This window comes from bacterium (assembly GCA_026708055.1).
Taxonomy (GTDB): Bacteria; Actinomycetota; Acidimicrobiia; order Acidimicrobiales; family CATQHL01; genus VXNF01.
In genome coordinates this window covers 3658-61328 of record JAPOVS010000018.1, presented here as the reverse complement: position 1 = coordinate 61328, position 57671 = coordinate 3658, and the positions used below count along the sequence as shown (strand labels likewise).

At 71.4% G+C, this 57671-nt stretch carries 50 protein-coding genes and 2 pseudogenes (1 of these 52 running past the window's edge); 32 read left to right on the top strand and 20 right to left on the bottom strand.

Annotated features, from left to right (window positions below; all coding sequences use genetic code 11):
• The 4 genes from OXG55_01775 to OXG55_01760 form a co-directional block, all read right to left on the bottom strand.
• Nucleotides 1–280: the 5' end (the start) of a xanthine dehydrogenase family protein molybdopterin-binding subunit gene (locus tag OXG55_01775; GenBank protein ID MCY4101984.1), read on the bottom strand. 1973 nt of this gene lie to the left of the window's left edge; 280 of the gene's 2253 nt are visible here — the first part of the coding sequence; its start codon is at nt 278–280; its stop codon lies off the left edge, out of view.
• Nucleotides 277–771: a (2Fe-2S)-binding protein gene (locus OXG55_01770; GenBank protein MCY4101983.1), complete on the bottom strand. Its 495-nt coding sequence runs from the start codon at nt 769–771 to the stop codon at nt 277–279. The genes OXG55_01775 and OXG55_01770 overlap by 4 nt, the downstream gene beginning before the upstream one ends.
• A complete protein-coding gene (locus OXG55_01765) occupies nt 768–1634 on the bottom strand; it encodes a xanthine dehydrogenase family protein subunit M (protein ID MCY4101982.1) in 867 nt (288 codons plus the stop codon). Before OXG55_01765 ends, OXG55_01770 begins: the two co-directional genes overlap by 4 nt.
• A 120-nt stretch (nt 1635–1754) precedes the next feature.
• A complete protein-coding gene (locus OXG55_01760) occupies nt 1755–1958 on the bottom strand; it encodes a hypothetical protein (protein ID MCY4101981.1) in 204 nt (67 codons plus the stop codon).
• A gap of 79 nt (nt 1959–2037) precedes the next feature.
• Between OXG55_01760 and OXG55_01755 the strand changes: the two are divergent.
• The 12 genes and pseudogenes from OXG55_01755 to OXG55_01700 all read left to right on the top strand — a co-directional run bounded on the left by OXG55_01755 (nt 2038) and on the right by OXG55_01700 (nt 15817).
• Nucleotides 2038–2139, top strand: a pseudogene (locus tag OXG55_01755) (ornithine cyclodeaminase family protein).
• A gap of 118 nt (nt 2140–2257) precedes the next feature.
• On the top strand, nt 2258–3031 hold the full coding sequence (locus OXG55_01750; protein ID MCY4101980.1) for an aspartate/glutamate racemase family protein: 774 nt from the start codon (nt 2258–2260) through the stop codon (nt 3029–3031).
• Nucleotides 3032–3038: 7 nt separating this feature from the next.
• Nucleotides 3039–4127: a DUF917 domain-containing protein gene (locus tag OXG55_01745; protein MCY4101979.1), complete on the top strand. Its 1089-nt coding sequence runs from the start codon at nt 3039–3041 to the stop codon at nt 4125–4127.
• Nucleotides 4124–5695 (top strand): hydantoinase/oxoprolinase family protein, encoded by a 1572-nt coding sequence (locus OXG55_01740; GenBank protein ID MCY4101978.1) that lies wholly within the window; start codon nt 4124–4126, stop codon nt 5693–5695. Before OXG55_01745 ends, OXG55_01740 begins: the two co-directional genes overlap by 4 nt.
• Nucleotides 5696–5708: 13 nt before the next feature.
• Nucleotides 5709–6758 (top strand): membrane dipeptidase, encoded by a 1050-nt coding sequence (locus tag OXG55_01735; protein MCY4101977.1) that lies wholly within the window; start codon nt 5709–5711, stop codon nt 6756–6758.
• A gap of 868 nt (nt 6759–7626) precedes the next feature.
• On the top strand, nt 7627–8376 hold the full coding sequence (locus OXG55_01730; GenBank protein ID MCY4101976.1) for a helix-turn-helix domain-containing protein: 750 nt from the start codon (nt 7627–7629) through the stop codon (nt 8374–8376).
• Nucleotides 8377–8532: 156 nt separating this feature from the next.
• Complete coding sequence (locus OXG55_01725; protein ID MCY4101975.1) at nt 8533–9735, top strand: sugar ABC transporter substrate-binding protein; 1203 nt, start codon at nt 8533–8535, stop codon at nt 9733–9735.
• A gap of 32 nt (nt 9736–9767) precedes the next feature.
• The gene (locus tag OXG55_01720; GenBank protein MCY4101974.1) at nt 9768–11312 is read left to right on the top strand and encodes a sugar ABC transporter ATP-binding protein; all 1545 of its coding nucleotides are present in this window, start codon (nt 9768–9770) and stop codon (nt 11310–11312) included.
• Complete coding sequence (locus OXG55_01715; GenBank protein MCY4101973.1) at nt 11309–12274, top strand: ABC transporter permease; 966 nt, start codon at nt 11309–11311, stop codon at nt 12272–12274. The genes OXG55_01720 and OXG55_01715 overlap by 4 nt, the downstream gene beginning before the upstream one ends.
• A gap of 276 nt (nt 12275–12550) precedes the next feature.
• On the top strand, nt 12551–13816 hold the full coding sequence (locus tag OXG55_01710) for a hypothetical protein (GenBank protein ID MCY4101972.1): 1266 nt from the start codon (nt 12551–12553) through the stop codon (nt 13814–13816).
• A 77-nt stretch (nt 13817–13893) separates the two neighbouring features.
• The gene (locus OXG55_01705; GenBank protein MCY4101971.1) at nt 13894–15177 is read left to right on the top strand and encodes a YibE/F family protein; all 1284 of its coding nucleotides are present in this window, start codon (nt 13894–13896) and stop codon (nt 15175–15177) included.
• Nucleotides 15178–15352: 175 nt separating this feature from the next.
• On the top strand, nt 15353–15817 hold the full coding sequence (locus OXG55_01700) for a VOC family protein (GenBank protein ID MCY4101970.1): 465 nt from the start codon (nt 15353–15355) through the stop codon (nt 15815–15817).
• A gap of 12 nt (nt 15818–15829) precedes the next feature.
• Here the strand turns inward: OXG55_01700 and OXG55_01695 are convergent, their stop codons facing one another.
• A complete protein-coding gene (locus tag OXG55_01695) occupies nt 15830–16144 on the bottom strand; it encodes a YbjQ family protein (GenBank protein ID MCY4101969.1) in 315 nt (104 codons plus the stop codon).
• A 60-nt stretch (nt 16145–16204) separates the two neighbouring features.
• Here OXG55_01695 and OXG55_01690 point away from each other — a divergent pair, with 60 nt between their 5' ends.
• Nucleotides 16205–17158: an AMP-binding protein gene (locus tag OXG55_01690; GenBank protein MCY4101968.1), complete on the top strand. Its 954-nt coding sequence runs from the start codon at nt 16205–16207 to the stop codon at nt 17156–17158.
• A gap of 17 nt (nt 17159–17175) precedes the next feature.
• Here the strand turns inward: OXG55_01690 and OXG55_01685 are convergent, their stop codons facing one another.
• From OXG55_01685 to OXG55_01675, 3 genes and pseudogenes are all read right to left on the bottom strand, one after another.
• Nucleotides 17176–18480: an FMN-binding glutamate synthase family protein gene (locus OXG55_01685; GenBank protein ID MCY4101967.1), complete on the bottom strand. Its 1305-nt coding sequence runs from the start codon at nt 18478–18480 to the stop codon at nt 17176–17178.
• A gap of 387 nt (nt 18481–18867) precedes the next feature.
• Nucleotides 18868–19389, bottom strand: a pseudogene (locus OXG55_01680) (glutamate synthase).
• Entirely contained in the window at nt 19386–20288 is a 903-nt protein-coding gene (locus tag OXG55_01675; GenBank protein ID MCY4101966.1) for a glutamine amidotransferase family protein, read from the bottom strand. Before OXG55_01675 ends, OXG55_01680 begins: the two are co-directional and overlap by 4 nt.
• Before the next feature lie 311 nt (nt 20289–20599).
• Here OXG55_01675 and glnT point away from each other — a divergent pair, with 311 nt between their 5' ends.
• The 6 genes from glnT to OXG55_01645 all read left to right on the top strand — a co-directional run bounded on the left by glnT (nt 20600) and on the right by OXG55_01645 (nt 28043).
• Nucleotides 20600–21961: a type III glutamate--ammonia ligase gene (gene glnT, locus OXG55_01670; protein ID MCY4101965.1), complete on the top strand. Its 1362-nt coding sequence runs from the start codon at nt 20600–20602 to the stop codon at nt 21959–21961.
• Nucleotides 21962–22026: 65 nt separating this feature from the next.
• On the top strand, nt 22027–22707 hold the full coding sequence (locus OXG55_01665; protein MCY4101964.1) for an XRE family transcriptional regulator: 681 nt from the start codon (nt 22027–22029) through the stop codon (nt 22705–22707).
• Between the two features lie 107 nt (nt 22708–22814).
• Nucleotides 22815–24068 (top strand): FAD-dependent oxidoreductase, encoded by a 1254-nt coding sequence (locus OXG55_01660; protein MCY4101963.1) that lies wholly within the window; start codon nt 22815–22817, stop codon nt 24066–24068.
• Nucleotides 24068–24349, top strand: a complete 282-nt coding sequence (locus OXG55_01655) for a sarcosine oxidase subunit delta (GenBank protein MCY4101962.1) — start codon at nt 24068–24070, stop codon at nt 24347–24349. The genes OXG55_01660 and OXG55_01655 overlap by 1 nt, the downstream gene beginning before the upstream one ends.
• Before the next feature lie 270 nt (nt 24350–24619).
• Entirely contained in the window at nt 24620–27517 is a 2898-nt protein-coding gene (locus OXG55_01650; GenBank protein ID MCY4101961.1) for a 2Fe-2S iron-sulfur cluster-binding protein, read from the top strand.
• The gene (locus tag OXG55_01645; protein MCY4101960.1) at nt 27510–28043 is read left to right on the top strand and encodes a hypothetical protein; all 534 of its coding nucleotides are present in this window, start codon (nt 27510–27512) and stop codon (nt 28041–28043) included. Before OXG55_01650 ends, OXG55_01645 begins: the two co-directional genes overlap by 8 nt.
• On the opposite strand, the gene OXG55_01640 is transcribed toward OXG55_01645, so the two are convergent.
• Both OXG55_01640 and OXG55_01635 read right to left on the bottom strand, forming a co-directional pair.
• The gene (locus OXG55_01640; GenBank protein MCY4101959.1) at nt 27976–28884 is read right to left on the bottom strand and encodes a metal ABC transporter permease; all 909 of its coding nucleotides are present in this window, start codon (nt 28882–28884) and stop codon (nt 27976–27978) included. The genes OXG55_01645 and OXG55_01640 overlap by 68 nt on opposite strands.
• Before the next feature lie 116 nt (nt 28885–29000).
• Complete coding sequence (locus OXG55_01635; GenBank protein MCY4101958.1) at nt 29001–30260, bottom strand: metal ABC transporter substrate-binding protein; 1260 nt, start codon at nt 30258–30260, stop codon at nt 29001–29003.
• Here OXG55_01635 and OXG55_01630 point away from each other — a divergent pair.
• The gene (locus tag OXG55_01630; GenBank protein MCY4101957.1) at nt 30223–30558 is read left to right on the top strand and encodes a hypothetical protein; all 336 of its coding nucleotides are present in this window, start codon (nt 30223–30225) and stop codon (nt 30556–30558) included. The genes OXG55_01635 and OXG55_01630 overlap by 38 nt on opposite strands.
• Nucleotides 30559–30854: 296 nt before the next feature.
• The gene (locus OXG55_01625) at nt 30855–31736 is read left to right on the top strand and encodes a metal ABC transporter ATP-binding protein (protein MCY4101956.1); all 882 of its coding nucleotides are present in this window, start codon (nt 30855–30857) and stop codon (nt 31734–31736) included.
• 115 nt (nt 31737–31851) lie between these two features.
• Here the strand turns inward: OXG55_01625 and OXG55_01620 are convergent, their stop codons facing one another.
• A complete protein-coding gene (locus OXG55_01620) occupies nt 31852–32298 on the bottom strand; it encodes a Fur family transcriptional regulator (GenBank protein MCY4101955.1) in 447 nt (148 codons plus the stop codon).
• A 42-nt stretch (nt 32299–32340) separates the two neighbouring features.
• On the opposite strand from OXG55_01620, the gene OXG55_01615 reads away from it, so the two are divergent.
• Nucleotides 32341–33582 (top strand): aminotransferase class I/II-fold pyridoxal phosphate-dependent enzyme, encoded by a 1242-nt coding sequence (locus OXG55_01615; GenBank protein ID MCY4101954.1) that lies wholly within the window; start codon nt 32341–32343, stop codon nt 33580–33582.
• Nucleotides 33583–33621: 39 nt separating this feature from the next.
• Here the strand turns inward: OXG55_01615 and OXG55_01610 are convergent, their stop codons facing one another.
• Together OXG55_01610 and OXG55_01605 are read right to left on the bottom strand one after the other, a co-directional pair.
• A complete protein-coding gene (locus OXG55_01610; GenBank protein MCY4101953.1) occupies nt 33622–36468 on the bottom strand; it encodes an ATP-binding cassette domain-containing protein in 2847 nt (948 codons plus the stop codon).
• Nucleotides 36465–37247: an ATP-binding cassette domain-containing protein gene (locus tag OXG55_01605; protein ID MCY4101952.1), complete on the bottom strand. Its 783-nt coding sequence runs from the start codon at nt 37245–37247 to the stop codon at nt 36465–36467. The genes OXG55_01610 and OXG55_01605 overlap by 4 nt, the downstream gene beginning before the upstream one ends.
• 133 nt (nt 37248–37380) lie before the next feature.
• On the opposite strand from OXG55_01605, the gene OXG55_01600 reads away from it, so the two are divergent.
• Complete coding sequence (locus OXG55_01600) at nt 37381–39180, top strand: hypothetical protein (protein MCY4101951.1); 1800 nt, start codon at nt 37381–37383, stop codon at nt 39178–39180.
• A 34-nt stretch (nt 39181–39214) separates the two neighbouring features.
• Here the strand turns inward: OXG55_01600 and menB are convergent, their stop codons facing one another.
• The 4 genes from menB to OXG55_01580 all read right to left on the bottom strand — a co-directional run bounded on the left by menB (nt 39215) and on the right by OXG55_01580 (nt 44554).
• Nucleotides 39215–40057, bottom strand: a complete 843-nt coding sequence (menB, locus tag OXG55_01595) for a 1,4-dihydroxy-2-naphthoyl-CoA synthase (GenBank protein ID MCY4101950.1) — start codon at nt 40055–40057, stop codon at nt 39215–39217.
• A 224-nt stretch (nt 40058–40281) separates the two neighbouring features.
• Entirely contained in the window at nt 40282–41412 is a 1131-nt protein-coding gene (gene menC / locus OXG55_01590) for an o-succinylbenzoate synthase (protein MCY4101949.1), read from the bottom strand.
• Nucleotides 41409–43139: a 2-succinyl-5-enolpyruvyl-6-hydroxy-3-cyclohexene-1-carboxylic-acid synthase gene (menD, locus tag OXG55_01585; GenBank protein ID MCY4101948.1), complete on the bottom strand. Its 1731-nt coding sequence runs from the start codon at nt 43137–43139 to the stop codon at nt 41409–41411. Before menD ends, menC begins: the two co-directional genes overlap by 4 nt.
• Nucleotides 43136–44554, bottom strand: a complete 1419-nt coding sequence (locus OXG55_01580) for an isochorismate synthase (GenBank protein ID MCY4101947.1) — start codon at nt 44552–44554, stop codon at nt 43136–43138. The genes menD and OXG55_01580 overlap by 4 nt, the downstream gene beginning before the upstream one ends.
• 258 nt (nt 44555–44812) lie before the next feature.
• On the opposite strand from OXG55_01580, the gene OXG55_01575 reads away from it, so the two are divergent.
• The 3 genes from OXG55_01575 to OXG55_01565 are packed head-to-tail and all read left to right on the top strand — an operon-like array spanning nt 44813 to nt 47912.
• Entirely contained in the window at nt 44813–46003 is a 1191-nt protein-coding gene (locus tag OXG55_01575) for a peptidoglycan DD-metalloendopeptidase family protein (protein ID MCY4101946.1), read from the top strand.
• 11 nt (nt 46004–46014) lie between these two features.
• Nucleotides 46015–47310: a nicotinate phosphoribosyltransferase gene (locus OXG55_01570; protein MCY4101945.1), complete on the top strand. Its 1296-nt coding sequence runs from the start codon at nt 46015–46017 to the stop codon at nt 47308–47310.
• Nucleotides 47311–47336: 26 nt separating this feature from the next.
• Nucleotides 47337–47912: an isochorismatase family protein gene (locus OXG55_01565; GenBank protein ID MCY4101944.1), complete on the top strand. Its 576-nt coding sequence runs from the start codon at nt 47337–47339 to the stop codon at nt 47910–47912.
• A 21-nt stretch (nt 47913–47933) separates the two neighbouring features.
• On the opposite strand, the gene OXG55_01560 is transcribed toward OXG55_01565, so the two are convergent.
• Both OXG55_01560 and OXG55_01555 read right to left on the bottom strand, forming a co-directional pair.
• Complete coding sequence (locus OXG55_01560) at nt 47934–48542, bottom strand: hypothetical protein (protein ID MCY4101943.1); 609 nt, start codon at nt 48540–48542, stop codon at nt 47934–47936.
• 28 nt (nt 48543–48570) lie between these two features.
• Nucleotides 48571–49533, bottom strand: coding sequence for a hypothetical protein (locus tag OXG55_01555; GenBank protein MCY4101942.1), 963 nt, complete (start codon nt 49531–49533; stop codon nt 48571–48573).
• 89 nt (nt 49534–49622) lie between these two features.
• Here OXG55_01555 and OXG55_01550 point away from each other — a divergent pair, with 89 nt between their 5' ends.
• From OXG55_01550 to OXG55_01525, 6 genes are all read left to right on the top strand, one after another.
• Nucleotides 49623–50660, top strand: a complete 1038-nt coding sequence (locus tag OXG55_01550) for a threonine aldolase family protein (protein ID MCY4101941.1) — start codon at nt 49623–49625, stop codon at nt 50658–50660.
• Entirely contained in the window at nt 50657–52198 is a 1542-nt protein-coding gene (locus OXG55_01545; protein ID MCY4101940.1) for a sulfatase-like hydrolase/transferase, read from the top strand. The genes OXG55_01550 and OXG55_01545 overlap by 4 nt, the downstream gene beginning before the upstream one ends.
• A 130-nt stretch (nt 52199–52328) precedes the next feature.
• Complete coding sequence (locus OXG55_01540) at nt 52329–53654, top strand: hydroxyacid dehydrogenase (protein ID MCY4101939.1); 1326 nt, start codon at nt 52329–52331, stop codon at nt 53652–53654.
• Nucleotides 53651–55048 (top strand): DUF1015 family protein, encoded by a 1398-nt coding sequence (locus OXG55_01535; protein ID MCY4101938.1) that lies wholly within the window; start codon nt 53651–53653, stop codon nt 55046–55048. The genes OXG55_01540 and OXG55_01535 overlap by 4 nt, the downstream gene beginning before the upstream one ends.
• 3 nt (nt 55049–55051) lie before the next feature.
• Nucleotides 55052–55867 carry a hemolysin III family protein gene (locus OXG55_01530; protein ID MCY4101937.1) on the top strand — a complete coding sequence of 272 codons (816 nt, stop codon included), beginning with the start codon at nt 55052–55054 and terminating at the stop codon, nt 55865–55867.
• Nucleotides 55868–55886: 19 nt separating this feature from the next.
• A complete protein-coding gene (locus tag OXG55_01525) occupies nt 55887–56510 on the top strand; it encodes an RNA methyltransferase (GenBank protein MCY4101936.1) in 624 nt (207 codons plus the stop codon).
• Nucleotides 56511–56576: 66 nt separating this feature from the next.
• Here the strand turns inward: OXG55_01525 and OXG55_01520 are convergent.
• The coding region (locus OXG55_01520; protein ID MCY4101935.1) for an RTX toxin at nt 56577–57671 on the bottom strand (1095 nt) is incomplete at its 5' end.

Here is a 57671-nt window from a genome sequence, read left to right as displayed (position 1 = left end):
TGCGCGTCGTGTTCCGCTCGGGGTCGTCGGCGGGGAGGTCGGGGAAGTCCGCGCCTGTGATGATCGCCCGCACGCCGGGCATGGCCGCGGCCTTCGAAGTGTCGATGGAGACGATCCGGGCGTGGGCGTGCGGCGAGCGCAGGATGTGGCCGTGCAGCATGCCCGGCAGCACCAGATCGGCCGCGAAGCGGGCCTTGCCGACGACCTTCTCGAGGCCGTCGTGGCGCACCGGGCGCGTGCCGACGTAGCGGTAGGTCGGTCGTTGCTCCGTGATGGTCATCCCGCCACCTCCTCCTTCTCCTGCTGCATGACGGCTGCGGCTGCCAGCACCGAGCGGACGATCTTGTCGTATCCCGTGCAGCGGCACAGGTTGCCCGCCAGGCCGTAGCGCACCTCGGTCTCGGTCGGGTCGGGGTTGTGGTCCAGCAGCGCCTTGGCCGCCACCAGGAAGCCCGGCGTGCAGATGCCGCACTGCAGGGCGGCCCCCTCCAGGAAGCACTGCTGCAGCGGGTGCAGGTCGTCGCCGGCGGCGATGCCCTCGACGGTGACGATCGTGGCGCCGTCGGCCTCGGGGGCGAAGACGAGGCACGAACACTGCAGCCGGCCGTCCATGATGATCGAGCAGGCGCCGCAGTCGCCGGTGCCGCAGCCCTCCTTGGCGCCCATGAGGCGCACCTCGTCGCGCAGCGCATCCAGCAGGGACTCACCGGCGTCGCACAGGAACTCGACGTCGTCGCCGTTGATGTTGCAGCTCACATGGGTGCGGCTCACCGCCCACCTCCGTTCCCGGCCCGTCCGGCCGCTTCCAGGACGGCTCGCTTGGCGAGCACACCCGCCACCTGCCGCCGGTAGGTGATCGTGCCGCGCTTGTCGTCGATGGGGCTGGCGGCGTCGGCGCAGGCGGCCGCGACCGTGGCCAGGACGCCGTCGCTGATCGGCCCTCCCACGAGTGCCTCGGTGGCCGCCGGTACCAGCACGACCGTCGGCGCCACCGCGCCCAACGCGATCACCGCATCGGTGCAGTTGCCGTCGGGGTCGAGGGCGATGCGCGCCGCGGCGCCGACGACGGCGATGTCCATCTCGGTGCGCGGGATCAGGCGCAGGTAGGCGTCGGAGGTCCGGGGGGGCGGCCGGTCGATCTCGAATTCCACGACGAACTCGCCGGCGGCCAGGGAGGTCCGCCCGGGACCTGTCGGGACGTCGACGACCGCTGCGGTGCGCTCGCCGCCGGGCCCGGCGATCACGGCGCGGGCGCCGTTGACGATGAGGGCCGGCACGGAGTCGGCGGCCGGTGAGGCGTTGCAGAGATTGCCGCCGAGGCTCGCCCGGTTCTGGATCTGGTCGGACCCGATCAGACCCCCGGCGTAGACGAGGCCGGGCAGGTCGGCGGCGAGCGCGGCGTTGGCGGTCAGGTCCGACGTCGGGGCCGCCGCGCCGATCCGCCACGTCCCGTCGTCGAGCGACACGTCCATCAGCCGGGCGATCTTCTTGACGTCGATGGCGACGCTGGGATCCGGCCGCCCGGCGCGCATCTGGGGAACGAGGTCGGTGGCTCCTGCGAAGACGCGGGCGTCGGGGTCGCCGGCGAGCAGTTCCACCACCTCCGCCACCGATGTGGGTGCGACGTATCTCACGAGTGCTTCTCCCTCACGGCGGGTCTCCCTCCGGGTGTTGCGGCGCCAACTGTATTGCCCGCGACCGCCGGGTCACATTCTTGCGCACGGCCACCGCCACCCCGACCGCGCCGACGATACTCAGACCAACGCCCCGGCGGCGGTCGACAGCGAGGCGGGCGGGGAGGATGCGACGGTGAGCGGCTCGCTCTGCGCGAGGCTGCGGGTGTGGAGGTCTTCGATGCCGCCGCGGTCCGGGCGGCCGCGCCCTGGCCGGAACTGATGGAGGCCATCGCCGAGGTGCTGGGCGACCCCGGCGCCCTGGCTCCCGAACGGCATGTCCATGCCCTGGCGCTCCCGGACGGAGCCCAGGGGTCGTTGCTGGTGATGCCGGCCTCGCCGACCTGGTCTCGGGACGTCACCCGGTCGCGCCCGGCCCGAGCAGATCACGCTGTTCAAGTCCGCCGGGTTCGCCCTCGCCGACCTGGCGACGGCCCAGTTGGTCCGGGACTCGAGCCGGGAGTGATATTTCGAGCGCATCGTGCATATCATCAGGCCGGTCACTGTGCGATCTGCCTAGCCCGCACAGTGCGGCTCGACCGTAGAGTCGGGCCTACTCCAACACCACCACCCCGAGGTCGGGAATGACGCGAATTCTCTGGATCAACCCCGTGGGCACCGACGCCTACGACGCACCGATCGGCGCCGAGTTGCGTTCCGAGGCGGCCCCGGGAACGCGCGTCGATGTCTGCTCGCTACCCGGCGTCGGGCCGCAGCACCTGGAGTGGAACGCCCTCGAGGCCGTCGTGGCCGGCCCCACGATGGGCGTGATCCGCTGGGCGGCGGAGGGCGGTCGCTACGCCGCCGCGGTCATCGGCTGCTTCTACGATCCGTTCCTGCGCGGCGCCCGCGAGCTGTCGGGGCCGATGGCGGTCACGGCGCCCGCCGAGGCGTGCCTGCACGTCGCCTCAACGGTCGGGGAGCGCATCTCCATCCTGGTGGGCCGCAAGAAGTGGATTCCCGAGATGCACGAGAACGTCGTCAAGTACGGGTTCGGCGACCGCCTGGCGTCGTTCCGGGTGCTGGAGATGAGCGTGGACGATTTCCAGGCCGATCCCGCATTCACGCAGCAGCGGATCATGGCCGAGGCCGAGGCGGCCGTCGCCGAGGACAGGGCCGACGCCGTCATCCTCGGATGCACCATCGAGTTCGGCTTCTACCGGGAGGTGCAACGCAAGATCGAGGTTCCCGTCATCGACGCCATCACCGCCCCGCTCCGGTACGCCGAGTTCCTGGCCACTCTCGGCGCCGACCACGAGTGGCGGACCAGCCGGGCGGGGGGTTACGACGCCGTGCCCCCGAGGGAGCTGGCGTGGGTCCCGGCAGTCGAGCCGGTGCTGAACGTCGACCCGCGGTGAGGGCGACTTGGCGCTGACGATGGACATCCTGACCCACGACGACATCGAGACGCTGTGTCTCGGAGCGACGCTGCTGGGCGCCGGTGGGGGCGGCGACCCGTATGTGGCGAAGCTGGTGGTGCAGCAGGCCCTGGAGACCTGGGGTCCCGTGCAGGTAGTGGATGCCGGCGATCTCCCGCCCGAAGCGCTGGTGCTCTCGACCGCTGTGATCGGAGCGCCGACGGTGATCCTCGAGAAGCTCCCCGCGGGCACCGAGTACGTCGGGTCGGTCAAGGCGCTCGCCTCTTACCTGGGCAAGGAGCCGGCGGCGATCATGTCGATCGAGGTGGGTGGGCTGAACACGCTGCTGCCGATCGCCACCGCCGCCGAGATGGGGCTGCCCATCGTGAACGCCGATGGCATGCGCCGGGCCTTCCCGCAGATCGAGATGACGGTCCTCACACTGGCGGGCGTTCCGGCCAGCCCGCTGTCGATCGCCGATGAGAAGGGCAACCAGTGCGTCTTCAAGACCACCGACAACCATGTGGCCGAGTCACTGGCCCGTGCCGCGGTGATCAGGCTCGGCCTGGCCAACGCCATCAGCTGCTACCCGTTGACCGCCGCCCAGCTCGACGAGCACGGCATCGCTGGATCGCTGACCTACTGCAGTGAGGTCGGCGGTCTGCTCGAGGCGGTCAAGCGAGCCGAGGAGGGATCCTGGGAGCGCTTCCTCGCTGCCTCCGGCTCGGCGGAGTTCTTCCGGGGCAAGGTCGTGGACCTCGACCGTCGCACCACCGAAGGCTTCGCCCGCTCGACGGCGATCCTCGAGGACCTGAACGGCAGCGACAGCACCATGCGCATCGAGGTGCAGAACGAGAACCTCATCGCCTTCCTGGACGGCGAGGCCGTGATCACCACCCCCAACCTCATCTGCCTGCTGGACTGCGAGACGTTCGAGCCGATCACGACGGAGTACCTGGCCTACGGGAACCGGGTCGTTGTCATCGGCATGCCGTGCGCGCCGGAATGGCACAGGCCGGGGATGCTCGAACTCGTGGGGCCTCCGGTATTCGGCTACGACGTGGACTTCGTGGAGCTTCCGGGCCGGGCGCGATGAGCAGCGCGGCGAACCAGCAGGATCTGCGCGTCGGCGTCGACGTCGGCGGGACCAACACCGACGCCGTCGTGATCGATGCGGCCGGCGAGGTGCTGGCGGCGGTCAAGGTCGTTACCACCCCCGAGCCCATCGACGGCATCAGGGCCGCCCTCGACGAGGTGCTGGTTGATCTGGACGGTGCCCGCGTCTCCAAGGCGATGCTCGGCACGACGCACTCCGCCAACGCCATCATCCAGAGGCGCGGCCTCGACAGGGTGGCCGTGCTGCGCCTCGCCGCCCCGTCCTCGCTGGGCCTCCGCCCGGGCGCCGCCTGGCCGGAGGACATCCACGCCGAGGTGGTCGGGGCCGCCTCCATCATCGAGGGCGGCCACGAGTACAACGGCCGGGAGATCGCCGCGCTGGACACCGAGGCGGTGCGGCGACTGGCCGCTGAGGCGGTCCGCGCCGAGTGCCGTTCGGTGGCGGTGGCGGGTGCGTTCAGTCCGGCCGCGAGTGAGCACGAGATGCGCGCCCGGGACGTGCTGCTCGAAGAACTGGGCGCCGACTTCCCGGTCTCGCTCAGCCACGAGATCGGCTCGCTGGGGCTGCTTGAGCGGGAGAACGCCACGATCCTGAACGCCGCGTTGCTGAGCGTGGCCACGAGTGTGATCAGCGGCTTCCAGGAGGCCCTGGCCGAGCGCCGGCTCGAGGTCGACGCCTACCTCACCCAGAACGACGGCACCCTGATGATGGCCGCCGAGGCGAGCCGCTACCCGGTCCTGACCCTGGGGTCGGGACCCACGAACTCGATGCGCGGCGCCTGTGCTCTGGCCGGCGTGAACGACGCCGTCGTCATCGACGTGGGCGGCACGTCCGCGGACGCCGGCATCCTGGTCGGCGGCTTCCCGAGGCAGTCCTCCGCGGCGGTGGAGGTCGGCGGGGTGCGGACCAACTTCCGCATGCCGGATCTCATCTCCATGGGCCTCGGCGGGGGGACCATCGTGCGCAACGCAGCCGGTGACCTGCGCATCGGCCCGGACTCGGTCGGCTATGCGGTCGCCAGCGAGGCGGTCTGCGTCGGCGGCGGGGTGCTCACGCTGTCGGACGTCTCCCTCGCCGCCGGCCGGATGACCGGCTTCGGCGATCCTGCACTGGTGCGGAGCGTCGACGGCGGCCTCGTGCGCTCGGCCATCGGCTGGGTCGACGAGCAGATCTCGATCATGAGCGACCGGATGAAGTCCACGCGGGCGCCGCTCCCTCTGCTGGCCGTTGGCGGGGGCGCCCACCTGATTCCCGACGCGATCCCGGGGGTATCGGAGGTGATCCGGCCCCGGCACCAGTCGGTGGCCAACGCCTACGGCGCCGGCATCGCCGAGGCCTCCGGCTCGGTGGACCGCGTCTACAGCTACGACGCCTCCAGCCGGGAGGAGTGCCTGGACGACGCCCGCGAGCTGGCCGCCAACGCCGCGGTGCGTTCCGGCGCCGATCCAGATCGTGTCCGCATCACCACCGTCACCGAGGTGCCGATGACCTACGTACCGGGCCAGGGATGTCGGGTCATGGTCAAGGCGGCGGGCCCGCTGGCCTGAACGGGGCGCGGCCGTGGCTCTCCCCACTGAGGTGCCGCCAGGATCGCTCCACGGCTCGGCCGCGCCGGGGGTCGCCGACTGTCACAACGATCTGCTTCTGGCCTGCCGGCACCGGCGCGAGCGCGGCGTGGCCGATCCGTTCGGCGACGACTGGCTGCCGGGGTTGCGGGCCGGCGGCGTGGTGTTCCAGGTGCTGCCGATCTTCACCGAGGAGCAGTTCATCGGCGAGGGCGCTCTCCGGCGCACGCTCGAGATCCTCGAGCTGGCCCGCGAGATCGCGGAACTGCACCGCCACGATGTGGGCATTGTCGAAACCGCCGACGACATCGACGAGATCGTCGGAGACGGGCGAATCGCGCTGCTCCTGGCCCTCGAAGGCGCCGAACCCGTGGGCTCGTCGCTGGCGATGCTCGAGACCATGTGGCGCCTCGGCGTGCGGCTGGCGTCGCTGACCTGGAACCGCCGGACGATGCTGGCCGACGGGGTGGGCGAGACCGACACCGGCGGCCGGCTGACCTCCCTCGGCGTCGAGGCCGTGGCGGAGATGGAGCGGCTCGGGATGGTCGTGGACGTGAGCCACCTGTCGGCGCACGGCCTGGCTCACCTGGCCGAGGTGGCCGCCGAGCCGTTCGTGGCGTCGCACTCCTCGTGCCGGGCACTGTGCGACCATCCCCGCAACCTCTCCGACGCCGAGTTGCGGCTCGTTGCCGGATCGGGAGGCTTCGTCGCCATCAACGCCACGGGCCGCTTCGTCGCCGCCTCGGGAACCCCCACGCTCGACCGCTACGTCGACCATGTGGAGCACGCCGTGGCGACCGTCGGTGACGGCGCAGTGGCGATCGGCGCCGACTTCATCGCCGACCTGCTGGAGCAGGTGGACCCCATCCTGGGGCGCCAACTCCTGCTGCGCCCCGAGGACATCGTGCACGTCGAGGGTCTCAAGGGGCCCGCCGATCTCGCCCTGCTCTCCCGGAGGCTCCAAGACCGGTTCGGCCCCGAGCGCGCCGCCCGCATCGCCGCGGGGAACGTGCTCGGATTCCTTCGGGCCCGGCTGCCGGCGTGAGATCGGCCGGCGCGGGGACCGGACGAAGAGCACCGCCCCGCTCCGATCGATGGTGAACCCGCCGACGTCCACTGTGCGGCAGGTCCTGGCATCCGGCGCGCTGCGCGAGGCAGTGCTGATCGGCGGGAAGCGCGGCTTGGACGCAGCGGTGAGCGACATCGTCCTGCGGTCCCGCGTGGATGCCCTGACGCCGCCGGACCGAGGCACCGCCGTCGTCCTGGACGCGTCCGGAATCGGCGACAACCTCTACAAGGTGGACGTGGCGCTGCGGGCGGTCTCCGCGGCCGGGGCGGCGGCATTGATCCTGGTGAACTCCGATCCGGGGATCGACGTCGGCGCGCAGCGCCTGGCGAACCGGCTCGGCGTGCCGCTGGCCACCGTCGCCGTCGCGGACGTGATCGAGCTGGCCCACCGGCTGCGGGCCGATTTCTGGGCGCCCGACGTCGAGCACGCGGCCGAGGTCCACCGCCTACTGGCCTCGCTCCGGCAGATGCGCGTCGCCGACCCTGAGGCGTTCGTGGATCTGCTCGGCGAGGCGGCGCAGACCCCGGTGTGCCTGATCGGCCAAGACCGCAGGCCGGTGGCTGGCACCGGAATCGAGATCGGCGAGCGGCATCTCGCCGGTGCGGAGGACTACCTCATTGATCACTCGGCGCGGGCGGCCTTGCACAGCGCCTCGATCGTGCTGGCCCCCGGCGAGCAGGTGAGTTACTGGCTGGTCGCCGAGTCGCTGCGCTCGGGTAGCTCGCAGCGGCGCCTGCGGTCGCTGCTGCAGATCGGTTCGTGGTATCTGGCCGCGCTGCTGGGTTCGGGACGGGTGCGCGCCGAGCGGGACGCCCGTCGGCGCATCGCGGTGCTGAACGAGATCATGCACGCGGGCGAGCTGCCCGAGCGCGATCTGCGGAGCCAGCTGGTGGAGTTGGGCTGGAGCGCCTCGGGATGGAACACCGGACTGCACGTCAAGCTGCGGGGACGCGCGGATCCGGGCCGGATCGTCGACCTGCATGCCGAGATGAGCGACCGGCTGGCCGCCGCGGGGATCGAAGGTCCGCTCGTGGAGCGCAACGACGGCTGGAGCGGCTGGATGACCGACACGGCGGAGCCCCCGCCGGAGTCGTACAGCCTCGTGGCGGGAAGCCTGGGCGCGGCGCTCGCCGGCTTCAGCGCCGCCCACTCCGGGCTACAGCCCCACGGGGGCATCGGTCGTCCCTACCCGGAGTTGGCGGGGCTGCGCCGCTCGCTGATCGAGGCCGCCGAGGCGTCGGTCATCGCCAACGCCCGCTCGCACGAGCCCTCGGGGGTGGCACACATCGACCGCCTCGGCGTGCAGCGGGTCCTGCTGGGCTGGTTCAGTTCCGACGACTTCGCCGGCTACGCGGGCTCGATCCTCGAGCCGGTCCTGGAGATGGACACCGAGGGTGACCTGCTGGAGACGCTGGAGGCGTATCTAGACGCAAGCTGTTCGACGACCGGCGCGGCGAGGGGGCTCGGTGTCCACCGCAACACCGTCTCCAACCGTGTGCGGCGGGTGACCGACGTCCTGGGTATCCGCCTCGACGACCCGGAGATCCGGCTGTCGCTGCAGCTGGCGTGCCGGGTGCTGCGGATCAACCGGTGAGCCGGGGCCGGACGCATCCGTGATTCCTCCGAACTGGGCAGTCCGCATAAGCAGACGTCGCTCGTTGGGCAAACCAGCCAACTATCTCAGGACAAGCCCGAACCTACGCTAGCCCGTGACGGCGGCCGCTTGCCGCCCAACCGGAGGGAGAGAGCTATGGCCGAGATCCACAGCAGACACCGCAAGGCACGTCGGGGAGGTCGCCGGACACGGATCCTGGCGCTCTCGCTGCTCGCCGCCGTCATGGTGGCGGCGGCCTGCGGGAGCGACTCCGACGCCGAGCCCGCCGCGCCTCCGCCCGCCCCGGCGCCCGCGGCGACGCCCGAACCAGCACCGGAGCCGCCCGCTCCGGCCCCCGAGGCCGCGCCGACGCCGGAACCCCCAGCCCCTGCCCCCGAGCCGCCCGCGCCGGCGCCGGAGCCGCCTGCGCCCGCGCCGGAACCGCCGCCTCCACCGGCCGAGCCGGTCGAGATCGCGTATCTCTCCGCCAGTTCCGCCAACACCTGGCTGGCCGCGTCCAAGGCGGCGATGGAGGAGGTCGCCGCCGCCAACAACATCGAGATCGTCGAGTTCGACGCCCAGTTCAATGCGGCGATGCAGCAGCAGCAGTTCCAGGACGCCATCGCCACCGGCCGCTACGACGGCATCATCCTTGTCTCGTTGGTCGGAGCCGGGTCGATTCCCGACGTCGAGGACGCTCTGGCCGCCGGGATCGAGATGGTGTTCCTCAACCAGGTCGTCGGCGAGGACTTCAGCGATGTCGAACCCCAAGTGCCCGGCGTGGCCGCCGCCGTCTTCGAGCCACCGTTCGTGCGCGGCGAGCGAATCGGTCAGATCACGCTGGAGACCTGTGCGGACTTCGATCCCTGCAACGTGGTGTACTTCTACGGGATCCGCGGCGTCCCGCTTGACGAGGCCATCCGCCAGGGCTGGGACAGCGTCACCGCCGGCTCGAACGTCAACGTGGTGGCCGAGGCCGAAGGTCAGTACCTCGGCCCCGATATCGGGCTCGCGGCGATGCAGGACATCATCGTCTCGACGTCCGACATCCACGTTGTGCTGGGGGCGGATCAGTCCATGCAGGGTGCGGAGATCGCGCTCAGCGAGGCCGGCATGGATGACGTGCGGATCATCGGTTTCGGTGGCAGCAGCTACGCCGTGGAGGCCGTGCAGGACGGACGCTGGCACGCCGGGCTCTTCGGGGCTCCCTTCACCGAGGGTCGGCTGGCGATGGAGGCTATGGTGGCCGCTCTGGCCGGAACTGACACCGGCGGTGTCGACCCGGCACTCTCGGTGCCCCACGGCGGCCTGATGTTCCAGCACAATGCCGATGACTTCGAAGCGGAGTGGGCGGGATAGTTCCAGCCGGTAGTTCCCAGACGCATGCCGAGTTGCCCCCGGAGGCGCATGTCGAGCTGCCCCCGGAGGCGCATGTCGAGCTGCCCCCGGAGGCGCATGTCGAGCTGCGCGGTGTCACCAAGCGGTTCGGTGGCACCGTCGCTCTCGACCGCGTCGACATCACGGTCCGTGCCGGCACCGTGCACGCCCTGGTCGGCGAGAACGGCGCCGGCAAGTCCACCGCGGGCAAGATCCTCGCAGGCGTCCTGACGCCCGACGCCGGGCGATTGCTCCTGGGGGGTGCCGAGACGGCGTTCCGCTCCCCGCGGGCGGCACTGGGCAGGGGTATCACGATGGTGGCCCAGGAGCTGTCCCTGGTGCCGTCGCGCTCGGTCCTCGACAACGTGTTCCTGGGGATCGAGTCGCACCGCGGACCGTTCGTGCGCGCCGCCGCCGACCGCTTCGCCGGGTTGGTGGCGGAGTACGGCATTGGGGCCGATCCCGACGCCGTCGTGGGCCGGCTGCCGGTTGCCGAGCAGCAGAAGGTCGAGATCCTGCGCGCGCTGGCTCGGCGCGCCGAACTCATCGTCATGGACGAGCCGACCGCGCGACTGACCAGTGAGCAGGCCGTGGCGCTGCGTCGCACGGTCCGCTCGCTGGCCGAGCGCGGTGTCACGGTCGTCTACGTGTCGCATTTCTTGGACGAAGTGCTGGCGGTGGCGGACGACGTGACAATCCTGCGTGACGGGCGCGTCATCCGCAGCGGCGCCGCCGCGGGCGAGACGAGGCGGTCACTGATCGAGGGCATCGCCGGCAGGGAGATCGAGGCGGCCTTCCCGCCGCGCCTTGCGCGGTCGCCTTCTGCGCCGGTCGTGCTGGCGGTGCGGGGGCTGTCCCGGGCGGGGACGTTCCAGGACGTGAGCCTCGAGGTGCGAGCCGGCGAGATCGTCACCCTCGCAGGCCTGGTCGGCTCCGGCCGCAGCGACGTGCTCCGTTGCATTTTCGGCGCGGACCGGGCCACGGCCGGCTCGATGACGCTGGACGGCGAGCCCTACGAGCCGCGCGCACCGCGGCACGCCGTACGCAGCGGCGTGGCGATGGTGCCGGAGTCACGCACGACCCAGGGGCTCCTGCCGCGGCGCTCGGTCCGCGAGAACGTGACCCTGCCGCACCTCGGCCGGTTCGTGGCCCCCGGGGGGTTCGTCCGCCGGCGCGGCGAGCGGACCGCAGCACGTCGAGTCACCGAATCGGTCGGCCTGACCGGCGCCACGATCGCCTCGCCGATGGCGGAACTCTCTGGCGGGAACCAGCAGAAGTCGCTGTTCGCCCGCTGGCTGGTGCAGAACCCGCGCCTCTTCCTGGCCGACGAGCCCACCAGGGGCGTCGACGTCGGCGCCAAGCGCAGCATCTACGACCTTCTGGTCGGCCTGGCGTCCGAGGGCATGGCGGTGCTGGTGGTCTCGTCGGAGTTGGAGGAGGTGCTGGGCATCGCGCACCGGATCCTCGTGATGCGGGCGGGCCGCCTGGTCGGGGAGCTCGACGGCGCGGCGGCGACGCGCACCGAGGTCATGGAACTGGCCTTCGGGCAGGCGGCGTGAGCACGCGGCGCGGCACCGGCCGGCGGGCCTGGAGGCTGCGGCCCGCGGACTACGGCATCGTCTGGGTCACCGTCGCCCTCTTCATCCTGCTGAGCCAGACCAGCGACGTGTTCCTCACTGCCGTGAACCTGCGCAACGTGCTGGACCAGCAGGCTCTGCTGCTGATCGCCGGGTCCGCGCTCACCCTCACGCTGATCAGCGGCCATTTCGACATTTCGATCTCGGCGAGCCACATCAATGCCGCCATCGTCACCGCCCTCATCGTCAACGAGTCGGGCTCGGCGGTGGCCGCCATCGCCGGCGGGATCGCCATCGGTGCGGGTTTCGGGCTGCTCAATGGCGTCGTGGTGGCCTGGGTGCGCATCAACTCGTTCATCGCCACACTGGCGACGTCGTTCGTGTTCTACGGCGTCGGCTTCCTGCTCTCGGACCGCAGCATCATCAGGATCGCCGACCGCGGCTTCTCCGAGGTGGCCCGGGGACGGTCAGGCGGCGTGACCAACGCCACCTGGATCGCCGTCGCAGTCGTGGTGGCGTTCTGGGTGCTGCTGGAGAGGACCCGCTTCGGTCGCCACGTCTTCGCCACCGGCGGCAACCCGGAGGCGGCGCGCCTGGCCGGTGTGCGCGCGGAGGGCATCGTGCTGGCGACTTTCCTGCTCACCGGTGCGGCCGCGGGTCTCGCCGGGGCCCTGTCGGCCTCCAAGACGCTCACGGCGCAGCCGAGCGACGACTTCAGCTTCATCTTCGCCGTGCTGACGGCGGTCATCGTCGGCGGCACGTCGATCGCCGGCGGCGAGGGCGCTGTCTGGCGCACGGTGTTCGGGGCCTTCTTCACCGCCTTCATGCTGAACGGCTTCAACCTGCACCAGATAGACCCGATCATCCAGCGGCTCATCCAGGGCAGCGTGATTCTCGTGGCGGTGGCGGCGGACAACTGGACCCGAAGTCGCCGCTCGGCGTAGGTTCCCGTCCCGCGGAAGAGGGCTCCCGGGTGGCTCGTCACGGCCGCCCGTCGCCGGGTCCGACCCCCGAATCCACCGTTCCGCCGGGAGCGTGTTCGACCCTGTGAGGTATCACCCGGAGAGTCGACGGGGCCGGGTAGCGTAGGCGCCGTGATCCGGGACTCAACAAGACCAATGGTGGGCCGCGCCCGCTCGACCGATGAATCCGGTCGCCAGGGGTGCCGTGACCGCCGCAAGCAGGTTCCCGCTCGCCGGGCCCCGCGAATCGTCAAGCTGATGGCCATCCTGGCGGTCGGTGCGCTGCTCCTGAGCCAGTGCGGGGACGGCGAGGAAGCGACCGACGGCGACCAGGAGACCACCGACACCACGGCGGAGGTCAGCGACGTGCCGACCACCATGGCGTTCGAGCCGCCGCCGGCGCCCGAGCCCTTGCCGCCCGTGGAGCCGCCGCCGGCCCCCGCGCCCGCGCCGGCGCCTGCCGCGGCCGCCCCACCGGCTCCAGCGCCCTCGGGACCGCCGCCGGTGGCGCAAGGCGTGATGCCCGACCTGGCGGTCGCCGTGGACGGCTACGCCCACGCCGTGTTCGTACAGGAGTACTTCAGCGGTCCGGTGGACGGGTATTCCGCCACGTCCTCGGACAGCGGTGTGGCGCGGGCGGGCGTCCGCGCTCCCGACATGCTGATCGTGGCGCCGGTCAGCAACGGAGCCGTCAGCGTCACCGTGACCGCCTTCGGCGCCGGTGGTACCGCGACCCAGACGTTCACCGCCCGGATCGGGGCCGGACCCGAGCCGGTCACCCGTCCGGCGGCCCCCGCTCCTGCACCCGCGCCTCCCGCGCCGGCGCCTGCACCGCCCCCGCCCGCCCCCGACGACTCCGACGAGTTGCTGCCGATCGACGATGACCTTCCGCCGACGCCGCCGGACTCCGACGCCGTTCCCACCGACACGCTGCCCCCGGCGGATGCCACGGAGGCTCCGACGCTGTCCGGTCAGATCCCCGCCCAGACCGTGGAGGTCGGGCAGACCCTTGCGCTGAACGTCACCCACTACTTCGGCGGGGTCATCCAGGGCTGGGCGGTGGCGTCATCCCATCCGGCAATCGCCGAGGTGTCGATGACGACCCGCGGCAGGGCGGACGTGCGCGGAATCGCGGTGGGGACCGCCACGATCACCGTGACCGCGAGCAACAACATTGATGACGTGGCGCAGGCCTTCAATGTCACGGCGGGAGCGGCCACGACCACGACCACGACCACGACGGCCGCCCAGACAGGTTCGACAGCAACCGGCTTCCTCGTGCTGGTGGGTAACAACCCGTCGGTCCAGGTGAATGTCGGCGGGACGACGACGCTGGACATCAGCCAATACTTCTCGGGGGCTACCAGTTTCGACGTGGAGAACGTGCCCAGTGGAGCGCAGGTCACCGTCTCCGGCTCAGTGGCCACCATTACCGGCGTCACTGCTGGGGACTACACGATCCGACTCGTCGCCTCGAGCGCAAACGCATCCATCAAGAGACCGGCCAGGATCCGGGTCAACTAGATCGCGCTTGGTCGCGGCCGCTCGCACCGGACCGGCCCGCGGTGAAGTGAGCCGCGGCGAGCACTAGGGCGGTGACCTTGGCCGACGAACCCTCGGCGCATTCGCACGGAGGCACCGTCCCCGCCAGCGGGGGTGGTGACCCGCGCTTGCGCCCGGTGCTGGTGCTGTTGGCCGGGACGCTGGCAGCGACGGTGGTGGGCGTCGTCTCTCTCTGGCCCGACGGAGCCGGCCGGGAAGCAGTCGCCGAGGGGGCGGGCCAGGTGGGTCTCACCTCCGAGCGGATCTCGGCGGAGGTCCAGGCGGTCCGCGAGGGATCGTGCTCGTATTCCACGGCCGACAACCCGCAGAACTGCCGCACGGTCGTCCTCGTGCCGTCGACCGGCCCGGATGCCCACACGCCGGTGACTCTGCCGGAGTTCAACCTCGAACAGATCGGCTACGTGCCCGACCCTGCGCCCGGCGACCGGATCATCGTGGGCTACGAACCGTCCACGGACTTCTACTTCTACGCCGACGCGGACCGCCGGGCCACGCTGTGGGTGATGGCGGGGGTGTTCGCCGTCTTCGTGCTGGTCCTGGGGCGGTTCCGGGGCCTGCGGTCGCTGGTCTCGATGGTGCTGACCGGGCTGGTGCTGGTGGGATTCGTGGCGCCGTCGATCCTCGACGGCCACGCGCCGCTCCTGGTCGCCGTCGTGGCGGCCTCGATCATCGCCTTCGCCGGCTTCTACCTGACGCACGGGCCGAAGCCCGAGACCACGATCGCCCTGGCCGGAACGCTGGGGTCGCTCGGGCTGACGCTCGGCATCTCGGCTCTGTTCTTCGGCGCTGCCCGTTTCACCGGCGTCGCCACCGAGGAGGGGGCGATCCTGTCGTTCGTCTCCGGCGGCATCGACCTGTCGTCGCTGCTGCTGGCCGGCGCCATGATCGGGGCGCTCGGCGCCCTGGACGACGTGACGATCACGCAGGCCGCCACTGTGGCGGAGTTGCGCCGCGCCGACCCCACCATGAGGGCACCGAAGCTGATCGCCGCCGGCCTGCGCGTCGGTCGGGCCCATATCGCCTCCACGATCAACACCCTGCTGCTGGCCTACGTGGGTGCCGCCATGCCGTTGCTGCTGCTGTTCGCCGTGTCCGATCAGTCCTGGGGCATGGTCGCCAACTCCGAGTTGATAGCCGTGGAGATCGCCCGCACCCTCTGCGGTTCCATCGGTCTTGTGGCCGCCGTGCCGCTCACGACCGCCCTGGCCGCCGTGCTGGGCGGTTCCCGCGAGGGCGGCGGAGCCCTTCGCCGGGGCAAGGGGCAACCGCAGCGCCCCGCGAGCTGGGACGACTTCGCTCCACGCGATGTCGTGGACTTCTGAGTGATCCGGTGCCGGAGGGTCTCGGGCGGGGCTCCCGGCGACGGCCGGTTGCGGCTCGGCCCGGCAAGGTGCTGCGCGTCGCGGAGGACGCCGGTCTTGGGCGGGGCTCTCGGCGACGGCCGGTTGCGGCCCTAGGCTCAGACGGTTGAGACGCAGCGACGGCGAGGAGCAGCCGATGGTCAAGCCGATCCCCGACAACTATCCCCGCGTCAGCGCCGCGTTGGCCGTGGACGGCGCGGCCGACGCTATCGCGTTCTACTGCGCAGTGTTCGGTGCCGCCGAGCGCATGCGTATCCCGGCGCCCGGAGGGAAGATCGGCCACGCCGAGCTGGCGATCGGGGACTCGTTGATCATGGTGGCCGACGAGTATCCCGAGATGGGTTTCGTCGGCCCGAAGGCCATCGGCGGCACGCCGGTCACGATCAGCGTGTACGTGGCCGACGCTGACGCCGCCTTCGCCGAGGCGGTCAGCCGTGGGGCGAGGCCGCTACGCGAAGTGGCCGACCACTTCTACGGCGACCGCTCGGGGCAGTTCGAGGATCCCTGGGGCCACCGCTGGGGGGTGGCGACCCACATCGAGGACGTGTCGCCGGAGGAACTCGACCGTCGCGTGAAGGAGATGTTCCTGGGCGGCGAGTAATGCCGGCTGCGCCTACTCCACGGTGACGGCGGTGCCGTAGGCCAGGATCTCCGCAGATCCCTGGGCGACCATGGATGTGGCGATCCGCATGTTGACCACGGCGTTGGCGCCGAGGCGAGCGGCATCCTCCTCGAGGCGTTCGAGGGCCTGCGCCCGGGATTCCTGCATCATCTTCGTATAGCTCCCCAACTCGCCGCCGACCACGCTCTTGAGGCTGGCGCCGATGTCCTTGAAGATGACCTTGGCGCGGATGGTGCTGCCGGTGGCGAGGCCGTGCACCTGGGTGATGGTGTGACCTTCGACGGTCGGCGTGGTGACGATGATCATGGGTTCCGGGCCTCCTGGATGACGGGTTCCGGCGTGCTGGTCGCAGTCTAGGATGCCCGGATGCTCCTGCATCAGCTGCTGGCCGAGGGGGCCGCCCGCAATCCCGACAAGACGGCGCTGGGCTGGGTCAAGCGCGACCGGTCGCTCAGCTACGCCGAGGCCGCCGAGGCGACCGACCGGGTGGCCGCCGGGCTGGCGGCGCTCGGCGTGGAGCGGGGTGACAGGGTCGGCGTCTTCGCCCACAGCGGGCTGGACTACCTGCTCGCCATGTTCGGGGCGTGGCGGGCGGGCGCAGTCGCCGCGCTCGTGGACCTCGGCCGGGCCGACGAGTTGGACCGCTACTTCGGTGACTGCCGGCCCAAGGTCGTCATCTACACCCACGACTACTTCGACGCCGTCGACCGGCACCGCGGGGCGCTGGACAGCGTGGAGACCTACGTGTGCTTCGACGGCGCACAGCCAGGGGCGATGGACTGGACCGAGATCCTGGGATGCACCCAGGATCCTCCCGCGGAGGTGGCCGACGACGGCAACATCGCCCACATCTCCTACACGTCGGACGAGACCGGTCGGCCGGCAGGGCTGTGCCTCTCCCATGAGCCCGCCTGCGGGGCCGCGCGTGCTCTCGCTGAGCGCCTGGGTATCGGCGCCGATGACGTGAGCCTCGGGCCGACCCCGCTGTCGGGCGGCTACCAGGTAGTTGCGAACCTGCTGCCCGCCCTGTCGGTCGGCACCACCTGCTGGGTGATGAACAACTGGGCCGCCGAGGGAGGCCTGGACGTGGTCGACCGCCTCGGGGCCACGATCCTGGCCGCCGACGGGGCCGTACTGACCGCGGCACTCAGCGAGGCCGTCAGCCGAGATGGCGGCGTGCCGGGTTCTTTGCGCCTCGTGCTGGCCGGCGAAGCCGTCGCGCCCGCCGACATGAAGCGCGCCTGGCAGGACGACCTGGGGGTTCCCGTCGGCAAGGTGCCGGCGCCCGAGACGAGCCCCTGGCCACCCTCGGGCCACTGAGCGGCGCTGCCTGACCGTCAGTCCCGGCGGCGGCCGGGGATCCAGTCGGTGCCGGCGAGGGGGATGCCCGACATCGCCGCGGCCTCGACGGTGAGGGCCGCGAGATCCTCGGGTTCGAGGTTCAGCACATGGGACTTCCCGCACGCCCGGGCGAGGGTCTGCGCCTCGAGGGTCAGCACCTGCAGGTAGTTGGCGAGTCGCCGTCCGGCCAGCACCGGGTCGAGTCGGCGGGAGAGATCGGGATCCTGGGTGGTGATGCCGGCCGGGTCGGTGCCGGTGTGGAAGTCCTCCCAGAAGCCCGCCGCCGAACCCAGCCGGCGGTACTCGGCATCGCGGGCCGGATCGTTGTCGCCGATGGCGATCAGTGCTGCGGTGCCGATCGACACGGCATCTGCCCCCAGCGCGATCGCCTTGGCGACATCCGCCCCCGAGCGGATGCCACCGGCGGCGACGAGTTGGACCCCGGTGCGGTGCACCTGCATCTCCTGAAGCGCCCGCACGGCTTCGGGGACGGCCGCCAGCGTGGGGATGCCCGCGTGCTCGATGAACACGTCCTGGGTGGCGGCGGTGCCTCCCTGCATGCCGTCCAGTACCACCACGTCAGCTCCCGCCTTCACCGCCAGGGCGGTGTCGTAATAGGGGCGAGCGGCTCCCACCTTGACGTAGATGGGTTTCCGCCAGCCTGTGATCTCGCGCAATTCCAGGATCTTGATGGCCAGATCGTCGGGGCCGGTCCAGTCCGGGTGGCGGCACGCCGACCGCTGGTCGATGCCCTCGGGCAGGGTCCGCATGTCTGCGACCCGGGCACTGATCTTGTGGCCCAGCAGCATGCCCCCGCCTCCCGGCTTGGCGCCCTGGCCGACCACGACCTCGATGGCGTCGCCTCGGCGCAGATCGTCGGGGTTCATGCCGTAACGCGACGGCAGGTACTGGTACACGAGCGTCTCGGAGTGCGTGCGCTCCTCGTCGGTCATGCCGCCGTCGCCGCTGGTGGTGGACGTGCCGGCGGCGCTGGCACCCCGGCCGAGCGCCTCCTTGGCGTTGGCCGACAGCGACCCGAAGCTCATGCCGGCGATCGTGATGGGAATCGCCAACTCGATGGGTTCGGCGGCGAAGCGCGCTCCGAGCACCACGTTCGTGGCGCACGCCTCGCGGTAGCCCTCCAGGGGATAGCGAGACATCGAGGCGCCCAGGAAGACCAGGTCGTCGAAGGTGGGGATGGGGCGCTTGGCTCCCCAGCCGCGGATCCGGTAGACGCCGGTGTTGGCTGCGCGCTGGATCTCGGCGATGGCGTTGCGGTCGAATGTGTAGGACTCGCGCAGGTGCCACTGGGTCGCGGTCGGCCCGGGCGGCGCTGCCTCGGCCGGCCGGCTGTCCGGTCGGGGGCCGCCGGTGGCTGTCGGCGGCGCGTCCGGCGAAATCGCGCCGGGGCCGCCCCCCGGCGCCCCCCGCCCTCCCGGGTCGTCGGAAGTGTCTTGGACGAGCGCTCTCTCTCGCGCGGCCGGGTTCGTGGCATCCTGCGCTCGCGGGGGGGCGCTGAGGGCGTCGACGTCGTCGATTTTGAAGTTGTAGAGGCGGCGGGCTGAGCCGTAGCGGGTGAAGTCGGCGGGGTTGGCGTCGAGGCCGGCGGTGGCGAGGGTGTCGGCCAGGAGTTCGTGGTGCTCGGGACGCATCTCCTTGGCCACGCAGTCGGCACCGAGGCTCGCAACCGTGCCGCGCACGAACAACCGGGCTTCGTAGATGGAGTCGCCGAGGTCGGATCCGGCGTTGCCGAGCACGATCAGATCGCCGGCCTGGGCCATGAAGGCGCTCATGTGCCCGACGTTGCCGCCCACCACGATGCTGACGCCCTTCATGGAGATGCCGCAGCGGGCTGAGGCGTTGCCCTCGATCACCACCAGCCCACCGTGGCCGGTCGCCCCTGCTGACTGGCTGGCGTTGCCCGTGATCCGGACCGTCCCCGACATGATGTTCTCGGCCAGGCCGGGGCCTGCGTTGCCGTGCACGGTCACCTGAGCCTGCTTGTTCATGCCCGCGCAGTAGTAGCCGACGTGGCCCTCCACGGTGACGGCCAGCGGAGCATCCAGGCCGGCGGCCACGGCGTGTGCTCCCTGCGGGTTGCGGATCGTGAATCCGCCCGTGCGTGCCTCGTGCAGGGTCCGGTTCACCGACCGGAGGTCGCCGCCGGCGAGGTCCAGCAGAGCGGCGGTCGCGGGTTCGGTGCCGGTCATGATCGCTCCCGGCTCCAGGTGTGGACCACCGCCGGGGCCGGCTCCCAGATGTCGGCGTCAGCCGCTCCGGGCAGCACGGCAATGCCCCGGTACTCCGACGACATGGCCACCCAGTCGTCGGTCTCGGCGATGACGCCCGGTTTGCAGGCGATGGGGTCGCGCAGAACGGCGAACCCGTCGCGTACCCCGACGGCGAACGTGTAGAAGCCGTCGAGGTCGTCGAGGCTTCGCTCGAGCGCCTCGCCGATGGTGTCACCCTCCCGCAGGCGCCACGACAGATACCCCGCGGCCACCTCGGAGTCGTTCTCGGTCTGGAAGGTCTCGCCCTTGTTCTCGAGCACCTCGCGGAGCCGGTTGTAGTTCGAGAGCGAGCCGTTGTGCACCAGGCACGTGTCGGCGCCCGTGGAGAAGGGGTGCGATCCGTTCGTGGTCACCGCCGACTCGGTGGCCATGCGCGTGTGGGCGATGGCGTGGGTGCCGCGGCGCCGCGCCAGCCCGTATCGCTCGGCGACGCCCCTGGGGTCTCCCACCGCCTTGAACAGCTCGATGGCGTGCCCGTAGCTCAACACGGTGGCCCCGGGCAGGTTGTCGATGAGCCACTGGCGCGCCGCCCTTCCGTCTCCTCGCGTGGTGAAGGTGGCGTGGTCACCGATCCGGTCGAGCGAGACATCGGCGCCGAGGGCGCCGGCCAACCCTTGGCGGATCGTGCCCCAATCCGGCTCGAAGCCTTCGGCCAGGACCGTGATCTTGACCCGCTCCTCGTTGTCGTCGGAGTAGACGGCGAAGCCGGCGCTGTCGAGTCCCCGATCGCGCATCTGCTCCAGCATGCGCGCCGCCAGCAGACCCAATTCGTTCTCGTGGCGGGGCGTTTTCAGGAACAGCCCGACGATTCCGCACATGGTTGCCTCTGTCGATTCCTCGGAACTCCGCGCCGCTGCCGTTCACGAATCCGGCCCGAGCGACCGGCCGGGGCGTGCACCGCACGACCGATTCTGTTGCACTATTATAGTGAAATAATTTTCCTCCGGATACTGATCCTCAGCGAGGTGCTCAGGGAGCGGGATCCCGAGGAGAGCGGAGGCGGGCGAGCACGTCGAGACGAGCAGGCGACAGGCCGGCGCGACGTGCGTCGAGGCGCGCGACGCTTGCGTACGCTCGGTCCCGGCGGGTGCCGGGCCCGGCAACGACAGGGAGTCACAGGGAGTTGGACATGAGCAACGACAGGATCGACGAGATTCGGGCACGGGTCGCCGACGACGGCGTCGAGTTCATCTACGCCATGTTCGTGGAGATGCACGGCAAGCCCTGCGCCAAGCTGGTGCCGGTCAGCAACCTGGAGGGGTTGATGACCGAGGGCGCCGGGTTCGCCGGGTTCGCCGCAGGGCCCATCGGGCAGACGCCCGCCGACCCGGACATCCTGGCCATACCCGATGCGGACTCGTACATGGTGCTCCCGTGGCAGCCCAACGTGGCGGCCGTGCAGTGCGACCCCACGGTGGAGGGTGAGGCGTGGCCGTACGCCCCGCGGGTCATCCTCAAGCGGGCGCTGGCGGCGGCCGCCGAGCGGAACCTCGTGCTGAAGGCAGGCGTGGAGGCCGAGTACTCCCTGCTGGCCCGCAACGACGACGGGACGATCCGCGTGGCCGACGAGCGGGACCTCAGCGACCTGCCGTGCTACGACGCCCGGGGCCTCACCCGCATGCTCGACCACCTCACCGAGGTCTCCCGGCACATGGACGCCCTGGGCTGGGGCAACTACGCCAACGACCACGAGGACGCCAACGGGCAGTTCGAGCAGAACTTCGAGTACTCCGACGCACTCACCACCGCCGATCGCCTCATCATCCTGCGGCTCATGATGCACACCCTTGCCCAGCGGCGGGGGCTGCACGCCACGTTCATGCCCAAGCCCTTCGGCGACAAGACCGGCAACGGCCTGCATGCCCACATGAGCCTCTGGTCGGCCGAGGCCGACGAGCCTCTCTTCGAGACCGACTGTGATCCGCGCGGCCTGGGGCTCAGCCCGCTCGCCTACAGCTTCGTCGCGGGGATCCTGCGCCACGCCACCGCCCTGGTGGCCGTCCTGTGCCCCACGGTCAACTCCTACAAGCGCATGGGTGTCGGGCCCCCCGACTCGGGTGCCACGTGGGCGCCCGCCTACGTCTCCTACGGCGGCAACAACCGCACGCAGATGATCAGGGTGCCCGAGCCCGGACGCATCGAGGTGCGTGCCCTCGACGGCTCGGCGAACCCGTACCTGGCGTTCACCGGGCTCCTGGGCTGCGGGCTGGCCGGCATCGACGCCGGGGCCGACCCCGGGGAGCCGAACCTCGACAACCTCTACACCCTCAGCCTCGCCGAGGTCGCCGAACGGGGCATCGTGGCGATGCCGCCGACGCTGCTGCACGCGGCCGAGAACCTGGCGGGCGACGACGTGCTACGGGCCGCGTTCGGCGCCACCCCCGGCGGCGACTACGTGGACTACTTCTCGGAGGTGAAGCGCGAGGAGTTCCGCCGCTGGCACGAGCAGGTGACGCAGTTCGAGGTGGACGCCTACCTCGAACTGTTCTGAGTGCTCGACGATCGCCCGGACCGCGGGGCGCCGATGATGGCCCGTGGCCCCCGACCTGTGCGGCGATGACCGCGGAATCCGGCGGTCTCGGCGGCGCGCACGCGTCCGGTGCGGCGGACGAGCCTCTTGCAGCTCTCGAGGACGCGGCGACGCCGCCCGACGAGCTCCGCGCCGAGCAGGTGTGCGCGGTGGTCGGGGAGCGGGTGCGCTCCATCCGCCGGGACCTCGGTCTGACCATGGCGCAGTTCGCCGAGGCGGCCGAAGTGTCGATCGGCATGCTCTCCAAGATCGAGCACGGCAGGACGGCACCGAGCATCGCCACCCTCAGCGGCCTCGCCCGAGCCGGGAACGTCCCCATCACGGCCCTGTTCCGGGGGCTCGACGAGGAGCACGACGCCATCATCGTGCGCGCCGGCGAGGGGACCGAGATCATCCACTCCGGCAGCGGCAAGGGACGCAGCTACCGGAGCCTCGGCGCGCTGCGCGGCCCCGACCGGCAGATCGAGCCGCTGCTCATCACGCTCTCGACCGCGGACGAGGTCTTCCCGCTGTACCAGCACCCGGGCACCGAGCTGCTGTACATGCTGGAGGGTTCCATGGAGTACGGCTACGGCGCCAACCGCTACCTGCTGGAAGCTGGCGACACCATGCAGCTCCAGGGCGAGGTCGCCCACGGCCCCACCGCCTTGGTGGAACTCCCCGTGCGGTTCCTGTCGTTGAAGGTCTACCCGAGCGCGGCCCGCTGAACCGGTGGCCCGCCCCGAGTCGAGCGATGGCCGGTAGGAGTGCCGGCGTGGCGCAGGTCGACCGGCCGAAACGCCGCCGCGCCCGCTACCCGGCCCGCTACTCGGCGCTGGCGCTGCTGCGGCGCGGCAAGCGTCCCTGGCCGCCGATCTGGCGCAGCGGCGAATTGCGCAGCAGTTACGACGCGGTCGTGGTGGGCGGGGGCGTACACGGCTTGGCGACCGCCTACTACCTCGCCTCGAACTGGGGAATCACCGACGTGGCCGTCCTGGACAAGGGCTATCTGGGCGGCGGCGGCTCGGGGCGCAATACGGCGATCGTGCGCTCCAACTACCTCACGCCCGACGGCGTGGCCTTCTACGACCGCTCGGTGCGGCTGTACGAGCGGCTGGCCGTCGATCTCAATCTGAACGTGATGTTCTCCCGCCGGGGCCACCTGACCCTGGCGCACAGCGACGGCGCATTGCGCACGATGCGCTGGCGGGCCGAGGTGAACAAGCACCAGGGTGTGGACTCCGAGGTGATCGGCCCGACGGAGATCAAGCGGCTCGTGCCCGCTCTCGATACCTCCGGGAATCCCCGGTATCCGATCCTGGGCGCCCTGCACCACCCGCCCGGGGGCATTGTCCGCCACGACGCGGTGGTGTGGGGATACGCCCGGGCGGCTGCTGCCCTGGGTGTCGAGATGCACCAGAACACCGAGGTGCTCGACATCGACGTGGCCGGCGGCGACGGACCGGGCGGGAAAGGTCCCGGCGGGCACGTCACGGGCGTCCGCACCAGCCGGGGAGACGTCTCGGCGCCGGTGGTCGTGAACTGCACGGCAGGTTGGGCGTCGCTGGTCGCGGCCATGGCCGGCCTGCGGCTGCCGATCTCCACCCACCCGCTGCAGGCCGCGGTCACCGAGCCGGTCAAGATGTTCCTGCCGGCAGTGGTGGTGTCGGGCTCGCTGCACGTCTACGTCAGCCAGACCGACCGGGGCGAACTTGTCTTCGGCGCGGCGGTCGATCCGATCGCCACCTACGACACCGGTGGCTCGCTGGCCTTCGCCGAGGAGCTCTCCGGCCATGTCCTCCAGCTCATGCCCGGCCTCGGGCGGATGCGGCTGCTGCGGCAATGGTCGGGGCTCTGCGACATGACCCCCGACTACTCGCCGATCATCGGGCCGACGCCCGTGGCGGGGTTCTTCTGCGACGTGGGCTGGGGGACCTACGGGTTCAAGGCCGCCCCCGTGGCAGGCGAGCAGCTGGCCGCCTGCATCGCTTCCGCCGAGACCCCGGATCTCATCGAGCCCTTCAAGCTGAGCCGGTTCTCCGAGGACCGGCTGGTGGGCGAGAAGGGCGCGGCGGCGGTGGGGCACTGATGCTGCTCGTGCCCTGTCCCCACTGCGGCCCCCGCAACTCCGCTGACCTCACGCTGGTGGGGGAGAGCGAACCGCGGCCGGACCCGTCGGCCACCACACCGCAGGAATGGCGCGCCTATCTCTACGAGGAGCACAACCCGGCGGGCTGGACCCGCGAGACCTGGTACTGCCGCCTCGGCTGCGGGCGCTTCTTCGTCGCCGAGCGTCACCGCGGCGAGAACCGCTTCCAGAACCCGCCGCTGGCTCGCAGCGACGAGCTCCCGGGCCGGGACCGGCCATGACTGCGGTGCCTGCACCACTGGATTCCGGCCTTCGCTGGAATGACGATGCGACGGGCCGTGACTGCGGCGGCTACACACTCCCGTCGTTCCGGCGGAGGCCGGCCATGACCGTGGTGCCTTCATACTCCCGTCGTTCCGGCGGAGGCCGGCAATGACCATAGTGCCTTCATACTGTCGTCATCCCGGCGGAGGCCGGGATCCAGGGCCCCATTGGGTTCCGGCCCCGGATCGGGTCCGGGTCGGGCCCTTGGCCAGAATGACGAGCGGGCGGTGCCGGTGAGTCCTGCCCGGCTGCCCGCACGGCCCGGCGAGGTGATCGACCGCGAACGCCCGCTGACCTTCACCTGGAACGGGCGCGCGGTCAGCGGCTTGGCGGGCGACACGATCGCCTCGGCGCTGGCGGCCGGCGGCTGCCGGGTGTTCTCCCGCAGCATGAAGTACCACCGGCCCCGCGGGATCCTGACGGCCGACTACTGGGATCCGAACACGCTCGTGCAGGTGGGCGAGGAGCCGAACGTGCGCGCCGGCCACCGGCTGCTGGAGGCCGGCATGGCGGTGTCGGCGCAGAACGCCTGGCCGTCGCTGCGCTGGGATGCCAAGGCGCTCACCGCCGCCGGTGGACGCGCCCTCAGCGCGGGCTTCTACTACAAGACCTTCATGCGGCCGCGCCGGCTGTGGCCCGCTTACGAGAAGGTGCTGGCGCGCTTCGCCCCCGGGGGCGTCGTCGATCCCGACAGCGCGCCGCGGCGCCACGACAAGCGCTACGCCCATCCCGACGTGGTGGTGGCCGGCGGGGGACCGGCGGGGCTGGCGGCGGCGACGGCGGCCGCCACGGCAGGGGCGCGGGTGCTCCTGGTGGAGCACGATCACACCCCCGGCGGCCACCTGCGTTGGGGCGGCGAGAGTGAGCGTGCCCTCGCCACCGGGTTGATCGATGCCGCCCACGCCGCCGGCGTGGAGATCCTCACCGACGCCACCGTCGCCGGCCGTTGGGAGGACAATTGGCTCGCCATCGTGGAGCGGGGCGGGGCAGGCCCTGAGCGACTCATCAAAGCGCGGACCAAGGTCCTCGTCGTGGCGGCAGGACTGATCGAGCGCCCGTACACCTTCGCCGGCAACGACCGCCCGGGCGTGATGCTGTCCCAGGGAGTGCGCCGGCTTCTCAACCTCTGGGCAGTGCGTCCGGGAACCAGAGCGGTCGTCTTCAGCGCCAACGAGGCGGGCGACGCAGCAGCCGGCGACCTCGACGCGGCAGGTGCCGAGGTGGAGTTGGTGGACGCGCGGGCGGGCCGCACGGTGACCGCCGCGCTCGGGCCCCGCAGCTGTGTGGAGCGGGTCGTGCTGTCCGACGGCACCCGGCTGGAGGCCGACCTGCTGGTGACCGCGGCCGGCTGGACCGCGCCCACATCGCTTCTGAACATGGCCGGGGTCCGGCCCACCTACGATCCGGCGACGGCCCGTTTCTTCCCATCGCCGCCCGGATCCCCGCACCTCGAGGAGGGGACCGTGCTCAGCACCGGCGGTCTGGCCGGTGACGGTTCGCTCGACGAACTGGTGGCGCACGGCGAGGCCACCGGTCGCCTGGCGGCCGCACGCGCCGCTGCGCTGGCGCACCGCCTGCAGATTGCCACCGCCTGGGCCGCGCCGGTGGGCGGTCCGGAGCCTCCGTACCCGCCCGACGAGCGAGCCGGGTTGAGCCGCGATCCGCACCCCGAGCTGTATCGCTCGAGCACCGACGGCATCGTGGACCTCTCCGAGGACGTGAGTTCCCGCGACCTGCGACACGGCGCCGCTGAAGGCTTCGACTCCGTGGAACTCGTCAAGCGCTGGACCACGGCCACCATGGGTTCGGCGCAGGGCAAGCTCGAGACGGTCAACACGGTGGCCGTCCTCGCCGAGGCCACCAGTTCGACCATCGCCGAGGTGGGCACCACAACCTGGCGGCCTCCGTACGCCCCTGTGACGCTGGGAGCGCTGGCGGGGCGGATGTTCGAGCCGGAGCGCATCTCGTCACTGCACGACCTCCACGTCGCCGCCGGGATGGCACCCATCCAGGCAGGCCAGTGGATCCGTCCCGAGCACTACGGCGATCCTGCCGCGGAGGTCCGCAACGTCCGCGCAAACGTCGGCATCATCGACGTGAGCCCGCTCGGCAAGCTCGACGTGCAAGGGCCCGACGCCACCGAGTTGCTGAGCCTCCTCTATGTCAACAAGTGGCGGCGCCTGGCGATCGGCGCGGTGCGCTACGGCGTGATGTGCGCCGAAGACGGCGTGATCCTCGACGACGGCGTCGCCGGGCGCCTGGGCGAGGAGCACTACCTGATGAGCACCACCAGCTCGGGTGCGGGCACCATGGAGATCTGGATCCAGAACTGGCTGCAGACCGAGCACCCCGACTGGCGGGTGCGGGTGACGCCCGTGACCGACGCCTACACCAGCATCAACGTGGCGGGGCCTCGGTCGCGGACCCTGCTGGAGCGCCTCGTCGACGGCGTCGACCTCAACCCGGAGGCGTTCAAGTACATGCAGGTGCGCACGGGCGCCGTGGCCGGCGTGGCGGGCTGCGTCATGTGGCGCATCGGTTTCACCGGCGAGCTGTCCTACGAGTTGCACGTGCCGGCCGGTCACGGACCGCACGTGTGGCAGGCGCTGCTTGCCGCCGGCGCCGACCTGGGCGTGGCGCCGTTCGGCCTCGAGGCCCAGCGGATCATGCGCCTCGAGAAGGGACACTTCATCGTCGGCCAGGACACCGACGCCCTGACGAAGGCCCCGACGGCCGGCCTGGAGTGGCTGATCAAGCTCGACAAGGAGGACTTCGCGGGCCGACCCGAGCTCCAGTGGGCACTGGAGGGTGAGCCCGGCAGGACGCCCGATGCGCCGCCGCGACTAGTGGCCGTGCAACCGACCGATCCCTCCTACGTCCCCCCGGAGGCCTGCCAGCTCGTTGCCGCCGGGCCTGACGGCAACGAACGGATCATCGGACGCATCACCTCGTCGCGGTTCTCGCCCACGCTGGAGCGCTCGATCTGCCTGGCGCAGGTGGAGGCCGCCCACGCCGCCCCCGAGAGCACCCTCGCCATTGTCGGCACCGACGGCCGTCGCCGCTCAGCTGTGATCACCGCCCACCATGCCCACTTCGATCCCGAAGGTGAGCGCCTCCGTGTCTGATACTCCCGCATTCATCGGACCCGTGGCCGACGGCGGCGCCGGTGAGGCGAGCGGTACCGGCTGGAGGCTCACTGACGAGTCGGCGACCCCGAAGCTGCTGGTGTACGAGAGCTTCGAACCCAACGGGGAGGCGGAGCGGCATCTGGGAGTTGACTTCGGCGCCGCCACGACCGCCGGAGAGGGCTCGCTGGTCTGTGGCGTCCGGCCCGGGGAGTGGCTGCTGCTGGGGGAGCGATCCGGCTCCGAGCCACCGGCACCCGGCGCCGTCACGGTGAACCTCACGCATGGCCTGGCGATGTTCCGGCTGACCGGACCGGCCACACCGGAGGTCCTGGCAGCCGTGTGCAGCATCGACACCACCGAGGCGATGTTTCCCGACGGCGCAGTCTGTGGGGCGTCCGTGGCGCGGGTGGCCTGCACGCTGGTGCGCAACGACGTGGCCGGCGAGCGCTCCTACCTCATCCTGGCGCAGCGGTCGTCGGGGCGCTACCTGTTCGACGCAGTGCGGGACGCAGGCGCTCGATAGCCCAACTGCCGAAGACCTTCAGCGCCAGCACAGCCAGGAACAGTGCCACCGAGCTGAGCGCCATGGTGCCCCCCGCCGCGGTGTCGTGGTGGTAGCTGACGAGGATCCCGATCGTCGTGGTGATCGCCCCGAGCAGCACTGCCGCCGCCATGATCAGCGGCACCCGCCGCAGCAGCAGCGCCGCGGTGGCCGGCGGCCCGATCAGCAGGGCGAACACCAGCAGCGTGCCGACCACCTCGAACGAGGAGACGATGGCCGCCGCCAGCAGCGCCAGGAGCAGGAAGTGCGTGAGCCGCGGCCGGAGGCCGAGTATCTGGGCCTGGGTCTCGTTGAAGGTGAGTACCAGGAAGGCCCGGTAGAGCAGCAGCGAGCCGCCCGCGGAGATGGCGGTGGTGATGATCTGGCGCTGGATGTCGGCGTCGTCAACACCGGTGATCGAACCGAACAGCAGCGCGGTGAGATCGCCCCCGTAGCTGCCGGACTGACCGGACATGATGACCACGGCCAACGCAAGCATGCCGACGAACAGCAGGCCGATGGCGGTGTCGGTGGGTAGCGGCGAGTAGCGGCGCAGGGCACCGATCCCGCTGACGACGACGAGAGCCGCCAGCAGGGCGCCGAGCGTCACGTTCCCGCCGAGGATGGTGGCGATGGCGATGCCGGGGAGCACTCCGTGGGCCAGAGCGTCGCCCAGGAAGCTGAGCCCCCGCAGGACGACCCAGGTGCCGATGATCGAGCAGGAGAGCACCGCCAGCAGGCCGGCGTAGAGGGCCCGTTGCATGAACGGGTTGGCGGCGAACGGCTCGATCCACCAGGCCCAGGGGTCGGTCAGGAACTCCACAGGGGTGTTCTAGTCGCTCGGAGAATGAGAGCCATTGGCAACCTGAGTCCCGCCGGACCGGCCTGCGCGGCCGGCCGCCGGCGCGGCCGGCCGCGGTTCCTGCTGGTGGGGGCCCTTCAGCCGCCCAGTGCCTCGGCGATGGTCCGGGCGTTGTGACGCATCATGTTGAGGTAGGTCTCGGCCCCTGACCCCTCCTCGCCGAGGGCGCCGGAATAGAGGCTGACCACGCTGACGCCGTCGAGCCGGTCGGCCAGAGCGGCCGCGATGTCCCTGCTGTGGCTGAGGTACTCGGAGAAGATGGCCGGTACCCCGGTCTCCTCGATGAGTTCCGCCAGCGCCTCCAGGCTCGCCGGGCTGGGCTCCGCCAGCGTCGAGAGCGACGGGATGACGGTGCCGATGACCTCGAAGTCGTAGCGGTCGGCGAAATAGCCGAACGCGTCGTGGTTGGTCACGAGCTTGCGGCTCGCTGAGGGCACCGTGGCCAGGGTGTCGGTGATGTCCTCGTGGAGCTGGCCGAGTTCGGCCAGATAGGCGTCGACGCAGGCCGAGACCCTTCCCGCGTCCAGTCCGTGCTGGTCCACGAGCACTGCCGCGAGGCTCTCGACCGCCTGTGCCACTCGCACCGGATCGAGCCACACGTGCGGGTCCTCCGAGCCGTGGTCGTGCTCGTCGTGGTCGTCGTGGTCGTCCATTTCCTCGTGGTCGTGCTCGTCCTCGTGGTCGTCGTGGTCGTCCTCTTCGTCGTGGTCGTGCTCGTCCTCGTGGTCGTCGTGGTCGTCCTCTTCGTCGTGGTCGTGCTCGTCCTCGTGGTCGTCGTGGTCGTCCTCTTCGTCGTGGTCGTGCTCGTCCTCGTGGTCGTCGTGGTCGTCCTCTTCGTCGTGGTCGTGCTCGTCCTCGTGGTCGTCGTGGTCGTCCTCTTCGTCGTGGTCGTGCTCGTCCTCGTGGTCGTCGTGGTCGTCCTCTTCGTCGTGGTCGTGCTCGTCCTCGTGGTCGTCGTGGTCGTCCTCTTCGTCGTGGTCGTGCTCGTCCTCGTGGTCGTCGTGGTCGTCCTCTTCGTCGTGGTCGTGCTCGTCCTCGTGGTCGTCGTGGTCGTCCTCTTCGTCGTGGTCGTGCTCGTCCTCGTGTCCGTGGCCTCCGAACATGTCGGCGTCGAACTCGATGGTCGTCACCTGCGCGGCCGCGGAGAAAATCGGTGTGCCGTCGGCCTCCGCCGAGGCGAGGGTGTCCGCCAACGCCTGCTCGAGTCCCAGGCCGTTCTCCACGATCAGGTCGGCGGCGTCGAGCCGGGCGCGGTCGGCCATGGACGCCTCGAAGTCGTGCGGGTCGGCGACCGGCGGGATGATGGACTCCACCTCGGCGAGCCCCCCGCAGGCCACGTTCCGGGCGATGTCCGCCCAGATCGTCGTGGTGGCGATGATCTGGGCCGGCGGCTGGTCGCCGTCGCTCTCGGTCGCCGCGGCCGGGGCCTCGGTGGGCGAGGGCGGGGTGGCGGGCTCGGCCGGCGGCGGGGCGGTGGGTTCGGCCGGCGGCGGGGCCGGGGCGCCCGCGGCCGGAGCAGTGGCCGTGGGCTCGTCGGATGCGCAACTTGCCAGCACAAGTGCCAGCGCGCAGGCGATTGCGATCGCTCGCCGGAGCGGCGTCCCGCGCACTGCGGCGAGAGCGCGGCGGATCTGAGTTGCTGGACCGAGATTCAGAATGAGATTCATACCCGAAAGTATACTGCAAATGAGAACGGATCTCACTTGTGAGAACCAATCCCAGCGACAGGGTCACCAGAGGACCGATCTCAACCAGGGGCTCGCTATGGGATCGCGGATCCACCGAACACCAACCGGGCGGATCAACAGACCGGAGGAGGCTCGCATGATTCGAACGGCGTTCCGCCCGGCGCCCCGCGCCGCTAGCGTGAGAGACGTGGGAGACCTTGTACCAGCAGGATCTGCCCGGCTGCAGGAAGCCTCTCGGCTGCCATGACAACGGTCATCGAGCAGGCCCGCGAGTCGGAGACCATCGGCGGGCGTCCGTCGCTGCGTGCCGACGGCGTCACTTTCAGCTACGGGGATCGCCCGGCGCTCAGCGATGTCACGATCCATCTGCGGGCTGGCTCGGTGACAGCCCTCATCGGCCCCAACGGCTCGGGCAAGACAACGCTCCTGCACGTGCTGGCCGGGCTCATCGACCCCGCATCCGGCACCGTCGAGGGACCCGACCGGGTGGCGTACATGCCGCACCAGCACGGCATCGGCATCTGGATGCCGCTGACGGTGCGCGAGGTCATCGGCATGGGGCACTACAGGTTCCGGGGGCTCGTCGGCCGGCTGACCGCCGCCGACCGCCGCCGCGTCCGCGACGCCGCGGAACTGCTGGAGGTCGCCGACCTGCTCGGTCGGCAGTTCGGCGAACTGTCCGCCGGTCAGCGCCAGCGGGTGCTCATGGCGCAGATCATCACGCAGGAGGGCGATCTCCTGCTGCTCGACGAGCCGATCACCGGTCTGGACCTGGCGAGCCAGGGGAGGATCCTGGAGGTGATCAACGCAGAACGTGCCAGGGGTGCAATCGTGGTCCTTTCCACGCACCATCTGGACGAGGCGCGCCGCTGCGATCACGTGGTGCTGCTGGCGAACCGCTTGGTGGCGCAGGGGCCGCCGGCCGAGGTCCTCACCGCCGAGGTCCTGCAGGCCTCCTACCGGGGACGGATCGTGCAGGCCGGTATCTGCTGCGGGCCCGAGTCCGACTGCTGCGAGCCGCCCGCTGCCGGCGAGGAGTGTTGTGAGCATCCGGCGGACCGCCTGCTGGTGCTGGACGACCATGCCCACGGCCACGGTGACCACGACGAGCGCGCCCACGCCTGAGCAGTCCGGCTGAGGGGCCCCGCCTGAATCGACGTTCATCTCCGCTGTGGACCTTCGCCCGGCGGGGTTGGCGGAGCATCCGCTCCCGCTGGGAGCCCCTTCGATCCGGAGCGGATCAGGAGCAGTCGGCGCAGTATCCGAAGGCGTCGATGCTGTGCTCGTCAATGCGAAGGCCGTGCACGAGGGCCGAGCGGTTCAGTTCCGCTTCAACGGCCTGCTCGATCTCGGGGTCCAGGTCGATGTCCACGATGGAGCCGCAGGCACGGCACACGAGATGGTGGTGGTGGCGGCCGAGTAGTTCGGACAGCTCGAAGTGGGCATGGTTGGATCCCATGGTCAGGCGGCTGACCGCTCCGGCCTCCTCGAGCACGGTGAGGGTCCGGTAGACCGAACTCTGGGGGACCTGCGGCGTGCGCGGCAGGATCTCCGGGATGGTCAGCGGCCGGCCCGCGTCGGCCAGCACGTCGATCACGAGACGGTGGTTGGACGTGAATCGCCGGCCCTTTGCCTCGAGCCGCAGCAGAACCTCATCGTGGAGATCGTCACGATCGGTCAGCGGCACGCACGCGAGCGTACCGTCCTGCCTGAGCAGGGCCGGGCAGACGTGGTCACGTTTCCGGCCGCGGGTGCCACAATGGCGGGCGTGAGGCGCGGCGAGTCGGGCAACGACAGCGCCGGTGGTGTATTCGACGGTGTCGCCGATCGGGTGGACGAGTCGGCCAAGCGGGCAGGCGGCAACCTGAAGTGGGGCATCGATCCACCGGGCGTGCTGCCGGCCTGGATCGCCGAGCACGACTTGGGCCCCCCGCCGGTGGTGCGAGACGCCCTCCGCCGTCTCGCCGACCTGCCCGATGTCGGCTACAGCCGGCGGGCGAACGAGCTCGGCCACGCATTCGCCGACTGGGCGGCGCAGCGGCACGGCTGGCGCCCCGATCCCGAACTCGTGGTCCCGACCGCCGACGTCCTGCAGGGCATCTGGGCCGTCGTGGCGGCGTTCTCCGAGCCCGGCGAGGGCGTCATCACCACGCCTCCGGTCTACCCGTACTTCCACGACGTCGCCCCCGAGCTGGGCCGCCGCAGCCTGGAGTGCCCGCTGCGTCACGACGCCGACGGCTGGCGCCTGGAACTGGACGACCTGGCGGCGCTGCTCGAGCGGGAACCGGCCGCTCGCATCCTGTTGCTGTGCAGCCCCCACAACCCCACCGGCCACCTCTACGGCCGGCAGGACCTGCAGGTCATGGTGGAACTGACCCGCCGGCACGACGTGATCCTCGTCAGCGACGAGATCCATTTCGATCTCGTCTACCCGGGCGGGTGCCACTACCCGACACTCGCATTGCCGGACGCCGCTGGGCACACCGTGGCCCTCTATTCGGCAGGGAAGGCCTTCGCGATCTCCGGCCTGCGGGCGGCCATCGCCGTCTTTGGCGACGAGGACCTGCTTGATCGCTTCGAGTCGGCGATGCCGGCGCACCTCCTCGGCGGTGTGGGACGTGCCGGGGTCGAGGCGGCGCTCACCGCCTGGCAGCAGGGCGCCGGCTGGCTCGACGATCTCGTGGCGTTGTTCGACCGGCACCGGCGTCTCGTCGTCGACGTGCTGGCGACCGAGTTGCCCGCGGTGGGCTGTCACCTACCGGCCTCGACGTTCCTGGCCTGGCTGGATCTGTCGGCGCTCGACCTGGGTCGCGATGCCGCTGCCAGGCTCCTGGAGAGGGCGCAGGTCCGCACGTCCGAAGGCCACGAGTTCGGCACTGGCGGTGAGGGCCACGTGCGCCTCAACTTCGGCACCTCCACGACTCTGCTGGAGGAGATCCTGGATCGGCTGGTCAGGGCGCTCCGGCGCTGAGCGGTCCGGGAGCCGAGGCGTACCCGGCGGATCGCCTCCTCAACTGCGGCCGTCGCCGGTCAGCCGCTCGTCGGAGCCCAGGTAGGAGGCGATGACGGCGGGGTCGGCTCGCAACTGCGCGGGTGTCCCCACCGAGATGACCGCCCCGGCCTCCAGGCAGTACATCCGGTCCGAGATGCCCATGACGAGCGGCACGTCGTGCTCGATCACGACGACCGCGGCGTCGAGTTCGGTCTGCACCTCCTTGATCCTGGGTCCGAATTCCTCGGTCTCCCGCTGGGACAGACCGCCTGTCGGCTCGTCGAGCATCAGGACGCGGGCGTCGCTCGCCAGCATGCAGCCCAGTTCCACGACGCGGCGGGTGCCGGTGGAGAGTTCGGAGACGAAGTAGCCGGCGAAGTCCCCGAGTCTCAGATAGTCGACGAGTTCGGCAGCCTCCGCGCGCTTGTGCCGTTCGGCGGCCGGCGACGGCGGCAGGCCCAGCAGGGACGGAAGCAGCAACGACCGGCGCCGCGCCTCGAGTGCCACCATCAGCGTTTCGGTGACCGTCAGGTCGGGGTACAGGCGCGCCGACTGGAACGTGCGACCCAGGCCGCGCCGGTGACGCGCGTGCGCCCTGAGGTCCGACACGTCGACTCCGAGCAGTTCCACGGCGCCCGAGGCCGGCACGAACCCGCTGACCGCGTTCATGAGGGTGGACTTGCCGGCACCGTTGGTGCCGATGAGCCCGACCAGTTCGCCGCGGCGCACCTCGAAGTCGACCTCCCGCACCGCCCTGTTTCCCCCGAAGCTGACACTGAGCGCCTGCGTGCGCAGCCACACCGGCGAGTCGGGGACGGCCGGTCTCGGCGGCACGGTGAGTGCCGAGACCGGAATCGGTGCGGGCTTCGGCGGCGAGGCGCGCGCCCCGAAGCGCGAGCGGCTGATCATGTGCAGCAGGTAGTCGCGCCCGTTGTAGAGGAACTGCACGAGACCGCCCGGCAGGTAGAGCAGCAACAGCAGCAGGCCGATGCCGGAGGTGACGAGACGGATCGACTCCGGGGGCGCCGTCGGGTCGAAGAGCGCCGGGATGCCCTTGACCCAGAGCACTCCCAGGAACGGTCCGGCGATCGAGCCCAGCCCGCCGATCACCGAGATGGCCACCACGTCGATCGAGAACTCGGGTGCGAACGTGTTGGCGGGGCTGAGGTTCTCCTGCAGGGTCCCGTAGAGGGCGCCCGCCAGGGCCGCCACCGCGCCGGCGATGGCGAAACCCATGATCTTCATGCGGGTCACCGACACCGTGCTGGCCGCAGCCATCTCCTCGTTCTCCCGCACCGCCAGCAGCGAGCGTCCGATGCCCGTGTGCCGCAACCTTGCCAGCAGCACGGTCACCACGATCAGGAACCCCAGGCAGAGGAAGTAGAAGGACTTGCGGGAGGCGCCGAAGTCGAACGGTCCCAGCACCGGCTCGCTGACGGGGCGCACCGCGGTGGTGCCGCCGGTGAAGACGTCCTGTGCCAGGATCCAGTTGGCCGACGCCACCGCGAAGGCCAGCGTGGCGACCGCCAGGAACAGGCCGCGCACCCGCAGGGCGGGAACGCCGATGACCAGCGCCGCCAGCGCACCGATCAGCGTGCAAAGCACCACCGCCAGGCCCCAGTTCAGCTGCAGCGACAGGTCGAAGGCGTTCAACGGGACAGGGATGTCATGCCCCCTGGTCAGCGCCACCAGGCAGAACGCCCCCAGGCCCACGAAGGCGAACTGTCCCAGGGAGATCTGCCCCGCCCAGCCGGTCAGCAATGTGAGCGAGAGGGCCACCATCGTGTGGATGAGGATCCCCGTCCAGAGCCACAGGGACGTGGGGGAATCCAGCAGCCAGCCGAGCAGGCCCAGGAACAGGAAGATGCCGCCCAGCCCGATGGTGCCCAGATGGCGCACGATCGCCAGGTCGCCGAACTCTCTCGGCACCGCCCGGAGCTTGGGTGACAGCGACCAGCCCGCCTCGTCCCGGCGGGCGCGGACCGCGAACAGCACCGCCACCACCACCGCACCGAACAGGAACAGGTCAACGATGGAGCGGTTGGCCGACGCCACGTTGTCGCGCACGATCTTCTCGGCGATGCCGACGCCGACGCCGCCGACCAGCGTCATCGGCAGCGAGCGCATCCTGGCGATCAGGCTGACGACGAGGGCCCGCAACAGCAGCGGGGGCGCCAGGGCGGCGGTGCCGGTCTGGGCGGCGCTCACCCCCTCCAGCGGTGCGAAGAACACGGCGGTGGCAGCCGAGAGCGACCCGGCGATGCCCCAGAGCGCGGTCGAGATCCGGCGCGTCGGGATGCCGTAGGTGCGGGCGGTCTCGGGATTGGCGGCGGCCGCCCGTGCTGCCAGCCCGAAGCGGGTCTTGTGCAGCACCAATCCCAGGAGGCCCACCATCACCGGCACGGCGATGATCACGATGAGCTCGCGCCCCAGGATCCGGAGATCGTCGGTGACCTCCCAGCGCAGGTCGAAGGGCGGCGGGATGGGTCCGGGCCGGAGCACCGACGGCAGGTTGATCCGGGCCAGGACGAGCAATTGACCCACGCCGATGGTGGCGATGAGCAGCACCAGCCGCGAGGACTGCGAGAGCCTCCGGATGATCGTCAACTCGATGGCGCCGCCGACGATGAAGCCGCCCACGATCGCCACGACGAACGCCATCCACCAGTTCAGCCCGTATCCCGCCAGCATCAGCACGAAAGTGGCGGCGCAGAGCGCACCGACGTCGGCGTGCGCGAAGTTCAGGATCCCGCTGGCCCGGTAGACGAGCACGAAGCCGGCCGCGAGGGCGGCGTAGGTGAGCCCGGTGACGCCGCCGATGAGCAGGTCCTGCTGCGAGACCCCCCAGCCAACCACCTCGATCACGGCTCGACCGTCCCTTCGGTGGCGGTCGCGGAGGCTGTCTCCGATCCTTCCAGGAAGGCAGCTCGCAGCAGGTCCTCACGCGGGCGCAGGTCCTCCGAGCGCCCCTCGAAGACCACCCTGCCGTTCTCGAGGAACATGGCGCGGTCGGCGAGGTCCAGGGCCAGGCTCACGGACTGCTCGACGACCAGCATCGTGCGGCCCTGCTCACGGAGCCGCGCCAGTGCCCCGAGCAGTTCCTGCACCACGATCGGCGCCAGGCCGAGGCTCAGCTCGTCGATCAGCAGCAACTCCGGCCGGTGCTGGAGGACCATCGCCAGGGCCAGCATCTGGCGCTGACCGCCCGACAGGTCCCGGGCGGGATCGGCGAGCCGCTCGGCGAGGGCGGGGAAGACGGCCAGCACCTCCTCCTGCCGTTCCAGAACCTCAGCGCGACGCAGGCCCGCGCCGATGAGTGCCGCCCGCAGGTTGTCGTCGACGCTGAGGGGAGCGAAGGTTCCCTCGCCGCCGCGCAACTGCACCATGCCGACCCTGAAGCGGGTCTCGGGCTCGGAGTAGGTGATGTTCCTCGTCCCGAGCCGCACCGCTCCCTCGCTGGGCATCAGCAGGCCGCCGAGCGTGCGCAGCAGCGTGGTCTTGCCGGCGCCGTTGGCGCCCAGCAGGGCCACCGTCTCGCTCTGCGCCAGCGAGAAGCTCACGCCGAACAGCACTCGAACGTGGCCGTAGCCGGCGGAGAGGTTGCGTACCTGCAGCAAAGGCGATGCCCGCGCGTGGGACTCCACCGCCGAAAGTCTGCCCCATCGGGCCGGGTCGGTCCCGAATTCTGAACGGATGGCCGTCCGGGGAGGCGGCCCGACGGTGAACGACTGCTCCGGGCGTGCTGTCGGACCGCGCTCTCGTCTATGTTGAGTCGCGGTGGGACGGGAGTTCCGGTTCGGGCGCGCGACGGCCGTGGCGCTGGCGGTGGTCCTGACGGCGGCGGCCTGTGGGGGCGAGGACGGAACGCGCGCCGCTGCCTCCGCCCCGCCCGAGGCGCCGGTAGCGCCTGCCCCCGGCGGCACGACGGCCGGCGGAGGCGCGCCCTCGGGCGACGCCGGTGGGGCGGCCGCCGGTGGCGGCGACGACGCGGCGGGCGACCCCCCAGCGCCCGCGGACAGCGCGCCGGCCGCAGGAGCCGAAGCCGTCGAGCCCGTGACGACCGGCCCCGCCGGCAACGCGGCCGCCGAGACTCCGGCTCCCGCTCCGGCTCCCGCGGACACCGCGGCCGGTGCCGCCGATGAGACATCCGCCGACGTCTACGTCGACCCCCGTGGCGGGGTGTTCGCCGAGTTCCAGCGCGGCTTCGACCGCGACCACCCGTTCGGCTCGCTCGAGGCCTTCTGCTTCCCGCACGGCGAAGCCGCCGAGCCGCGGCGCGCCACCGACAGCGGCATCGGTGCCGACACGGTCACGTTCGTGCACATGCGCACACAGATCGAGGAGATCGTGGACATGGGATTCGCCGCCCCCGTCGGCGACCCCACCGACATGTTCGACACGTTCACCCGCATCGTGAACGAGCGCTGCAGCGGCGTGTGGGGGCGCAGGATCGATCTCCGACTGGTGGAGGTGGCCGCCCTCGGCGTCGGCGGCACCGACATCGACACGTTGCGCAACGCCGCCTGCATCGAGGCCACCGAGGACCACGAGGCCGTCGTGCTGGTGAACACGACGAGTTTCCAGGGGACCGCGCAGCTCTGCGTGACCGAAGAGCACGATTCCGCCCTCATCGGCCACCAGGCCCTGCCGGAGGAGTACGTGCGGCGGGGCGGCGGTCGCCTGCTCACCACTGCCACCACCCTGGAGACCAACCTGCGCGCCCTCGCCGAGTACCTCATTGCCACCGGTGCCCTCGACGGCGCCCGTGTCGGGGTGGTGGCACCCAACACGCCGGGTGAGGCGGAGGCCACTGAGGCCAGTCTGGTGGCGGCGCTGGAGGCGGCGGGTGTCGAGGTGCCGGTGTACGACGTGCTCGACTGCGCCGGCACCTCCATCTGCATCGGTGGCATGGCCGAATCCGTCCAGCGCCTGCTGGAGGAGGATGTGGACGTGCTGTTCCCCACGCTGAACGCCGTCTCGCTGCCTGCCTACATAACCGAGATGGTGACGCAGGGATTCGCCCCCGGTGACGTGCGGTTCTACAACTCCGACTTCAACAGCCAGGGCAACGAAGTGGTGGCGGGCCTGATCGTCACGTTCGGCGGTGAGGCGGCGGGCGCCCTGTACGACGGCACGGTGCTGCTGGTGCACGGCGACGCGGGCCGGTACCGTCTGCCCGAGTATCCCGCGGCGACGCCCTTCGACACCATGTGCATGCGGGAGTACCGGGAGAACTCCCCGCTGGGCGAGGACTACGACCCCCGCGACCCGCTCGAGACCAACAAGCACGGCATGGTGGGCCTGGTCTGCAGCGTCTACCGCGTGGCTCTGCGGGCACTCTACGACGCCGGCCCCAACCCCACCCGCGCCGACATCTTCGCAGCCTTGGAGAACCTCGGCCCCGTGGACCTGGTCAGCATGCTGCCGGGCTCGCTGGCACCGGGGAAGTGGACGATGGGCGACTCCCTGCTGCCGGTCACCTTCCGCTATCCCTGCCCCTTCGAGGGTTTGGGCACCGACGTCGGCATTTGCCTGGTGCCCGGCGACTACAGCGAACTGCGCGTCGAACTCGACTGAGCGTCCCGCGGGCCCCGCCGGCGGGTCGCTCCGCTCAGGGGCGCCGCGGGAACCGGCCGAAGTCGGGGGGCGTGCGGTTCACGTAGCTGTCCCGGCCGTGCTGGGCCTCGTCGGTCTGGTAGAAGAGCAGGGTGGCGTCGCCGGAAAGCTGCTGGATGCCGGCGAGGCCGTCGTCGGCGGCGTTCATGGCGGCCTTCAGCATCCGCAGCGCCAGCGGCGAGTGCTCGAGCATGCGCCGGCACCAGCGCACCGTCTCGACCTCGAGTTCCTCGAGCGGCACGACCGCGTTCACGAGCCCCATCTCGAGTGCCTCGGCGGCGCCGTACTGGCGGCACAGGAACCAGATCTCCCGGGCCTTCTTCTGACCCACGTGCCGGGCCAGCAGGCCCGAGCCGTAGCCGCCGTCGAAGGAGCCCACCCGCGGGCCGGTCTGGCCGAAGACGGCGTTGTCGGCGGCAATGGTGAGGTCGCAGACGATGTGCAGCACGTGCCCGCCGCCGATGGCGTAGCCGGCCACCATGGCCACCACCGGCTTGGGGGTCCGGCGGATCTGGACCTGCAGGTCGAGCACGTTGAGTCGGCCGATGCCCTTGCGGGCCACCTCGTCGTCGCCGAGGTAGCCGTCGTCTCCCCTGATGCGCTGGTCACCGCCCGAGCAGAACGCCAGGTCTCCGGTGCCGCAGAGGATCACCGCACCGATCCGGTCGTCGTCGCGTGCCCGGTTGAGGGCGTCGGCGAGTTCGAACAACGTCTGGGGGCGGAAGGCGTTGCGAACCTCGGGACGTTGGATGGTGAGCTTGGCGATGCCGTCGGCGGTGGCGTAACCGATGTCGCCGTAGCTCCCGCCACCGTCTTGCCAGTCGGCACCGGGTCGGATGAGGCTCTCGGCGGGGCGTGCGGCGCCCCGCGGCCGCGGCGCGGAGAAGTGGTCGGGGCCGCTGGATGCTGAGGATTCGCTGGAGGGATTCACGGGGCCTCCTGTTTCGACGAGGTCGGGTTGCGTATGGCGTCACCGCCGTAGCGGCGCGGCAGCCTCTGACACGGTATTGCCCGCTGTAGGAAGTGACGCGGCATCCCGGCGCCGTTGGGCGGCGCGCCCGGTCAGCCGAAGGTCTCGAGGAGTCGTATGCCACCGGCGGGCTCCGGCGCCAGCCCGAGACCCGGTCCCGCCGGCAACTGCACGGAGCCCCCGCGCACCGCCGGCGGCTCGCACACATCTCTCCGCAGCAGCGCCGAGGTTCCCAGGCCCGCGGCCGGTCCTGCGACCACGGCGGCGACGTGGGCGGTGGTCGCCACGCCCACGGCGCTCTCCATGAAGGAGCCCATGATCGCGCTGGTGCCGGTCTCGGCCAGTGCGGCCGCGGCTCCGAGCACGGCGACCGGGTCGCCGAGAGCCGAGGGCTTCAGGATGGCGGCCGCCACGCCGAGCGGGAGGTGGCGGTGAAGGTCGGTCAGCGGCGGCAGGCTCTCGTCGGCGGCGATCGGAATGTCGCTGCCTTCCTGCAGGCGCCGGAGTTGCGCGAGGCCGCGGACGGGCTCCTCCAGCAGCTCCGGCTCGAATCGAGCCAGAGCCCTGACGGCGTCTCCCGCGGCCGCTCCCCAAGCGCCGTTGGCGTCCAGGCGCAGCACCGCGCCGGGGGCGGCCTGCCGCAGGGCCGCAACGCGGGCCACGTCGTCGGCGAGGGCTCCGGAGGCGACCTTCAGCTTGAGGGTGCGGTGGCCGGCGACGGTGGCGGCAGCGGCGGAGGCTGCCACCGATTCGGGGGTCTCGCCCGCCACGAGCGCGGCGCTGGGCACCGGGCCCGCAGGCGATGCTCCCGGACCGGCAAGGAACGACGCCAGGGATACGCCGCGGCGGCGGGCTGCCAGATCGGCGGCCGCCCCGGCAACCGCTGCCCAGGCGCACGGCACGTCGCGCAGCGTCGCCCCGGCGCGGGCCGCCAAGGTCTCCGGCTCCTCGCCGGGCGCATTGGTTCGCAGCCAGCGGGCCAGCGCCGCGGCGGTGGTCTCCAGATCGGGTCCGTGCCAGCCCGCCAGCGGGGCGGCCTCCCCCCATCCCGCCCGGCCGTCCCCGTCGCGCAGCCGCACGAGCAGGCCGCGCCGGTGCCTCAGCGGACCGCGACCGGTCGCGAGCGGCTTTCGCAGCGGCAGCGCGTAGCTGTAGAGCGCAGCCCCTGCCCCGCTCCCGTCGCCATCGGCGGCGTCGGGCTCGGTGGCGGGGGAGCGGCTCATGCAGGGCCGCAGGAGCGGGTCACGGCGTCCCGCACGGACCTCTCCAGGAGCCGGTGCTGCGCCACGTTCGCCGCGGCGTCCACGGGGACCTCGACGACGTGGATACCGCCGGAGTGCTTGCAGGTCTCCAGCGCCTCGCCCAGCGCCCCGGCGTCGGCGGCGCGGTGGTGAGCGGCGCCGACGCCCGTTACCACGCTCGACAGGTCGGCGCCGTGAGGAGTGCCGAAGAACTGCTCGAAGACCGGCTCGGGGACCGCCTCGGCAACCGGGAGGAACGAGAAGATACCCCCGCCGTTGTTGTTCGGCACGACGATCGTGAGGTCGATTCCCGCTCGGGCGGCGCCGAGGAGCCCCCCGAGGTCGTGCAGCAGCGCCAGATCGCCCGCCAGCAGGACCACCGGGTCGCCGGTCGCCGCGGCCATCCCGGCGGCCGCCGACACGACGCCGTCGATGCCATTGGTGCCCCGATGCGCCACCACCCGCAACGCTCGACCGTGAGGCGCCAGGAAGGCGTCCAGATCTCGGACGGGCATGCTGTTGGAGGCGTAGAGAACAGTGCCGGGCTCGAGCGCCTCGCCGAGCAGCCGCGCCAGTCCCGCCTCGAGCAGCGGGCCGCCCTCCAGGGTCGCCGTGATCGTCTGCTGCGCGGTCGACTCGGCCAGACGCCAGGAGTCGGCCCACGCGGTCGCCGGCCGCCCCGAACCGAGCGCGGCCAGGGCGCCCCGGGCAAGCGCGCCGAGCGGGCTGCGCCAGCGTCCGGTAGGCACCGTCGTGGGTTCCTCCCAACGGTCCAAGGGGTCCACGAGCCAGATATCCGCTCCCCAGGCCGCCAAACCTTCCCGCAGCGCCCGTGCGGCCGTGGGGTGGCCGGCCCGCACGAGCACGTCGGGCCTGTGGGTGTTCCAGAACGGCCCGGTGCGAGCCAGATGCTGACCGGCTGCCACGATCGCGGCGCCCTCGGCGCCCCCGGTGCGCAGGCCGGAGGCGGCGTCGGCGAGAAGCGGCCATCCGGCGAGCGCAGCCAAGCGCTTCACGGCGCCGGCGTCGGCGCCGGAGAGATCCGACGGTCCGACCGCCAGCACGCCCCGCTCCCGGTTGCGCACGAGGTCGGCCAGTTGCGCCACCTCGCCGGCTTCGGCCGCCGGCAGGCGCGGCGACCCCGGCGACTCCCCGCCGCCGGCGCCGTCACCCAGTTGCCCTTCGAGGGGCTCGAGCGGCTCGCGCAGCGGGACGTTGAGGTGGACCGGTCCGCCGGGCGGGCCGAGCGCGGCGGTGACCGCTCGATGCGCCGTGAAGCGGGCGTGGTCGGGACCCACCTCGCCGGGGACCGGCAGGTCGGCCGACCAGCGCACGTGCGCGCCGTACAGGCCGATCTGGTCGATCGTCTGGCCGGCGCCGCGGTCGCGCAATTCCGGTGGACGATCGGCGGTCAGCACCACCAGGCCCACACCGTCGTAGAACGCCTCGGTCACCGCCGGGAGGTAGTTGGCGGCCGCACTTCCCGACGTGCAGATCAGGGCGACGCACCGGCGTTCGGCCTTGGCGAGGCCGAGGGCGAAGAAGCCACCGGCTCGCTCGTCGAGCTGCACCCAGCAGCGCAGCCGCGGCTCGGCGTGGGCGGAGAGCACCAGCGGTGCTGAGCGCGAACCCGGGGAGCAGACCGCGTGGCGCACGCCCCGGTTCGCCAACTCCTCGAAGAACGCACCGAAGTACTCGTACGCGGTCACTGCTCGCGAACGCCCCCGAGTGGTGCGTCGTCGGCGACCGCCGGCACCGCGTTCAGCTTCGAGACGGTCTCGCGCAGTTCCGCGGTCGGATCGGATTCCTCGACCACGCCGGAGCCGGCGAAGAGCGCCATCTCGTTGGTCTCCGGGTCCAGCAGGCCTGAACGGATGGCCGTGCAGAACTCGCCGTTGCCGGACAGGTCGGTCCACCCCACCGGGCCGGCGAACCAGCCGCGGCCCCCCGGCTCGTGGCGGCGGAGGAAGTCCAGCGCGGCGGCCACCGGCTGGCCCGCAACCGCAGGCGTCGGATGCAAGGCGCCGGCGAGTTCGAGGATGCCGCCGGGAGCGGTGGCGAAGTCTCCCCGCACAGGCGTGCAGAGGTGCTGGATACCGGGCAGGGCGCGCACGTACGGCTCGGGTGGACAGGGATCCAGCGCGACCCCGGCGCCGGTCATACCCTCGCGCAGGTGCTCGACCACGGTGTCGTGCTCGCGCCGCTCCTTGCGGCTGGCCAGCATCGCGCCGGCCAGAGCGGCGTCCCGGGCGGGATCCTCGTCGCGGGGGCACGATCCGGCCAGGGCATCGGCCTCGGCGATGCCGTCAGCGGTCCTGACCAGCAACTCGGGGGTGGCTCCCAGCAGGGTCAGGCCCCCGCAGCCCACGGCGTAGCTGGTTGCGGTGGGGTAGCAGGCCGCCAACCGCCGCAACAGCTCGACGGCGGCCGCGTCGCCCGGCGAACCGGCGAGACGGACCGTGACCTGCCGGCCCGGGACGACCTTGCCGAGCGCACCCGCCCGGATCTTCGCCAGTGCGGCATCGATCGTGGCCAGGTAGCCGTCGTCGGCGCCGCCGCTCGGCCCGAGCAGCACCAGCGGAGTCGGCGGCGGAACCGCGCCGGCCGCGGCTTGCAGCAGTCGGACCGCCTGTTGCGACGCCTCCACCAGCCGATCCGCCTGCGCCACCACGAGCCAGCGCAGCTCGCCGCGCTCGGCGATTCCCAGCAACTCCGGCAGCACGAGCATCCCCGCACCGAATCCCGCCCAGCGAGACTGCTCGCCGCCGGGCTGCGAGTCGAAGGCGAACCCGCCGCACAGGAGCGGGCCCGACGGACCGGTGCCCGGCTCACCGAACTCGGCGACACCCTGCAGGTCTCGGGACACCTCCGAGACGAAGCGGGCCGCCTCGCTGAAGCGTCCCCGCCGGCTGGCCGGCTGCCACTGCAGCGCCGCGCCGATGCCGGCGATCGCCAATCCCCGCTCGGGTTGGATCCAGCAGAAGCGCCTACTGCGTGCCGGAGCGGCGGCGAAAGCGTCCAGCGGCTCCGCCCCCGGAGGTGCCGGCAACTCCTGGCACCGCAGGTCACGAGCCGCCAGGCGTTCCCGAGCGTCGAGTGGCGCCTCCCCGGCCGCGAGGCTCATCGGGAGGGCCTCGGTCAGCGGTCCCGGGGAACTCAGCCGCGCCGCGGCCGCGAACTTGCCGGGGGTGCGGCCGTGGTGGGGCGCCGGCGAGTTGCCGGGCGCGGGGTTCGGGCGAGGTTTTCCACATCGCGAGGCACCCTGCGAGTATACGAGTGGGACACCGCGGGACCGTCCGGTTGCCGGCCCGCTGCGAGGCCACCGGGCCGGTGCCGCGACGGGGACCTGCGAGGCGGGCTCGGCTTGCTACGCTGCCGCGACGTGCGATCGTCAGGGCTCCGACGGAATCGCCGGACGGCGCGGTGGTCGATTGTCGTCCTCGTTTGCCTGCTGGGGACACTGCCCGCGGCGCCGCCGAGCGTTGCTCAGGAGACGATCGCCGAGGCGCGGGCCGAGTTGGAGCGGGTCGAGGAGGAGAAGCTGGCCCTGCAGGCCCGGATCGATGTGCTGGTCGCCGAGGACGTGGACGTCTTCCGGGCGCTGCAGGCGGCAGAGGAACTGGTGGCGCGCCAGGTGGCGGAGGTCGAGGCGGCCGAGCAGGAACTCCGGGCGCAGATCGCCGTCCAGCGCCAGAACGAGGCGGCCATCGGGTGGGCCCAGTTGGACATCACCGACGTGCGCCGGGATGCCGAAGCGGTCATCGTCGAGGTGTACCTGCAGGCGGGCAGCGAGCGGACCGCCACCCTGCTGGCTTCGGACGATCTGACGCACGGGCTGCGCCGCCTGGCGCTGCTGGAGGCGGTGCACGGCCATGCAGGAGATCTGATCGAGGACATCCGACTGGCCGAGGATCGCTACGACGTGGCGCTGGCCGAGGCCGCCGCTTCGGTCGCCGAGGTGGAGCGGCTGCAGGTGGTGCTGGAGGACGACCTGGCGGTGCTGGAGGAGCGACGCGCCGAGGCGGCCGCCATCAAGGCCGAACTGGACAAGCGCCGTCGGGCCTTGGAGGCCGAGTTCGCCGCCTGGGACAGGGAGGCCTCCGAGCTGGAGAGCTTCATCCAGGTGGAGGAGTACCGCCAGAAGGCCGAGGCGTGGGTGCAGGCCCAGGAGGAAGCGGCGGGCGCCGCGGCCGGATTCCTCTGGCCCACCGCCGGCGTGGTGACCTCGGGCTACGGCAACCGCCTGCACCCGATCCTGGGCGTCTACCGGCTGCACGCCGGGATCGACCTGGGAACCACTCATGGGCAGCCGGTCTACGCCTCGCGGGCCGGGGTGGTCATCACCGCCGGCCCCTGGGGCGGCTACGGGAACGCCGTGGTGCTCGACCACGGCAACGGGCTTTCCTCGGTGTACGCCCATCTCTCGCAGGTAACCGTGCGCCCGGGCGATCTGGTCGTCGGCCTGCAGCAGGTCGGCAACATCGGCTCCACCGGGCTCTCGACCGGACCGCACCTGCACTTCGAGATCCGCCGCAACGGCACGGCCGTGGACCCGCTGGGCTTCCTACCGTGACCTCGCCGGCCATGTCGGTGGCGCTGCTGACCGACCAGTACGAGCTGACGATGATCGACGCCGCACTGCGCTCGGAGGTGGCTGACCTGCCCGCCACCTTCGAGGTGTTCTGCCGCCGGCTGCCGCCGGGACGCCGCTACGGGGTCGTCGCCGGCACCGGTCGCCTGCTGGCGGCCCTGGGGGACTTCCGCTTCGGTCCGGCCGAGCTGGACTTCCTGCGCCAGGGCGGCGTCGTCTCCGAGGACGGCTTGGCGCGCTTGGCGGACTTCTCCTTCTCCGGGGACATCTGCGGGTATCGCGAGGGCGAGTTCTATGTTCCCGGCTCGCCGATCCTGACCGTGAGCGGCAGCTTCGCCGAGACCGTCGTGCTGGAAACCCTGGTGCTGTCGGTCCTCAACCACGACTCCGCCATCGCCGCCGCGGCGGCGCGCATGCGGGCGGCGGCCGGAGAGCGCATGCTGCTGGAGGGCGGCAGCCGCCGCACTCACGAGGAGGCGGCCCCGGCGGCGGCCCGCGCCGCCTACGTTTGCGGCTTCGACGCCACGTCCAACCTGGAGGCCGGGCGCCGCTTCGGTGTGCCCACCGGCGGCACGATCGGGCACGCCTTCATCCTGGCGCACGCCGACGAGCGCGCCGCCATGGCAGCCCAGGCGGACCTCCTGGGTCCCGCCAGCACCTACCTGGTGGACACCTACGACGTCGCCGAGGGCGTGCGACGGGCGGTGGAGGTGGCCGGTGCCGGCATGGGAGCGTTGCGCATCGACTCGGGAGACCTGGCCGCCTCGGCGTCGGCGGTGCGCAGCCAGCTCGACGAACTCGGCGCTCGCGGGACCCGCATCATCCTGTCGGGCGACCTGGACGAGCACGACATCGCCGCGCTGGCTGCGGTGCCCGCTGACGGGTACCTCGTGGGCACCGAACTGGTGGCCGGCGCCGGCGCGCCGACCGCGGGTCTGGTCTACAAACTCGTGGAGATCGACGGGCGACCGGTGCGCAAGCGATCCCTGGCCAAGTCCTGGCGTCCAGGTCGCAAGCGCGCCTTCCGCCTGCTCGACGATGCAGGCACGGCGACGGTGGAACTGCTGCTGGAGCCCGGCGCGCCGGTACCCCCGGGCGCACTGGCCCTGCAGACCGATCTGGTGCGTGGCGGTCGGTTCGCATCCCCGGCGGCGACCGACCCCGCCCGCAGCACGCTGGAGGCCCGCAACTATCATCGCGAGGCGCTCAGGAGGCTCGGATCCGAGGCGTTCGGCCTGAGCCCCGGCGAGCCGTGGCTGCCCATCGAGCCCGCACTGGAGGACACCTGAAGCAGACCGGCGGTGAGGAGGACCGGGTGCCCCGCGCCCTGGTGATCGTGGACGTGCAGAACGATTTCTGCGACGTTCCCGGCGCTTCCCTCCCCGTTTCCGGGGGCGCCGCCCTGGCGGGGCGCATCAGCGAGTACGTGCGCCAGTCGGCCGGTCTGTACGCAGCCGTCGTGGCCACCCGGGACTGGCACATCGATCCCGGCGACCACTTCTCCTCCGAGCCCGACTACTCGGGGACGTGGCCCCCGCACTGCCGTGCCGGCAGCGGCGGCGCCGACTTCCACCCGGACCTGGAGACCGCATCGCTGGCGGCGATCTTCTCCAAGGGCCAGTACTCGGCGAGCTACACCGGGTTCGACGGTGTCGCAGCCGGCGGGGTCTCGCTGGAGGGCTGGCTGCGGTCCCGCCGGCTGGACGCGCTCGACATCGTGGGGATCGCCACCGACTACTGCGTGCGGGCCACGGTGCTGGACGCCGCCCGGCTGGGATTCTCCACCCGGGTGCTGGCGGATCTCTGCGCGGGCGTGGCGCCCGAGAGCACCGGAGCGGCGCTGGAGGAGATGGCTGCGGTGGCCGAGGTGGTGCGGCAGCCGGCGAACTGAGGCCCGGCGCGTCGCCGCGGCCTAGCGGATGGCCCGGGCCGCCGTGCGGAAGGACAGCAGTTCGGTGAGGCCCGTGAGCGTCTCGGCCAAGGCGGTCACCGGGTCCTCCTGGCGCGGCGTCTCGGCGGCGTTGCGCATGCGTATCTCCTTGACCGAGAAACGCATGCGGTGCTCCACCATGCTCATGAGCAGCGTCGGGTGGCTGCTGCCGGGCGGAACGTGGGCGATGATCTCCTGCAGCGCCTCCGCGTCGTAGAGCCGCACCGGCGACCCCATGTCGTTGCGCCAGACTCCGAACGCCAGGCCGGCCAGCGGGCGCAGCGCCCGCCCGGCGAGGGCCCGCCGATCCCCGATCACGACGCGAGCCCCGCCCTCGTAGCCGTCCAGCAGGCGGGCCACGTCGCTGTAGCCCAGCCGCACCTCGCCGCCGATCAGGAGCACCAGGTCCGGACCGGTCACGAGCGCCAGCGTGCAGGCCTTGGGGGCATCGAAGTGCTGCCCGCTCGGTGGCGCCAGGATGGTGTGCTCCCGGGCGAGCCCGGCGAGCGTCTTCTCGAGCATCGAGGCGTCTCCGGCGGAGGGTCGCATCAGCACCGCCGTGACGTTGCGGCGGGCCGCGGGAGAACTCACGTACAGCGACGCTAGCGGTTCGGGTGGCTCAGGACTCCTCCGACCTCGCCGTGGCGGGCGAGCCGGGATGCTCCGAGCCCGTCAGGTAGATCGCGGCGGTGGCGAATACGATGAGGGCGGTGGTGGTGAGCTGGGCCAGGAAGCCGCTGCCGAGGCCGTAGTCCACGGTGACCCGCAGACCGTTCTCGAGGTCCTGGCTGTAGTCGAGCGAGTAGTCGACGGCCAGAGCGGCGGCGATGTCCGCCACGAAGTAGACCACGAACCCGCTCAGGAACGCAGCGGCGAGCTGGCGGCGCAGCCACCAGACGGCGAGGGGAGCGGCGAGGGCGAAGATCAGCCAGGCAGCCAGTTCGGGGATGAACTGGGCTCCCTCGAGGCGGGCGACCAGACCCCGGTGGAGGATCTCCGGCGGCAGCGGCTCGCTGAGGGCGTTGCCGGACTCGTTGACGGGCGCCCGATGGATGCTGATGACGTACGTGGGCAGGAACCGCGCCACGATCCAGCCGGTGCTCACGGCGGCGGCGCCGAGCACGAGCCAGGGGCTGTGCGGTCGCCCATCGGAGCGGCAACCACCGCAGCACTCTTCACGGACGAGGAGGCCGGCGAAGGCAGCCGCCCCGAGCTGCACGACGTAGGAGGCCAGGCCCAGCCAGAACCCGGGGCCCGGGTGGGCGTCGTTATAGGTGAACATGCCGAAGCTGTTCTCGGCGAGGGGGTAGAACATGCCGGCTGTGAGGCCGCAGAGGGCGATCGCGCCGGCCGTGCGGTGGCCGGGGCGCCACACGCAGAACAGCGTCATGGCGAGGGCGCCCAGCATGATGCAGTTGAACCACAGGTTCGCCGGGTCGTGCACGAGCAGGCCGGTCTCGTCGTCCCAGCGGAAGTACAGCGACAGGATCCAGAGGGCGACCGCGGCGACGCCGAGTTGGAGCACGCCGAGGAGTCGTCGCCGGTCCGGCTCCCCGGCGGCGTAGAACGGAACGATCGTCACGCGCCGGAGGCTATACGTCGCGGATTGCCCGCACGAGCGGGCAACCGGCGAGGCGGGGGAGCCGCCCGCCGCGGGGTTAGAGTCCCCCCGTGCCCCGGCCGCCGGCAGTGGACCTCTACAGCGACACGCAGACGAAGCCCACCGACGCCATGCGCCGGGCCATGGCGACCGCCGAGGTGGGCGACGAGCAGCAGCGCACCGATCCCACGGTCAACCGGCTGTGCGACCGGGTGGCGGAGATGCTGGGACACGAGGCCGGTCTCTTCCTTCCCACCGGCACGATGTGCAACCTCGTGGCCGTCGCGACGCACACCTCACCCGGCGACGCCATCGTGGCGTCGGCGGACAGCCACATCGTGCGTTCCGAGACGGGCGGCGCAGCCGCCTACTCGGGCGTGATCACCGACCTGCTGGGAAGCGACGGGGGTCGGTTCGGCCCCGAGGCCGTCGCCGAGGCCCTGGCGCCGGGGAACGCCTACCGGCCCTGGCCCCGCCTCCTGTGCCTCGAGCAGACCCACAACTTCGGCGGGGGTACCGTGTGGCCACTGGCGCAGTACCGGGCCGTCGCGGGGGTGGCACACGGGACCTCGGTGCCGGTCCACACCGACGGAGCCCGGCTGTTCAACGCGACGGTGGCGTCGGGCACCGAGGCGGCCGACTGGGGTGAGCCCGTGGATTCCATCTGGATCGACTTCACCAAAGGCCTCGGGGCGCCCATCGGCGCCGTCCTGGTCGGGTCGGGCGACTTCATCGAAGCGGCGCGGGTGCACAAGCACCGCTGCGGGGGCGCCATGCGGCAGGCCGGCATCGCCGCCGCCGGCTGCCTCCACGCCCTCGACCACCACATCGACCGCCTCGCCGAGGACCACGCCAACGCAACCCGTCTGGCCGAGGGGATCTCGGCTCTCGGTCTGGGCGCCGAGGACGTCGAGACCAACATGGTGTGGATCGACGTCACCTCCACCGGCTTGCAGGCGGCGGAGTTCCTGGAGCGCCTCGCCGCGCACGACGTTCGCATGAGCCGGGTGGAGGAGCGGGTGCGGGCCGTGACCCACCTCGACATCTCCGCCGGCGACATCGAGACGGCGCTGGAGGCGGTGGGCGCGGTCCTGGCCGGACTGCCGTGAGCGGCAACGGCAGCGGTCCGCGGCGCCCCAACATCTGCTTCATCCTCACCGACCAGGAGCGCCACCGGGGCTGGCTGCCCGACGACGTGGACCTGCCCGCCCGCCGGCGCCTGCTGGAGGGCGGCGTGGAGTTCAACCGCCACTACACCCACACCTCTCCCTGCTCGCCGTCGCGGGCGACGCTCGTGACGGGGGAGTACATGCCGGCGCACGGGATCAAGGAGAACACCCGTGGACCGGCCAACGGCTGGCTGGACACCGGAGTCGACACGCTCGGCAAGATGCTGCGCAGGCAGGGCTACGACACCGGCTACAAGGGCAAGTGGCACCTGTCCATGGGCCCGTACCCGGACATGGAGTCCTACGGCTTCGGGGACTGGGAGGGCAACGACCAGGCCTTCTGGGGCCAGGCCGGCAGCGGGGTGGAGTTCGACGAGCCGATCGCAGGCATGGCCGCGCAGTGGATCCGCGACCGCGCCGGCAGCCCGCAACCCTGGTTCCTCTTCGTGGGGCTCGTCAACCCCCACGACGTCATGTGGTTCCCCATCGATCAGCCCTGGTACCAGCAGGCCAACCCCGAGCACTACCGCCGGGTGCGCGACCGCTACGCCTCCCTGGGTTGGGGGCGCGCCGACGCCCTGCCGCCCTTCACCTTCGACTACCCCGAGCGCTTCGATGAGCTGCCGGCGAACTTCGACGACGATCTGCACACCAAGCCCGACGTGCACCGGCGCTTCGTCCACGAGATGTCCCGCAACGGCGGCTACCTGGACCGCTCCAAGGTGGGGCGCTGGCTCCGCCAACTGGACTACTACGTGAAGCTCCACGAGATGAGCGACGTGAGCGTGGGGCTGATCCTGGACGCCATCGAGGATGCCGGCGCGGCCGGCGACACCGTCGTGATCTTCACCTCCGACCACGGTGACCAGTGCGGCTCGCACGCGCTGCGCTCCAAGGGGCCGTGGAATTACGAGGAGACGATGCACATCCCCCTGTACGTCGTGGCGCCGGGGATCACGGCCGCGGGCACGCGGAGCGAGGCGCTGACCAGCCACGTGGACCTGACCGTCACGGTGGCCGAACTGGCGGGAGTGGACCTGTCCGGCGCGGGGCTTCCGGGGCGCAACCTGGCGCCGCTCCTGGCCGACCCGACCGGCAGGGGTCGCGACGAGATCCTGTTCGCTCAGGATTGGGCCTGGTACGACGGACTGCTGGACACGCGCTACGCCAGCCGGGGCATCTTCGACGGGCGCTTCAAGTACTGCCGCTACTACGGGGTCGGAGGCAGCAGCACCACCTCGGCGCGGCCGCCGGCGGGCCCGAAGCTCTTCGACATCGACGCCGACTTCGACGATCAGGAGCACGAGCTGTACGACCTGCAGGAGGACCCCCACGAGCTCGTGAACCTGGCCGTGGATCGGGGACGCCGCGGGGAGGTGCGGGCGTGGTTCGACCGGTTGCTGGAGGCGGAGGCAGAGGCGTTCGCGGATGCACCCGGCAGCCGCCCCGCCGGCGCCCCGCCCTGGGCGGAGGGCTAGCGCGCCACCGCCCGAGCCCGCCTGTTGACCGCCGGGGAGGCGCAGCCCGACGTCGCCCGCCTCAGCGACCGGCGGTCTCAACGGCGCGCCGGTCGCCGTCGTGGTGACGCCTTCCACTTCTTCGGTCCGAATGTCATCATGGAGGCGTGAGCGCGCTCTCGCCGTCGGCGACCGTTGTCGTGTCGCCGCTGATCTGCCGGAGGATCTGACCATCAGGATCCTGTTCGCCGACCCGTGCCACCCCAGCGCTGTCGCGAAGCTCAGCGCGGAGGGATTCGAATGCATCGACAAGCCGCAGGCGGAAGCAGGCGAACTCGGGCCGCTGCTGGCCGGCGGCGAATTCGACGTACTCGTCGTGCGCAGCACACTCGTCACCGCCGAGGCCATCGAGGCCTCACGCTCGCTCTCGCTCATCGTGCGAGCCGGCGCCGGATTCAACAACATCGACGTGGCCACTGCCTCGGCTCGCGGGATCTACGTCTGCAATACACCGGGGCGCAACGCCGTGGCGGTGGCGGAACTCACGATGGGCCTCATGGTGGCGCTCGACCGTCACATCGCCGACGCCGCGGGCGACCTCCGGCGCGGCACCTGGGACAAGCCGCGCCACAGCAGTGCCCGCGGTCTGAAGAGCCGGTCGCTCGGCATCGTCGGGCTGGGCCGCATCGGCATGGCCGTGGCCGAGCGGGCAGCAGGGTTCGGCATGCGCCTGCACGCGCTCCGGCGCCCGGACCGTGACCCGCGGATCCTTCAGCGCATCGAGGAACTCAACGTCACACTGCACGACAACCTCGTGGAGATGGCCGCGATCTGCGACGTGCTGACGCTGCACCTCTCGGGCACCGAGCAGGTGGTGGACGCCACGGTGCTGGCGGCGATGCCGTCGGGTGCGATCCTGCTGAACACGGCACGGGCCGGGCTCGTCGACACCGAGGCACTGCTGGCGGCGATGGACACCAAGGACATCCGAGCGGGACTGGACGTCTTCGAGGACGAGCCCGGGGGCGTGACCGCGGAATTCGACGCCGCGATCGTCCGGCATCCCAATGTCGTTGCCACTCCCCACATCGGCGCCTCCACCGAGCAGGCGCAGGAGGCGGTGGCCACCGCCATCGTGCGGGTCGTCAGCGCCTATGCGGCGGGTCGTGTCATCAACTGCGTGAATCTCGAGACGGGTCGGGTGGGGAGCCACGTGATCGTGGTTCGCCACGAGGACCGCGTCGGAGTCCTGGCCTCCATCCTGGCCGTCCTGCGGCGCCATGATCTGAACGTGGCGGGCATGGAGAACCGGATCTTCCGCGACGCCACCGCCGCGGTCGCCACGATGGATCTCTCGGGGATCATGGGCCCCAAGGTGGTCGATGAGATCCTGGCCCTGCCCCATGTGTACCACATCGACGTCCGTCCGGTACCCGAAGCAGGCTCCGCTCCTGCCGAGGCGGCGCAGCGGTCATGACGGAGATGAGGCCCGAGAGCGGGTCCAAGGGTCACCACGGGTCGGTGTTGTGGCCGTTCTCCGCCAGCGTCGTCTGCCAGGACTGGGCCGACCGGGTGGTCTCCCCGGCGTACGAAGGACTCGGTGTGGAGGAGCGCCGTGCGATTCTCGTGGCGCAGCCCGACAGCTACATGCACGCCACGCGCTCGCCCGAGGACGTCGGCTACGCGCTCAGCCCGGCGGAGCTGGCCGTCCTGAACCAGATGGCGTTGATCCGCCTGCTGCGTCTCGGCGCCTTCGAGTCGCGCCCGGAGCCGGCCGTCTACGTCTACCGCCTCGTCGGGTACGGCTGTCGCCAGCGGGGGATCGTGGGGGTCGTGCCGCTGGAGGCCTACCGGCGGGGCCGCATCAGGCCGCACGAGCGCACCCACGCCGACCGGGAGGAGTTGCTGAGCGAGTTCCTGGCGCTGACCAGTGCCCAGTCCAGCCCTGTCGGCCTGACCTTCCGGGGAACGCCGCGCATCGCCGCCCTGCTCGACGCGGTCGAGCAGAGCCAGGAGCCGCTCCTGGACTTCGTCGATCCGAACGATGTGGCGCAGCGGGTCTGGGAGGTGACCGACCCGGTCTTCCTGGAGATCCTGAACGAGGATCTCCAGGGTCAGAACCTCTACGTCACCGACGGGCACCACCGTCTCGGCGCCGGCCTGGTGGTGAGTGAGCGTGTGCGCCGCCAGCGCAAGGCCTCCAGCGCCGCCGGCGGCTATCTCCCCAGCGACATCGTGCTCACGACTCTGGGCCACGCCCCGCCGGGCATGCCGTCGGTGCCGTCCGGCGAGGTCACGGGCGACGAGTCGGAGTTCCCGAGCGTCGGCGACGGCGCGGCTCCCGCCGGCGACTTGCTGGCGAGCGACGCCATCCTGGCGGCCCTCTTCCCGCACGACGAGTTGCGCCTGCTGGTCTTCCACCGGCGGGTGACACCGGCTGTCGCCACCGACGGTGCCGCCATTGAGGCGGCGCTGCGCCGGCTGGGGTCGCTGGAGCCCGTTGAGATCGGCGACGCCGAGCCTCCGCGGCCGGGAGTCTTCGGCGTGTACCTCGGGCGGCGCTGGTTCCGGTTCACGCCGGCCACCGAAGTGCAGGGCATCGACGCCGGCTGGTTGCAGGAACACGTGCTGGCGCCCACCTTCGGGATCGACGACCCGGAGCAGACCCGCAACGTCGACTACATCTCGGCGATGCTGGGTGCCGAGCAGGTGGCGCGCCGCTGCGACGAGGCGGGTGGGGTGGGTTTCGTCCTGCACCCGGTCACGATCGAGACGATGATGTCCGTGGCCGACGCCCGGCAGATCATGCCGCCCAAGTCCACCTACTTCCACCCGAAACCGCGCTCGGGCGTGTTCCTGCGGTTCCAGTAGTCCATGTCGCGCCTCGCGGCTCCTGGCAAGCCCGGCAAGTCACGCCAGGACCGCAGCAGTGGGGCCTCGAGGGGACCGAGGCGCCTGCTGCGCCGCTCCGCACACCGACGGCCGGCGGGCCGCCCGGTCACGGGACGGTTCTCGATCCCCGACATCTCCAAGGACCCCTACCGGCAGAGTTCCCTGGATCCGCCCAGCTGGCGAGGCCGCAAGCACGCCGCGATGGTGCTGCCCGCCGTTGCCGGGGGAATCTGGCTGATCGTGGTCACGCCCGGTGTCGGCACCCGGGCTGTCATCGCCCTCTACGCCGCCAGCCTGGTCGGGATGTTCACGGTCAGCGCCGCCTTCCACCTGCGGCGCTGGAGCGACGTGGACTGGCTGCGGATGCGCCGCTGGGATCACTCCGCCATCTATGCCCTGATCGCCGGCAGCTACGGGGCGATCATGGGCCTCGGCGTGCCGGGCTGGCCGCGTACCTGGCTGGTCGGCTTCGCCGTGGGACTCTGTGCGCTCGGGATCGCGGTTCGCTGGCTCGTCCTGTACCCGCCGTTCCGGGTCATGACCACACTCTTCCTGGTCACGGGCGGGATGTCGATGATCGCCATCAGTTGGATCCTGGAGGGGCTCGGTGTGGTCGGAACCATCGTCGTGCTGGTCGGCTGCCTCTTCTACGGCGTGGGCGCCCTGGCGTTGGGTCTGCGCCGCCCGAATCCCTGGCCGGGGCACTTCGGCTACCACGAGGTGTGGCACCTGAACGTGATCGCCGGCGCCGGCTGCCAGTTCTGGGTGGTGGCCTCCGTCGTGGTGCCCTCGCTGTGAGTCGGCGGCTGTGAGCGGGATGCCCCCGGTGGGGGTGGGGCCGCACCCGGAGCCGTGGCCCACCGATCCCCGCCTGGATCCCGACCTGCTCGCCGCCGGCGACCGTCGCAACGTCGTGGACCGCTACCGCTACTGGCGCCAAGAGGCCATCGTGGCGGATCTGGACCGGCGCCGGCACCCGTTCCACGTGGCCATCGAGAACTGGCAGCACGACTTCAACATCGGGTCGGTGGTCCGAAACGCCAACGCCTTCGGCGCCCGGGCCGTGCACATCGTCGGCCGGCGACGCTGGAACCGCCGCGGGGCGATGGTGACCGACCGCTACCAGCACGTGTGTCACCATCCCGACATCGCCGCGCTGGCGAGCTGGGCGGCGGGGGAGTCGCTGCCGCTCGTCGGCCTCGACAACCTGTCGGGCTCGCTGCCGCTGGAGCGGCACCACCTGCCGGAACGCTGCGTTCTGCTGTTCGGCCAGGAGGGGCCGGGCCTGTCAACCGAGGCCGTCGAGGCCTGTGCGGAGTTGCGGCGGATCAGCCAGTTCGGTTCGACCCGTTCGATCAACGCCGGCGCGGCCAGCGCCATCGCCATGTGGGCGTGGATCTGCCGGCATGCGGCGAATCCTGCGAGCCGCGCTATGGACTGACCGTTGCGGCGCTGTGCCTGGCTGTCGGAGCGCTTCTCGACGCGGGCACAGCGACGGCCCGAGTTCCTAAGCGGTGGGCCTGACGATGGCCAGACGGCCCCAGCATTCGATGGCGCCGCCAATGCGTAGACCACAAGAGGTCCAGTGTCCGGCGCTGATGGCGGTGAACCGCCCGGCGGATGCCTCGGTTTGACCCCACTCGTTCCAGCCCCAGCAGGTGGCGCGGCCGTCGGTGCGGAGTGCGCAGGTGTGGTCGCCGCCGGCGCTGACGGCGGCGAACCGCCCATAGGGCGCGTCGGCTGGGAGACTGCTCCCCCAGCAGGTGGCGCGGCCGTTGGTGGTGAGTGCGCAGGTGTGGCGGCTGCCGGCGCTGACGGCGGCGTACCGCCCGAAGCGTGAGCCGGCTTTGCCGTCTTCGTTGTCGCCCCAGCAGGTGATGGTTGCGTCGGCGGTGAGTGCGCAGGTGTGTTGGCCGCCGGCGCTGACGGCGGTGTAGCGCCCGTCGGGCACCTCGGTTTGACCGTCTTCGTTGTCGCCCCAGCAGGTGATGGTTGCGTCGGCGGTGAGTGCGCAGGTGTGTTGGCCGCCGGCGCTGACGGCGGTGTAGCGCCCGTCGGGCACCTCGGTTTGACCGTCTTCGTTGTCGCCCCAGCAGGTGATGGTTGCGTCGGCGGTGAGTGCGCAGGTGTGTTGGCCGCCGGCGCTGACGGCGGTGTAGCGCCCGTCGGGCACCTCGGTTTGACCGTCTTCGTTATTGCCCCAGCAGGTGACGGCGCCGTTGTTGGTGAGCGCGCAGGCGTGGCCGCCGTAGCGGGTGTCGACGCCGGCGCTGACGGCGGTCTGCCGTCCGTCGGGAGCGTCGGTTTGGCCGTCTTCGTTGTCGCCCCAGCAGGTGACGGTGCCGTTGTCGGTGAGCGCGCAGGCGTGGTCGTCACCGGCGCTGACGGCGTCGTGCGGTCCGTCGGGCAAGTCATCCCGATCCGTCCAGCCGTCGCCCCAGCAGGTGATGGTTGCGTCGGCGGTGAGTGCGCAGGTGTGGCGGCTGCCCGCGCTGACGGCGGTGTGCTGCCCGTCGGGCGCCTCCTCGGCTTGCCCGTCACTCGTAGCCCCCCAGCAGGTGACGGTTGCGTCGGTGGTGAGTGCGCAGGTGTGGCGGCTGCC

What these genes read in the sequence shown, in the direction of transcription:
- OXG55_01760 (MCY4101981.1), bottom strand. Translation starts at nt 1,958, where the DNA reads ATGGACATGCCGTTCGGGAGCCAGGGCGCCGGGGTCGCCCAGCACCTC.
- OXG55_01750 (MCY4101980.1), top strand. Translation starts at nt 2,258, where the DNA reads ATGACGCGAATTCTCTGGATCAACCCCGTGGGCACCGACGCCTACGAC.
- OXG55_01740 (MCY4101978.1), top strand. Translation starts at nt 4,124, where the DNA reads ATGAGCAGCGCGGCGAACCAGCAGGATCTGCGCGTCGGCGTCGACGTC.
- OXG55_01730 (MCY4101976.1), top strand. Translation starts at nt 7,627, where the DNA reads ATGCACGCGGGCGAGCTGCCCGAGCGCGATCTGCGGAGCCAGCTGGTG.
- OXG55_01725 (MCY4101975.1), top strand. Translation starts at nt 8,533, where the DNA reads ATGGCCGAGATCCACAGCAGACACCGCAAGGCACGTCGGGGAGGTCGC.
- OXG55_01710 (MCY4101972.1), top strand. Translation starts at nt 12,551, where the DNA reads ATGGCCATCCTGGCGGTCGGTGCGCTGCTCCTGAGCCAGTGCGGGGAC.
- OXG55_01700 (MCY4101970.1), top strand. Translation starts at nt 15,353, where the DNA reads ATGGTCAAGCCGATCCCCGACAACTATCCCCGCGTCAGCGCCGCGTTG.
- OXG55_01695 (MCY4101969.1), bottom strand. Translation starts at nt 16,144, where the DNA reads ATGATCATCGTCACCACGCCGACCGTCGAAGGTCACACCATCACCCAG.
- OXG55_01690 (MCY4101968.1), top strand. Translation starts at nt 16,205, where the DNA reads ATGCTCCTGCATCAGCTGCTGGCCGAGGGGGCCGCCCGCAATCCCGAC.
- OXG55_01675 (MCY4101966.1), bottom strand. Translation starts at nt 20,288, where the DNA reads ATGTGCGGAATCGTCGGGCTGTTCCTGAAAACGCCCCGCCACGAGAAC.
- glnT (MCY4101965.1), top strand. Translation starts at nt 20,600, where the DNA reads ATGAGCAACGACAGGATCGACGAGATTCGGGCACGGGTCGCCGACGAC.
- OXG55_01665 (MCY4101964.1), top strand. Translation starts at nt 22,027, where the DNA reads ATGACCGCGGAATCCGGCGGTCTCGGCGGCGCGCACGCGTCCGGTGCG.
- OXG55_01655 (MCY4101962.1), top strand. Translation starts at nt 24,068, where the DNA reads ATGCTGCTCGTGCCCTGTCCCCACTGCGGCCCCCGCAACTCCGCTGAC.
- OXG55_01630 (MCY4101957.1), top strand. Translation starts at nt 30,223, where the DNA reads ATGATGGACTCCACCTCGGCGAGCCCCCCGCAGGCCACGTTCCGGGCG.
- OXG55_01625 (MCY4101956.1), top strand. Translation starts at nt 30,855, where the DNA reads ATGACAACGGTCATCGAGCAGGCCCGCGAGTCGGAGACCATCGGCGGG.
- menC (MCY4101949.1), bottom strand. Translation starts at nt 41,412, where the DNA reads ATGAGCCGCTCCCCCGCCACCGAGCCCGACGCCGCCGATGGCGACGGG.
- OXG55_01580 (MCY4101947.1), bottom strand. Translation starts at nt 44,554, where the DNA reads ATGAGCCTCGCGGCCGGGGAGGCGCCACTCGACGCTCGGGAACGCCTG.
- OXG55_01570 (MCY4101945.1), top strand. Translation starts at nt 46,015, where the DNA reads ATGTCGGTGGCGCTGCTGACCGACCAGTACGAGCTGACGATGATCGAC.
- OXG55_01540 (MCY4101939.1), top strand. Translation starts at nt 52,329, where the DNA reads ATGTCATCATGGAGGCGTGAGCGCGCTCTCGCCGTCGGCGACCGTTGT.
- OXG55_01535 (MCY4101938.1), top strand. Translation starts at nt 53,651, where the DNA reads ATGACGGAGATGAGGCCCGAGAGCGGGTCCAAGGGTCACCACGGGTCG.
- OXG55_01530 (MCY4101937.1), top strand. Translation starts at nt 55,052, where the DNA reads ATGTCGCGCCTCGCGGCTCCTGGCAAGCCCGGCAAGTCACGCCAGGAC.
- OXG55_01525 (MCY4101936.1), top strand. Translation starts at nt 55,887, where the DNA reads ATGCCCCCGGTGGGGGTGGGGCCGCACCCGGAGCCGTGGCCCACCGAT.